The organism is Roseivirga sp. UBA1976 (assembly GCF_002336325.1).
Taxonomy (GTDB): domain Bacteria; phylum Bacteroidota; class Bacteroidia; order Cytophagales; family Cyclobacteriaceae; genus Roseivirga; species Roseivirga thermotolerans.
In genome coordinates, this window is sequence record NZ_DDDQ01000159.1 from 1 (window position 1) to 56,079 (window position 56,079).

Genomic DNA, 56,079 nt, shown 5'->3' on the forward strand with positions numbered 1-56,079 from the left:
TTGAAAAGTGCCACACTACCCACTATAACAATCATGGTGTTGATGAGCAGTTTTATTTTCTCATTTCGGGGTTTGAAGCCAAAAAACCAATAGGCAAGCGTGGGAAGAATGAGTAAGGCTACCAAAATAGCAGCGACCAGGGCAAATGTTTTGGTATAGGCCAGAGGTCTGAACAGTTTGCCTTCTGCTGCTTCTAGTGTAAATACCGGGATAAAGCTAATGACCGTGGTCATTACGGCCGTAATAATAGCCGGAGCCACTTCTTTACTGGCTTCGAAGATTAGGTCTACAAGCCGCTGTTTTTTGTCCATATCCAGATGGCGGCTAATGTTTTCAGTGAGAACAATGCCTACGTCTACCATAGTGCCAATGGCAATGGCTATGCCCGATAGGGCAACAATATTGGCGTCTACCCCCAAATAGCGCATGGCAATAAAGCACATGAGTACGGCTATTGGCAGTAAGGAAGATATAAGTACCGATGCTCTTAGGTTGAGAAGCATAACCAAAACCACTACGATGGTGATTATGATTTCCAGTGTCAAGGCTTCTTCCAGCGTACCAATGGTTTCTTTGATTAGCTGAGTGCGATCATAAAACGGTACAATAGTGAGTTTAGATTCGGTGCCATCGGCCAATACCCTGCTGGGAAGACCGGGGCTTATTTCTTCAATCTTTTTCTTCACATTTTCAATGACCTCCATGGGGTTAGAACCATAGCGGGCCACCACAACACCGCCAACGGCTTCTGCTCCCGATTTGTCTAAAGCTCCTCTTCTGGAGGCCGGCCCTATGGAAACAAAGGCTACATCCCTGACTCGAATCGGAGTGTTGTTAACCGATTTTACTACCGCATTTTCCAGGTCTTCTAGTTTCTTTACATAACCCAGCCCGCGTACAAGGTATTCAGCCTGGTTTATTTCCATGGTTTTGGCACCAATATCCTGGTTACTTTCTTTAATAGCGCGAGCAATTTCAGCAAGAGTCACCCCAAAACCTTTCATGGCAATTGGGTCTATGTCTACCTGATATTCTTTCACAAAACCACCGACAGAGGCTACCTCAGAAACTCCGGTGGCTGAGTTAAGAGCATACTTTACAGTATAGTCCTGCACGGTGCGAATTTCGTGAGGATCCCAGCCTCCTACCGGTCGGCCATTCTTGTCTCTTCCCTCTATGGTATACCAAAATATCTGTCCTAAAGCCGTAGCGTCTGGCCCTAAGGCGGGTTGGGCTCCTTCAGGAAGCAACCCTTTGGGAAGAGCGTTTAGTTTTTCTAAAATGCGGCTCCTGCTCCAATAAAATTCCACACCATCTTCGAAGATCACGTAGATAGAGGAAAAGCCAAACATGCTGGTGCTTCGAATGGTTTTTACACCGGGAAGTCCCAGTAGGGTAGAGGTGAGGGGGTAGGTGATCTGATCTTCAATATCTTGAGGCGATCGGCCGGGCCATTCGGTGAAAATAATTTGTTGGTTTTCACCGATATCCGGAATGGCATCAACAGGCACAGGGTCTTTGGGGAGTCCTATTGTCCAATCGAACGGAGCGGTTACTACCCCCCAGGCCAGAAGAACCACGAGTAACAGAAAAGTTACCAGTCGGTTATACAAGAAAAATTTAATTAGGTTATTGATCATTTTGTTGGTGTTACAATCCGTAGTTGAATTTTGCATTTAGCAATGAGGATTGGCGAACCCATTCAATGATCATTCAGCACAAATTGCTCAACGGCAGGGAACAAACAGCACAATAGTGAATAGAACCTCTAACAGATTGTTGTTTCCCTTTCTGAATGACGAACAGGGTTTCGCCTTAGGATTGTAAACCAGAAGGGATTTTGAGATTGTGGTAGAAAAGGTACAGGTCGGGGTGTATTACCTCTGGAGGGCCTGTGTCAAAAATAGTCTGTTCGTTCAAGTGAATTCCCGCAGAAAGTAGAGGGTCTGAGAACCCGGTTTCGAATAGTAAATGATAGCTGGCCAGCGGAGCCTTTTGGAAGGCTGTAACTTGTTGCTCGTCATCAACAATTTCAAGGGTCCACTCATCGTCACAACAGTCTTCCATTCCTTTGTGCATTTCCATGCTCATACCGCATCGAAACTCCACCTTTTTGAAGATGGCTTTTTCCTGCACACGTCCCATGCATAGGTGTTGGCCAAATAACAACCCAACGGATGTTATCAGGTATAGCATGGTAAGTCCTATGGTAACCGTTTTTTTCACGAACTGTGCAAATATGCGGATGTTTTGAAAAAGTGTTTGGATTGGGAGGCTCGGATGTGTTGAAGTGGGGGGCAGAGCAGTACAACAATTGTATCCGTATTATTAAGATTGGTCTATCAGGATTGCTGTCGAAAGGGGTATTACCTCAAGATATCGCCTTTTTGAAAATCTGATTCACCAACCTTACCTCCTTCGTTGGTATCAGAGTCCATGTAGATTTTCCAGCGATCACCTACTTTTTTGAGCATTACCTGAAACTTACCATAATATGATTGAGATCCTGAATCAGTAAAACGGGTAAGCTTATAAATGCCTGTTTCGTGTGCCCAGAGACCCGATTGGATTCTGCTGATAAAACTAAACTCTATTTTTTGTTTCACCCGGGTTTGATTCCAACGGTTAAAATTTTCAAGATTCTGATCTTTATACTGTTGGCCAACTAGCAATAGGTTTCCGTCTATTGCCACACGAATCACGTCATTGGTGTGAATCTGATTAAAAAGGCTGGCATCTAAATCCTGATAGGCCTGCATGAAGTTGTACCACACATCTCGATTGATGGAGTCTGTTTCGGTTTGAGCCCACAGCGGTGAAGAGCAAAGAAGTAATGTGCAGAGTAAAAATCTTTTCATGCCTGTTTTTTATCGACAACGATGGAAGTCCGGTGTTCTTTTACATTTTCTGCAAAAGAACACCGCTCGACTTTTCTTTGAGCTTTTCAGGATTTTTAAAAAGGTCTATAGCTTCGCGATAAATTTCATTGGTTTGGTTAAAGACCTTGTAGAATGCGTTGTCATCGCCATAGATCTCGCGGGCAATGCGAGCCTTAATCAGGTATTTCATCAAATCTTTGGACTTGTTGAATTGCCTTTGGTTAAAACGAGTTCCATTTTTTTCTCCCAGGGCAACCACTTCTTTGAGCATGCTTTCTGTAACTTCAAATGTAGCTAGAAACTCCTCTGCTGATTGGTTTTTTAGCTCAGGGTGGTTGTCGCGGAAGTCCAGCGTATACTCCCTTATCGTATTGTTGGCCACCAGGCGGTTCACATAAGCGCTGTTATCGGTAGTGTCCAGCCCCACAAAGTAGTCTGGCATTATTCCACCTCCACCATAAACGGTACGGCCTCCGGTGGTTTCATAAGCCAGGTTTTCATCGAAGTGCACACTGTCTTGAGAGAACAATTCTCCCGAAACATAGCGGTCGTAGTAGTCATTGTTGTAGGTTTCTTCACCGTCTTCGTAAGGTTTTTGAATGGAGCGGCCGCTTGGGGTGTAATACCGGGCGATGGTCATGCGTAATTCGGAACCATCGTTAAGGTCGAAGGGTAATTGAACAAGGCCCTTGCCGAACGATCTTCTACCAACAATAAGTGCTCTGTCATTGTCTTGTAAAGCTCCCGCCACAATTTCTGAGGCTGAGGCCGAACCTTCGTTAATGAGTACCATAAGGGCTCCTTCCTGAAAAGCTCCGTCTTTGGTGGCTCGAGCTTCACTATCATACTTTGCGCTTTGTCCTTTTTGGCTTACAATGAGTGCATTCTCTCCGAGAAATTCATCGGAAATACCTATGGCAGCACTCATATAGCCTCCCGAGTTATTTTGAAGGTCCAAAATAAGTTGAGTCATACCCTTGGCTTTGAGTTCAGTGAGTGCGGCTTTAAACTCCCTGTAGGTGCTTTCTGCAAAACGATTTACTTTGATATACCCAATTTTATCATCAATCATGTAGCTGGCATCGAGCGATGTTTGGGCAATTGCTCCTCTGGTGAGCTCAAACTCGAGAATTTCATCTTCATTTTTTCGTACTACCCCAACGGTTACCTGAGAACCTCTAGGCCCCCGGAGCATATCGAAAACCATGCGGTTATTGAGCCCTATACCGGCAATGTTTTCACCATCTACCGTTACAATTTTATCTCCCGCCTGAATACCGGCTTTCTCAGAGGGTCCTCCGGAAAGAGGTGTCACCACATAGAGGGTATCGCGCAGTAAATTAAATTCAACCCCAATACCGTCATAAGTGGCTCTGAGCTGCGACTGGGCCAGTTCGGCATCTTTTGGCGGAATGTACACCGTGTGAGGGTCGAGCTTATCGAGTATGGTTTCTATGGTTTCTTCCAGCAGGCTTGCCGTATTCACAGAGTCTACATAGTCATTTTCGATGTACTCCATCAGCTGGGTAAACTTCTGAATAGAAGCCTGATACTTTCTATTAGCCTTTGGTTCGGCAAAATTGGCTCCAATGAGAACTCCGGCCAGCACAGCCACGGTGAGTAAAATAGGAAGCCTGATATGATATGAAGAGTTTTTGTAATCGCTCACAATAAAGAATTTAATCGGCAAAAATAGATAAACCTGTCAAAAACATGGGCAAATGTCATGGTATGATAGTAACGACTTGTGTTGTTTTGTGTTTAACCAAAAATGTAAGTTCTACATTCCAAGTCTGAATCAAAATTGTTAGTTTCGTTAAACACGCTGAGCAAATGGAAAATCTTTTAAAACGAACTATAAACGACCTTGTTACAGAGAGCCACATCAGAGCCTCTGTGCTTTACTATTTTGGCGTAAAGTTTTACGATTACAAGACGGAAACGTTGGAAGATGTTTGCTCAAGGCATGGGCTCAGGGCCGAGTCGGTAATGAAGGCCATGGAGCTGGTATCCGATAATAATGGTACAACCAAAAAACAACTGCAGTCTTTTCCTGTAGAACTGATGGTTGAATACCTTAAGCATGCCCATTATCTTTTTGTAAAAAAGCGAATTCCCTATATCGCTCAGCTTATTGATGGGCTTCAGACAGTGAATTTTAGATATCAGTCGCTTTCTGCAGATCTAAAGTCTGTTTTTCCTCTCTTTGTTGAAGATTTTATAGAACATATATATGAAGAAGAAGACACCTTCTTTTCTTATGTAAGCCAGCTCTCTCGCTTTCTAAAAGATGATGTGCCCAGTTCGGAGGTCTTTTACTTAATGGAAAAGTACTCGGTCAAAGAATTTGCTTTAGACCACGAGGTTCACGACAATGAAATGGAGGGATTTAGAAAGTTTACGAATAATTACACCTACTGTGAAGAAGCCGACCTTCAGATTAAAGTGCTTTACAGTGAGTTGGAAAGGCTGGAAAAAGACCTCATCTTGCACGCGAAAATTGAAAACGAGATTTTATTTCCGAAAGCGCTCCAGTTGGAACGTTTGGTGAAGCTTAAATTTTACGACCTCGCGAAACACAATTAATGGGTAGAATATTAGCCATAGATTATGGCAGTAAAAGGGTAGGACTGGCCGTAACAGACCCTCTTCAGATTATTGCATCGCCACTGGAAACGGTGCATTCCAAAGATGTTATTGCTTTTTTAAAGGCCTATGATGCTGCAGAAGGTATTGAGTCTTTTGTATTGGGAATGCCCAAAAAACTGAATGGAGAAGATACGAATGCCACACCCCTGGTAAAGCAATTTCGTAACCTTCTTAAAAAGCAGTTTCCCGAAAAACCCGTTTATTTGCATGACGAAAGATTTACCTCCAAAATGGCACTTGATGCCATGATTGCCGGAGGAATGAAGAAGAAAGATAGAAGAGAGAAGGGGAACGTAGATAAAATTAGTGCATCTATTATTCTACAGTCCTACCTCGAAAGTAAAGGCATATGATTTATCCGATTCTAGCATACGGAGACAATATTTTAAGAAAAGAAGCAGAAGATTACCCACGCGATTCGGAAGACCTCACCCAGTTGGTAGAAAACATGTACGAGACCATGTACAATGCCAATGGAGTAGGGTTGGCCGCTCCGCAAATTGGTTTGTCGTACAGAATATTCGTTATCGACTCTACTCAAATGGGCGATGAAGAAGAGGGTACGGGGATCAAGAGGGCCTTCATTAACCCCGAAATATTGGACGAGTATGGCAATGAATGGGCCTTTGAAGAAGGTTGCCTGAGCATACCCGATGTGCATGCCGATATATTAAGGCCCGAGAAACTTACCATTCGCTATTTTGACGAACTGTGGACCCCCCACGAAGAAGAGTTCGATAGCCTGACAGCCAGAGTGATTCAGCATGAATATGATCATCTGGATGGGGTGCTGTTTACGGATTATATTAAAGGACTCAAAAAACAAATGTTGAGAGCCAAGCTCGTGAATATTTCTAAAGGAAATGTAGATATTAAATATCGCATGAAGTTTCCGCTCAAGAAATAAGCTGCATTTTCTATCTTCATAGCAAATACACTTGTTATGAATCGAATCTTTTTAATAGGCTTACTTGTGCTTATTTTTGGCTGTGAGCCCAACAGCAGTATGCAAAATACTGATGAGAAAGCGCTGGAACACCCTTTTATACATACGGCCTACTTCTGGCTCAAAGAAGGTGTTTCTGAACAGGAGGTGGAAGCGTTTAAGGCCGATTGTGAAAAGTTGGCCGATATAGAAACGGTTCGAGCTTTTTATACCGGCAAACCGGCTAATACTACCAGAGAAGTAATAGAGAATACTTATGATTATGCTGTGGTCTTCCATTTTAAAAACCTGGAAGACCAAGAGTATTATCAGAAGCACCCATTACATCTGGAAATGATCGAGAGACATCAACACTTGTGGCAACGGGTAATGGTTACCGATATTGAACATTGATTCAATTGTTCTTAAAAGTGAGCCCGTACCAGTACCGGGCTCTATGGCCTGGCCTATTGGTGCCAATTATATAAACAGACCCGCTTAAACCCAATTCGCCTTTGTTGGCAAGGGATAATCCCTATTTTTGCAGCATCCAAAAAACTAAACCTACCCATTTATGCAGCGATTAAACGAAATTCTGACCACTGTCGACAGTTGGATCGGAAGTTCAGACTGGTTTCCTTTTGTGTTACTGGGGACCGGACTTTTTTTCACAATCTACCTCAAATTTCCTCAGATCAGGTATTTCAGATTTGCCTTCAATGTTGTAAGAGGTAAATATGATAAAGAAGGCGATGAAGGCGATACTTCTCACTTTCAGGCCTTAACCACCGCACTCTCCGGAACGGTAGGTACCGGAAACATTGCCGGGGTGGCCTTAGCTCTTCACCTTGGAGGGCCGGCAGCACTCTTTTGGATGGTCATGACTGCCGCAATTGGTATGTGTACCAAGTTTGTTGAGGTTACTCTCTCTCATAAGTATAGAGAGAAGACTGCCGATGGCTCTATGGCCGGTGGTCCAATGTATTACATGAAGAATGCCCAATTTAAAATTGGCAATAAGTCGTTTAAGCTAGGTTGGTTGGCTGCCATATTTGCGGGAGCCACTGTGTTGTCCTCTTTCGGAACGGGCAATATGCCTCAGATCAACAGTATTGCCGGGGCCGTAAAGTCTACTTTTCAGATTGAACCATGGATAACCGGAGCTGTATTGTCTGTAATTCTGGCCGTGGTAATTATTGGTGGAATCAAAAGAATTGCCGCTGTAACGGAACGATTGGTGCCCGCTATGGCCGTAGTTTATTTCATAGGCTGTTTCTCGGTGATTTTTGCCAATGCCGGCAACATAATACCCGCAATTAGCTCGGTATTTACCAGCTTGTTTACCACCACAGCAGCTACAGGTGGTTTTTTGGGAGCAACCATTGCCTATGCCTTCAATGTGGGGGTAGGTAGAGGTTTGTTTTCTAATGAAGCGGGTCAGGGTTCAGCTCCTATCGCACACGCCTCTGCAAAGGCTCATGAGCCTGTTTCGGAAGGTATGGTAGCCATTCTTGAGCCTTTTATCGATACCATAATTATTTGTTCTATTACCGGGCTTACCCTGCTTTCTTCCGGTGCATGGCAAGAAAAACATTACAACGACTTCGCTGTAACGGATATGTCTATTATAGCGGGTGCTGATTATTCGGACGATGTAAAAGAGGACAGAAAAGCATTGAAGGAGCACCTTTCCGGAGAAAACCCTTTGCCGGTATTCGATGGTATGCTACAGGTGGAGAATGGTAAAATTGTGAGTGATGTTACGGTTATTCATGCGCGATCGGTTGCGGAAGATGTAACTGTGAATGAGTACTTTGGAGGGCCTCCATTGACTGGTGAAGTAGAGATAAAGAACGGTGTTTTGCAAGATGCCAGTATTTCGTTCTACGGAAAATCATTGGTTCATAGCTCGCCACTAACGGCTATAGCCTTCACAAAAGGTTGGTTTGGCGATTATGGTCAGTACATAGTTTCTATAGGGCTTTTGCTTTTTGCTTTTAGCACGGCCATTTCATGGTCTTATTATGGAGATAGAGCTATGACGTTTCTGGCAGGGTCTGGTTCCGTAAAGTACTACAGGGTATTATATGTGGCTGGTTTCTTTGTGGCGTCAATTGCCGATACCACCATTATCTGGACTATTGCTGCTATTGCTATAGCTCTCATGACCTTACCCAACCTCTTGGGCATTTTACTCTTGAGAAAAGAAATGAAGCTAACCATTAAAGAGTATTGGGATGGCTTCAAGAAGGAATATCCTCAAGAGAAAACGCCAGAGTAGCGCGTAAAAGAACTCCAACAAAACATAACAGAAGTCAGGCCGGAACGCCTGGCTTTTTTTGTAAAAAAGGGAGCAATTTTTTGCTTAGGTCTATGGGAATTAGGGTATTACCTCGACTCCTTTCCAAAAGGCAATATAACCTTCAATGGGTTTAGCAGCTTCTTTGGTTACAGGGTAGTACCAAGCTGCGTCCTGGTTTATCTTTCCGTTTACTTCCAGGTTATAATAGCTGGCCTCGCCTTTCCACGGACAGTGGGTATGAGTATTACTCGGCTTAAAGAATGTTTTGTTGATGGATTGAGGCGGAAAGTAATGGTTTCCTTCTATAACAATGGTGTCATTACTTTCCGCTAAAATCTGATTGTTCCAAATTGCCTTCATAGTTCTATGTTTACAAAGTGAACAAGATAAGGCCTTTTGGGTTCAGCAGGGGCTACTGATCTTCGCCAAATTGTGCTTCAGCTTCGGCTATCTGACGTTCGAGCTCTTTTTCTGAATGTGCAGCTTTTTCTACCGCATCGGCTACTACCTGGGCCAGAGAAGAATCCAGAGCAGAAGGAATCACCATTTCAGCAGTAGGATTTTCCAGTGAATTGGCAATGGCATAAGCTGCAGCCAGCTTCATTTCGGTGCTAATGGTGCTTGCCCGAGCTTTTAGGGCTCCTTTAAATATGCCCGGAAAAGCCAGTACATTGTTAATCTGGTTAGGGAAGTCACTTCTTCCGGTACCTACAATAGCCGCTCCGGCCTCATAGGCATCCTTTGGCATAATTTCAGGTGTAGGATTGGCCATGGCGAAAATAATAGGGTTTTCGGCCATGTGTTGAATGTCTTCCTTAGTGAGAATATTTCCCTTACTTACCCCAATAAATACATCGGCACCCTTAATTACTTCATGAATGTCTCCTTCCACATCGTTGAAGTTGGAGTATTTAAGTAATTCTGTTTTGGCCTTATTAAGGTCGTTTCTAAAACGGTGAATGGCTCCCTGAGAATCGCACACAATAAGTGTTTTTACTGATTGACATAGTGGGGAGTCGATATGAAAACAGCGGAGCAATTTGGCAATGGCTATACCGGCCGCACCGGCTCCATTGATCACTACCTTTAGCTCGGTGAGTTTCTTGTTGGTTACTTTACAGGCGTTGATGAGTGCTGCCAGAGTAACAATGGCTGTTCCATGCTGGTCGTCATGAAACACCGGAATGCCAATGTCTTGCAGTTTTTCCTCAATCTCAAAGCTTTCCGGAGCGGCAATATCTTCCAGGTTAATGCCTCCAAAAGCGGGTGAAATTCTTCGGATGGTTTCAATGATATGACGGGTGTTTTTACTGTCAATACAAATAGGAACAGCATTGATTCCGGCAAACTTCTTGAACAACATGGCCTTGCCTTCCATTACCGGAAGAGAGGCCAAGGGGCCAATATCACCAAGTCCTAAAACAGCAGTGCCATTTGTCACTACCGCTATGGTATTGCCTTTTATGGTAAGGTCGTAAGCTCTTTCTGGGTTCTTCTCAATTTCTAGACAAGGTTGGGCCACGCCCGGTGAGTAAACGAGCGAAAGTTTTTCTTTGCTGTCTACTGCAATCTTGTTCACCATTTCAATCTTACCCTGCATCTCTTCATGCAGTTCTACAGACTTCTTGTATACTTCTTCCATACAAATTTAAATCAAGGGGTCAAAGTTAAGGGATTAGCCTCTTAAAAAGGCAGAAGACCATTCTATTGTTTGTTTTTAAGAGCCTTCAGGCAGTTTATTGACTGCTTTGAGTTCTTGGGTTCTCATAAAATAGAGGTAGTCTGCCAGAAGAAATGCGCCAATGCCTGAAAATATGTGCCACAGAAAGTGAGTCCCAAAGGGGATAATATCTGTAAACTGTTTATCTACTTGCCTGAAGTAAATGGCCAGAACAAAGCAAATGGCACTAATTATTATCTGAGCAGTTTTTTTAAAATGATATTTTCTTAGAATAAGGAAAACAGGGAGGAGAAAGGCAATTCCGCTGATCATGTAGGAGGTGTTTATCCCCCTTTGTCCCGGAACAAGATCAATTACTCCCAGGCGCATAAGGAAAACCGGGGTAACAGCGATTATGCCCATCCACCATTTTGGTAAAGCTTTAATCCAGAAGTAAATGCTTATGACTAAGGTTAGGGCAAGAGCGGGCATAAAGTCCATGAGGAGAAAAATGCGTGAACTCCTTAATCCGTGAAAAAGCGTACTGCCCAAACCATTAAGAAAGAGCAATGGAATACAGGCTAATAAAAAACCATACTGAAGCGGGTTTTTACGAATTTTCCATAGATAATAGACCGCAGGGGCTGCGATGGCCAGCGATGAAAAGGCATTCCAGGGTTCTACAATTAAGCTGTCTGTGATATGAGTTTCGGCATACCATGGGCCTCCATCGGTTATTTGTTCCGGACCTAAATACATAACTGTGCTTAGAACTTGTTTAGTCGACTGAAAGTTGCGAAAAAGTTTGAGTTTTCTTTTGGTTTCGACAGACAGGCGGCAGAATAGTTTAACACTTTCTCAGACTCAATACATCCTCTTCTAACTTTCAGCCCCCTTTCGTTTCTCCTATTTTCAAGCAGGCTGGTACTGATGTGGTGTGGGAGCGGCTCAGTAGGGCAAGTATGAAGTTTATAGAGCCTTTAGCTTTTCTGCAGCGGCTTTTAAGGTTGTCTCGTTTTTTGCAAAGCAAAACCTAAGCACATTGCGATCTTCTCCGCTCTGATAAAACACGGAAGTAGGAATGGCCGCAACTCCAACTTCTTTTGTTAGCCACTCGGCCATTTCTATGTCGGGCTTGTCGTTAATTTGGCTATAGTCTAATAGCTGGAAGTATGTTCCGTTCGATTGAATAGCCTTGAACTTGCTGTCTTTGAGGGCTGCCAGAAAAAAGTCTCTCTTTTGTTGATACATGGAGCTTATGCTCAGATAGTTGTCGGGTATGGCCAGATAGTCGGCCACGGCATATTGACTTGGTGCATGTATGGTAAAGGTATTGTACTGATGGATTTTTACGATTTCGGCCATTAGAGATTCAGGAGCAACAAGATAGCCAAGGCGCCAACCGGTAGCATGAAAAGTTTTGCCAAAGGAGAAGGTAGCCACCGACCGCTTTCTCAGTTTTTCCGACCTGAGTACGGAGTGATGCTCCTGACCATCGAATACAATGTGTTCATACACTTCATCGGACAGAACGAGTATTTCGGTGCCTTCCGTTATTTTTTCCAGCGCAATTAAATCGTCTTCTGTCAAAATGGCTCCGCTAGGGTTGTGTGGAGAGTTGATAATGATCATTCTGGTTTTGGCAGTGACAGACTGTTCTACCGCTTCCCAATCGATGCTGTAATCTTCGGGCCGCAAATTCACCCCCACGGCTTTTGCTCCCTGCAAGTTGATAATGACTTCATAGGCATCATAGGCAGGGTTCATGATAATCACCTCATCTCCCGAATGCACCAGAGCACTAATGCTATTAAAAATGGCTTCTATAGCACCACAAGTCACTAATACCTCTGTATCCTTAATGGTCACATCATAGCACCTTTGCACTTTGTCCGCAATGGCGGTTCGCAAAGAGGCTACTCCGGCCATAGGTGGATATTGGTTCATTTCTTTTTTCATGTAGTAATGCACCCGGTCTATCAGCTCAGGCGCAACGTCAAAATCAGGAAACCCCTGAGAGAGGTTAATGGCTCCGTAATCCTGAGCCATTTTCGACATTTTGGTGAATATGGTGATCCCAACGTTGGGTAGTTTCGATTCAATTTGCATGGTTGGAATATAGGCATGCGAAGAACCTTTGACAAACTTCAATTGAAAAGAAAGGACTAGATTAGGGATTGTTTAAGTGTAGGCAGATGAAAAGAAAGCCAAATTTTAAGTTCAATTGGAAATATGCCCTTGGTGAAATTGTGCTCATTTTCATAGGGATCAGCTTGGCCATGGGGTTTGATAATTGGAGTCAGAATAAAAGAGAAAGGGAACAGTTGGAAGGGTACTTGGAAACCATTAGGAAGAATGTGGTTAGTGATACGGCAAGTATTGCAGAAACGGATAGTCGTTACAAGAGCTTTCATGAACTAGCCTTGAATCACCTGAATATGGCCATTCACGATGAATATTCTGAAGAAACCCTTCTAGGGTCGTTACAGATTTTGGCCGAACAATATGTTGTGATAGACCAATCGGGGTTTGAAGCCTTAAAGAGTTCAGGCTTTATAAAAGACTTGCAAGGTACTACCTTAGAAGATGCACTTTTTGCCTATTACACCTCTTATTCAAAAACACTATTGGAAGAAAACAGCCTCAATAATTTCATAGAAAACATGGAGGTTGAACTTTATAATTCATCGAGTAAAGAGGTGGCACACGTCCTTAAATGGACTTCGGCCAAACAATTAGGCCTAGAGTTAGAAGAAGAACCTCAAATGAATTCCGCATTGAAATGGTTTTTCACAGAACCTCACCTTTTAGGAATTATTCAACGCTATGCCGATGAAGATAGCCCGCGTTACGAGTTAATGCTCTCCAATGCTAAGGAATTGATTAGCCAAATAGATTTAGAGTTAAAAAACTGATTAAGTCCTAAACATTTTCCTTCAACCTGCTTTATAGCTTTATGCCAAAGCAGGAAGTTTCCATTGTCTGGTTTAAGCGAGATCTTCGACTCACAGATCACTTGCCTCTGAGAAGAGCGATTGAGTCTGGAGATAAGCTGCTTCTGCTTTACTGTTTCGACCCAGAACTGATTACAGATCCACATTATGATGTGCGACATTGGCGATTTATCTGTGAATCTATTAAGGATATGAATGAAATCCTCAAGCCCCTAGGTCATCAGGTTGAGGTTTTTTATGTCGATTTTCGAGAATTGTTAACCTACTTCTCTAATATCTATCATCTAAAGTCTATATACTCTCACCAAGAAAGCGGACTTAAGGTTACTTATGATCTGGACAAGTGGGTGAAGAAATTCTGCGGTCAGAATGGAGTGCAATGGAATGAGTATTTGCATAATGGTGTGTTACGCGGGGCTAAAAACCGGAAAGATTGGTTGAAAGAGTTTCATGGTTACATGAAGTCTGCTTTGGATCGGCCAGATTTAGAAAAACTCCAAACAATTGAACTCGCTGAGTCTGTAAGGCAGAAGTTCGGTAAGCCGGTTCCTAAAGAGTTTCAATCTTACAATCCCAATTTCCAAAAAGGAGGTACTTCAGTAGGGAAGAAGTATATGAAGAGCTTCTTGACCGATAGAGTGCAGCATTATTCTAAGTCAATCTCAAAACCCGAAGAAAGCAGAAAAGGCTGCAGCCGCTTATCTCCTTATATAGCTTGGGGGAATTTGAGTCTCAGAGAAGTCTATCAGGCGAGATTAACTGCTAAAGATCAATTTGGCTTCAAAAGGCAGTCGGCCAACTTTGGTTCTAGACTTCAGTGGCATGCACACTTTGTGCAAAAGTTCGAAATGGAAGACCGTTACGAGTTTGAGAACATCAACCGGGGATATGATTTCTTAGAGAAGGAAGAAAAACCAGCGCTGATTCAAGCTTGGAAAGATGGCAAAACTGGAGTGCCATTGGTAGATGCTTGTATGAGGTGTTTAAAGGAGACAGGCTATATTAATTTCAGAATGAGAGCCATGCTTGTAAGTTTTCTTACGCACCATTTATGGCAGCATTGGAAAGAAGGAGCCCAGTACTTGGCTTCACAGTTTTTAGATTTTGTGCCTGGTATTCACTACCCACAGTTTCAGATGCAAGCCGGGATGACTGGCATAAATACCATCAGAATTTACAATCCCATCAAGCAAAGCCAAGATCATGATCCTGAAGGAAAGTTTATCAAGAAATGGGTGCCAGAGCTCTCTGGCGTTCCTTCTGAATACATTCATGAGCCTTGGCAAATGCCACCTTTGGAGGCGCGTATGCTGAATATAAACCCCGAAGACCTTAAGCCGGTGGCAGATGTTAAAGCCGCGGCTGAAAGAGCTAGAAAAGCACTGTGGTCACATCGCAATCATGCTGAAGTGAGAAAAGAAAACTACCGCATCCTAAAAAAGCATACCATTCCGGGGAGGCGAATGCAATAACTGTTCATGGGCTGCGTCATGCCGAACTTGCTTCGGTATCTATTTGAAGTACCCTAAGATGAATTCAGGGTGATGAGTTGATCTATTAAACTATTCTATTGGGATATAGTTATCCCATCAATGAAAAAAGGACAGTTGCCAACCAAGATTTGCCCTGTTTGCAATCGCCCCTTTGAGTGGCGCAAGAAATGGAGAAACTGCTGGCAAGAAGTGGTTTACTGTTCAGAAAAATGCAGAAGAAACAGAAACCGTCATGCTGAACTTGTTTCAGCATCTAAACTTTAAAGTCCCTGAAATAATCCCGAACTATCGGAAGAGGGTGACGCAAGTAAATGAGGAGACTAAGACTAATTCTAGGAGATCAGCTGAATCACCAACACTCTTGGTATCAAGAGAAAGAGGGGAATACGCTTTATGTATTGATGGAAATGGGGCAGGAGCTAACCTACACCACACATCATATTCAAAAGGTTATTGCATTCTTTCTAGCCATGCGAGCGTTTGCTGATCGTTTGGAAAAGCAAGGACATCAAGTGCTTTACCTAAAGCTGGATGATGAAAGGAATAAGCAGTCATTAACAGATAATCTTTCTTGGATAATAGAGGAGCACAAAATTGAAAAGTTCGAATACCAGTTGCCTGATGAATACAGGCTTGATAAACAGCTTCAGGGGTATTGCGGAGCAATAGATGCTGATTTCGAAGCCTTCGATACAGAGCACTTCATGACTTCCAGAACTGACCTTGCTGACTTTTTTGAAGGTAAAAAGCAGTTGCTCATGGAGTCATTCTACAGAAGCATGCGCAAAAAGCATAAGGTGCTAATGGACGGAGGTGATCCTGTTGGTGGTAAATGGAATTACGACCATGACAACAGGAACAAAATGCCAGAAGACACCTATGTTCCTGAACCAATGTCATTTCAAAGGGATGTGACAGACTTGGTTGAGCTATTAGAGGAAAGAGGTGTTAAAACAATAGGGAATGTTGATTCTAAAGATTTTCTGTGGCCCGTAACAAGGGAAGAAGGGTTAAAACTCTTCGACTTCTTCCTAAATGATTGTATGCCATTTTTCGGTAAGTATCAAGATGCCATGACTACCAAAGGATGGTCACTTTTCCACTCAAGAATATCTTTCTTACTGAATTCGAAAATCCTTTCTCCAGAAGAGATTATTCGAAAAGCTGAAGAATATGGGCGGAATAATGAGGGAGTTCCGCTTTCAGCAATTGAGGGCTTTATTAGGCAAATACTAGGTTGGCGAGAGTATATGCGAGGCATCTATTGGAAATATATGCCCGATTATGCCAAAGAAAACTTCTTCAACCATAAGAGAAAACTACCAGACTGGTTTTGGACAGGTGAAACCAAAATGAAGTGTCTTTCTCACACCATCGGACAATCTTTGGACTATGCTTATGCACACCATATTCAGCGATTGATGGTAACTGGGAATTTTGCGCTGTTGGCGGGTATAGATCCCGATGAAGTAGATCAATGGTATCTCGGTATTTACATAGATGCAATTGAGTGGGTAGAAATTACCAATACTAGAGGAATGAGTCAGTTTGCCGATGGTGGTGTGGTGGCTACTAAGCCCTACGTTTCTTCGGCTAATTACATGCATAAAATGAGTCATTACTGTGGTTCATGTCATTACAAGTACAAGGAGAAATTAGGTGAGAAGGCCTGTCCGTTCAACAGTCTATACTGGGATTTTCTCGACAGAAATAGAGAGAAGCTCGAGAAGAATCATCGAATGAGCATGATTTACCGGGTTTGGGATAAAAATTCTACTGAAAAGAAAAACCAAATCATTGAACAAGCGGCTAAGTACCTGAATACGATAGAGGAAATATGAGCAGGGCGATTTACTGGTTTCGGAACGATTTGAGGTTGGAGGATAATGAAGTCTTAAACAAGGCTGTTGAGGAGAATCCAGAGGTTTTGCCCGTTTATGTTTTTGATGAGAGCCTATTGAGGGGAGAGCAGTGGGGTATTGAAAGAATGGGCTCTCATCGTCTTAAATTTCTCTTGGAATCGCTGGAGGATCTTAAAGCTCATTTACAACAACTAGGCTCAGACTTATTGATTAAAGTTGGAGATACAGTTACTGTTCTTAACGATATCAGGAAAACCTATAATTGCGATGTGCTTTATGCTCAAAAGTCTTCTGCTTATGATGAAGAGCAGGTGGAGAATGAACTCACAAAAACCATAAACACCAAGTTTATTTGGGGTGAAACACTCTATCATCTTAATGATCTGCCTTATCATTTAGATGAACTTCCAGATATATTCACGCAGTTCAGAAAGTCGGTTGAGAAAAAGGCCGATGTAAGAAAACTACTAGAAGCACCTTTGCAAATTCATTCACCCCAAGGGTTCGGTTCGGAAGTGTCTTCTCTGGAAGACTTAGGCTTTGAGCCCGTTGAAGAAGATGATAGGTCGGTTATTCAGTTTCTTGGAGGAGCTAAAGCAGCCAATGATAGGTTGAATTATTATTTATGGGATAACGAGTTGCTAGGTAACTATAAGCAAACGCGTAATGGCCTTATTGGAGGTGATTACAGCAGCAAGTTCTCTCCTTGGTTGGCTCATGGTTGTATTTCACCACGACAAATCTATTGGGAAGTAAAGAAATTCGAGAAGTACGTAAAGAAAAACAGCTCAACCTATTGGTTGGTTTTCGAACTGGTTTGGCGCGATTACTTCCACTTTGTGGCTAAGAAATACGGCAATCAGATTTATCAGAGAAAAGGAATTTTGGGTGAAGATAAAATCGACTGGGGATCTGATAAACTTTTTCACTTATGGCGAGATGGTAAAACAGATGAACCTTTTGTTGATGCCAATATGCGGGAAATGAATGCCACGGGGTTTATGAGCAACAGAGGAAGGCAAAATGTAGCCTCATACCTAATGCACCAAATGAAGATTGACTGGAGGCTAGGAGCTGCCTATTTCGAGAAAATGCTGATAGACTACGACCCATGTTCAAACTACGGTAATTGGATTTACATTGCCGGAGTTGGAAACGACCCAAGAGGAGGTAGAGAGTTCAACATTGAACGTCAAAAAGAGATGTACGACCCCAAAGGAGAGTACCAGGAGTTGTGGGCTAATTAAGCCTAATTCTTTCTACATTTGGCTATGCAAAACCTTCGCGTAGCTCTTATCCAATCTGATATTCATTGGCATGAAATAGGTGCGAACCTAGCCATGTTTGAAGAGAAAATCTGGCAGATTCAGAATGATATGGACCTTATTCTACTTCCAGAAATGTTCCAGACCGGTTTTACTATGGAACATGAGGGGTTAGCCGAGCCCATGAACTTCAACACTTTTAAGTGGATGAAGCAAATGGCAGCTCAAAAAAATGCAGCTGTTTGCGGTTCCTATATTGTCAAAGAGCAAGAGAAGGTATTCAATAGGCTTTTGTGGATGCAACCCGATGGACAGTTTAAGACTTATGATAAGCGTCACCTTTTCCGAATGGCCAATGAGCACGAGCATTTCGATATGGGTGCAGAAAAGCTCATAGTAGAGTGGAGGGGCTGGAAGATATGCCCAATGGTTTGCTACGACCTTAGGTTTCCTGTGTGGTCTAGAAATGTAGACTTAGCCTATGATCTGTTGCTTTATGTGGCCAATTGGCCGGCTGTTAGAGTCAATGCTTGGGACACGCTACTGGAAGCAAGAGCCATAGAGAATGTGAGTTATTCTATTGGTCTCAATCGTGTAGGGAAAGATGGGGTTGGCATTGAATATAATGGTCATTCAGCGGCTTACAGTCCAAAAGGAGAGCAGTTGACGTTTTCTGAAAAGGAAGAGATTATTTACATAGAACTCTCTGCTGAAAGTCTTCAGTCGTTCCGTAAGAAGTTTCCTGCTCACCTAGATGCCGATGAGTTTGAAATCAAGAGTTGATAGATTTAGTTAAAACTGCTTTCAACTGCGCGGTAGATTCAAAGTTGTGCACCGGTTGTTTCAACATCTGTAAGACTTTCTGCAGTTGTTGGTTCTTTCCATTCACAAAGAATAGCTGGTTTGTTTTGCTTTTTCTCAAGGCTTCTATCGCTTTAGAAAGAGCGCCTAGACCTTCTGATTCAACTACATCGAAAAAGCATATGACTTGTTCTGATTCAGCTATCATTTTAGCGATCTCCTGAACTAAAAATGGCTCCGATTTACTATCGGCTTCCACAAAGTTAAACGCTGCATCAATTTCACTTAATGCGTCTTTCTCGGGAAAGCTAAAAGCGATTTGCTCTATGGGTTTTATCTGAAAGTAACAGAAGAGGATCATCGCTGAATTAATAGCTTTTTAGTAATACTCCGTCCGTCCGAACTTACAATTCGAATCAGGTATAGGCCAACGGGGTAGCTGGAGAAATCCAAAGTAGTTACTTCAGCATCGGCTACAGCTACAGGCTCGGAAATTAGTCGTCCACTGGTATCTATCACTGAGACCATGGCGTTGGCATTTACCAAAAGTCTGACGGAGTCCGCTGATGGGTTAGGAGACAGTGAAACCCGTAGGTCGTTTTCGCTTCCGCCATTTCCGGTTCCCACATTTCTGAGAAGCAACAGTCCACCTCTTTTGGTGCCAATAACCAGCGATGGTTTGCCATTACCAAATAAATCGGTTGCGGCCAGGTAGTTGCTTCGGCCCAGTCGTGAAGGTCTTAGGTTATTTGCTTCGCTAATTAGTGTAGTGACAGAGGGGCCTTTTTGGAATGCTGCATTAAAAGGAGCTTCATAGAGGGTCAATGCTCCCTGACTATCTATGGTAAGTAGTTGTGGTTTACTGGTGCCCGACCAGTTAGCCACTGCAACAGAAAGCACCTGACGGGTAAAATCATTTTCAAAACCGCCAAACTGTTCCTCTTCCCTAAACCTTAGGTTGCCTTCGTTGATAAAGGCCGTCAGTCCTCCAAAAGCTCCGCCAAGCAGCACGTCTGCCAGGCCGTTTCCGTCAATGTCATACACCAAGGGGTTGCTATTGGGTGTAGTAGGCAGGTTAAGATTTACAGGAGTTTCGAAACGGCCATCACCAAGGCCCTTTAGAAGAAAAACAGCAGCCGAATTTCCTCCGGTTTGTGCCTGAAGAACTATATCGGTAATGCCGTCATTGTCTATATCGGCCATCTGGGGTTTAAACCCGGCATAACCCAGCGAAGACAGATTCTGGAAGTCGGTAGTTGCCAAAGCAAATGAGGGGTTAAAACGGTTTCCGGTATTTTCAAACAGCCAAAGACTGCTTACCAGTCCGTTAGGGGTTGGTTGTCCAGCGTGCCCAACGAATAAATCCAGATCACCATCGGCATCATAGTCCCAAAATGCGGGATAGGCGTCCTCCCCCAAATCTACCATCTCATGTTGTAAAAAAGGCTGTTTCCCTTCAAAGGTGGGGTTTAGGTTGTTGCCGGAATTGTCGAATACTTGTATGTGGTTTGTAAAGTTTACCCTGTTGCCCAGATTACGGTCGATGTTTGTGGAAACCACCAGTTCCATTACCTGGTCAAAATCGGTATCTAAAAGGAACGCTGAAGGAAAAAACTCAAAGGCCACAGGGTCTTGAGAAGGGAAGGGATGAAAATCGGTAATAGAGGCTTGTTGCGTGGTTCCCTTATTTTCAAAAAAAACGAGATTAGTACAGAGCTCATCTGAGGCTACAATATCTATATCGCCATCATTGTCTGCATCGAAGGGAAGAATCGTTTTGCCTCCTGCATGCAAAATCACAGCCGGCTCTGAAGTCTCGGCCTCCTCAGCAGCTTCTCCAGAGTTTTCCTGACAGGGTTGTCCGAACGAAAAGTTGTTGCAGCCACAATCGTAAAAATCGCCCCAGTTTCTGGTGATTCGGGTAAAATTAAGGCTACCACAGGAACCTGTGTTTTGGTAGTATTCTATTGAACCGGAACTTCCAAAGCGGTAACTAAGAATGTCCAACGCTCCGTCTCTGTTAACATCGGCAAAGCCGGGTATATCGGTGGCGCTCACCTGTAAATTAGAGCCCTGATCGAAGCGCAGAAATTCACTGGCTAGTTGCCAGGCCACACCTTCGGAAGTACTCATGTTGCGGTATACTTTAATGCCCAGCGTGGTGTTTGTAAAAAGATCCTTTTTGCCATCACAGTCAAAGTCTGTCAGTACCATCCAATTCACCACATCGGCCGGAAACTGGAAGGCATAAGAAGGGTCAAATACCCATTCATCGTCCTGGCGTATATAGGTGGTAAGGTGGCCGGACTGCCGGTGGAAGATGACCAGGTCTTGTTGCCCGTCCATATTCAGATCCATGGTTTGAAATTGCGCAGAATTTAAGCCCCCCTCAAAAGCCCTAGCTAAGCGTTCATTGTCTTGCCGGAGTTCTACCGTCTGATCGAAGGCGAAGGCAACCTGAGCCTTGGCTGTAGTGGCGAAGAAAAGGGTTATTAAGACAATCAGGTATTTCATGCGAACAACTCTGAGGCTAAATTACGATCAGTCATTCAGAATAACGCAATTTTTGCGCTTTAGTGTTGTAACTTCACCGACCAAATACAATGGCAATGATTGATCAGTTATACTCGGTTTACCTTCGTTCTACGGGTGTGTCTACAGACACCCGCACTCTCCAAAAAGATAACCTGTGGTTTGCTCTGAAAGGGCCAAACTTTAATGCCAACAAGTTTGCCGATAAGGCTTTGGAGCTTGGTGCCTGTGCGGTGGTAATCGATGACCCGGCCTATGCCAGAGATAATCGTTATCTGGTGGTTGAAGATGGGTTGAAGGCTCTGCAGCAGTTGGCCAATCATCACCGCAAGCAGTTTAATATTCCGGTAATTGGCATTACGGGTTCTAATGGAAAGACTACAACTAAAGAACTTGTGCGAGATGTGCTGGCTAGAAAATTTCGTGTGTTGGCCACATTGGGCAATTTCAACAATCACATTGGTGTACCTCTTACTTTACTGAGGCTGACGGCCAACACGGAGATGGCTATAGTAGAAATGGGAGCTAATTTTGTAGGAGATATAGCTCAACTTTGTGCCATTGCCGAACCCACTTTCGGTTTGATTACTAACATAGGAAAGGCTCATCTGGAGGGCTTCGGTGGAATAGAAGGGGTGTTTAAGGGTAAAACCGAGCTATATGAACATGTGGCCAAACAAGGGGGTGTTTTGTTTGTGAACTCTCGTAATCAGCGCCTGATGGAAAAGGCCGGTCGGTTAGTAAGTGAGATAGCGACTTACCCTGATAAGGATGATGTTTACCATGCTGAGTTAATCGATGCCCAACCCTTTGTGAAACTGAAGGCCCGATCAGGCAAGGTGGTGGATACTCAGATTTCCGGAAGCTATAATTTTGAAAACATTTGTGCGGCTCTTTGCATTGGAGCCTATTTTGGGGTGCCTGAGAATGAAGCCCTGGAAGCTATAGCCGCCTATATACCTGAAAATAACCGGTCTCAGATTAAGCAATTAGGCTCAAATACCGTGGTAATGGATGCCTATAATGCCAATCCCACTTCTATGGCACTTGCACTGCAAAATTTTGCGGCCAAACCGGGTTATAAGGTGGCTATTCTGGGCGATATGTTCGAACTGGGTGAGTCAGCGGCCGAAGAGCATGCTGCTGTGGGTAGCCTGACGGCTGGCCTCGCTCTGGATCAGGTGATTTTTTGTGGTGAGCTAATGAAGCATGCCTATGAAACGAATAAGAAGGCTGAGTACTTTGAAGATAAACAAGAATTGGCGACTTACTTAAAAGGACTTCAATTGCAAGATAGCCAGATACTAATTAAGGGTTCGCGGGGAATGAGCCTGGAAACTCTTTTGGAGAGTTTTTGATGTCTTGAAAAAATAAGAGGGATGGCACCACCCATCCCTCAACCTCAACCTAAGAATCGGTGACTGAACTGCTTAACCATAAAAACAATTGTCACCTTATTTTAAATATTATTTCACCTTAAACACCACTCGTTGAGCCTCAGTATCTACCTCAAATCCTCTGCTTTTGGATAGTGCAATGGTTTGGGCGGCATCTTTCAGGCTTTTGAATGTGGTGGTTATAGGGCTTGATAATTCGCTTTCAGAGAAGTCGTGTTCAACTTCTACACTGTATAATCTTTTTACTTCGTTCAGAACTTGTTGCAGCGGCACACTCTCGTAGTCATATTGACCGATTCTCCAGCTGTCAATTCTGTCTAGCCGCGTTTCTACAGGTTCGGAAACAACATTGTTTTCAACAGAAACGGAGAGTCCCGGAGTTATTATTTGCTCTGAAGTGCCTTCCGGACTACTTACTTTTACCTTGCCGGTTTTACACGCTACTTGCAGTAGCTGGCCTCTGGTTCTCACATTAAAACTGGTGCCTAGTACTTCAATCTTTCCGTTGGTTGTTAGCACCTTGAAGCTGCTGCCCCGCTTCACCTCAAAGAAGGCTTCGCCAGTTAAGCGCACCTCTCGGTGGTCTGTCCAGCCTTTTTCAGGAAATGAAACGGAACTTTCAGCATTCAGGTATGCCACCGATCCATCGGGCAAATTTACTGTTCGTACTTCTGCCAAACCGGTAGCTATAGAAACTTGATTGGTTCTTGGTTGTAAAATGAAAAAAGCACCAATAGCTAAGATGAAAGAGGCCGCTACTCCGATTATCCAATTTCTGCGCGAAATGGAAATTACTTTAGGTGAATCGTGGTTAGAAATTTTGCTTTCCAGCTTCTTCCAGGCCTCTTCCTGAGAAATGGTTTCTCTCACACAGAGGTTACCGGACTGTTCCACAAACTTCTGCAATGACTCAAATTGAGGGTCGTTTTCGGCATGTTGTTTTGCTTCCCGGTGAGTTATTTCTCCCTCAAGCCACGCCTGCTCCCAATTGTTATGGTGCTTTTTTCCTGTCATTGTGCTGTTAATACACCAAGCGTAAGCAACACCCTACTTTTAGTATTTTTATAGTGTAGCTTATTTAAGTCGTATGGTGTGTGTTTTGATATTTTTCCACCAGTCGTGCCATTTGCGAATGGAATGACACATATAGGGGCTGTTAAGACAGCTTGTAGGTCAAGTGTCTTTTGCTTCTATCTGATCTGGATAAGTAGCCCTATAATTTAAAAGTACAGATTGAGAAACAGGGAAGGGGTAAAGTCGAGCAGTACTATATCTCTGTAAAGATTGGTAGGGGCCATTTGTTCATTGTTATTAATGGCCATTTCAATTTCATCTCGCTTGAGTCTCCTGCCTTGTATGTTCTGCCGGTTATACACGTTGAGAATAGATAGCCCCATTTCTCCACGCATATGTTCTCCCTCAAACTTATGAGCAATGGAGATGTCTAACCGGTGATAATCAGGAAGTCGTTCAACTGTTTTTTGGGTGTTAACCACTTCAAAATTGATCAACTCACCCTGATTGTTTCGAATAAAATTAATAGTGGGACGGTAAAATGGTTTGCCGCTACCATAGACCCAGGTAGCTGAAAAGTTCCAGGCCGGTAGTTCAATAATATGTACAAACTTAAGTTCATTGCGCTGGTCTTCTCTTGCAGCTATTTCACTATTGTTATTTATGCTTTCAAAGCGGTTAAGTGCTTTACTTCTGGTGTAGGCAATCCAGCCCTGGTATGGGCCTATACGCTTTTGAATAAGTAGATCTAAACCCCGGATATTGCTGGTGCCGGGTGCTATGAGAATACTCGGACTTTGGCGGTTGGTGTTGGGATTGTACAGGTGAGAGATGTTGTATTCGGTGAGCCCGCTTACCTGTTTTTCATAAAACTCAAGGTCTATGGTAAGGTCGTTTTTTTCATATTGAAAGCCTGCTATTAGGTGGTCCGATTCCATTACCGGAAGGTGCCTGGGCCCTGGTTTGCTGCTTTCATATGCCAGGTTCCAACTGTTTTCATTGTTCGAAAAGGGGTCGTCAAAAACCTCTTCTCGCATAATCTGAAAATACTTGCCCGAACTTAGCTTGAGTTCCAGGTGTGGAAGGGGCTGATATACGAGGGCCGCCCGTTGCCCAAAGAAGCTTTTGTCACTTACACTGGTGGTGTTGAGCCGGCCACCCAGTCGCAATTCAAGGTTTTTGCTGAGCGTAATATTGTCGGCCAGATAGAAGGAAAGAATGGTTCCGTCAGAGCTGGGGTTGCGGTCATCCGGGGTCATGCCCGACAAATCGCGTATATCTACCTTATTGAATACGTTGATGCTGGAAAGGTTAATACCAAAGTCAAGGCTATGCCGTCCGCCCACCGTGAGTTCATTTTTTAAATTTAACTGAAGATCTTCTACTTCGTTCATTCGGGTGATTTCGTAAAGCCCGATTTGATCGCCAGCACCATTGCGTCTTTCGTTGTTGTAGAAGTAGTCGAAGTAATGATCGGAAAAGGCCAGCTGCAGGTTTGAGTAATACTTTCTGTTCCAGTTTCTGGACCAGGCCAGTCCAATGCCATTGTTACCCCAGTCGGCCTTTTCATTGTAGCTGTCAATTTGGCTAATAGTGCCGGGATTGTTCGGATCCTGGAAGTTCACTATGTCAAAGTCCGTATCAAGGTCGTCCCGGCCCTGATAAACACTCAGACTCATTACATCGCGGGTAGAAACCTTGTAGGTGGCCTTAAAATTGAGATCGTAAAAATGAAAATCGGGGCGTATGAGGTCGTCTTCATTGGCCAGCCCGTTAAAAGCCTGCTGATTTACCTGATTAGATTTTTTTCGATAGTTGGTGTAGAGTTTTTCGAAGAGATTGCTGCGAATAATATCGGTGTATGCTCTTCTTGCACTCACATGAAAAGCTCCTCTTCCACTGGCAAAAGGCACATTGGCACTAAACCGAGCGCTTAGCAGGTTTAAGCCCATGGAGTAATTGGGTTCGTTGAAACTCCCGGTGGTACCCGTAATGTCTACCACCCCGGAGACCCGACCTCCGTACTCTGCTCCAAAGCCTCCTTTGTAAATTTTAATGTCTCGAACAGCATCGGCATTGATGGCACTAAAAACACCAAAAAAATGATCTAGCCGGTAAAGGGTTATACCATCGAATAGTACCAAATTGTGAGTAGAAGGGCTGTTTCTAATCGATAGGGCCGATGAGGTTTCGTCAGAACCCCCAATGCCCGGCAAATACTGAAGCGAACGAAAAATATCCAGTTCACCAAGGCTTGGTAGTGCGGAGAGGTTGTTGGGGTCTATGGTGATCTGAGATATCTGATCGCCATACTTAACCGTGGAGAATTTATTTTCTACCACCGTAAACTCGGAGAGATCTAGTGAGCTTTCTTGCATCATTATTTTGATGGTCTGCTTGGTTTCTCCCGGCTTCAGTTTTACCTGCGATTTTTGGTAGCCCAGGTAGCTAACTTCAATGGTGCTGGTGTCGGTGGGTACCTGGGGTAAAGAGAAATAGCCGTCTTTATTGGTTATAACTCCGCGTTGCAAACCGCTCACTCTTACCACGGCATTGGGTAAACTTTCTCCGGTGCTGGCATCTTGCACCAACCCAAATACGGTTATGTCGAACAGACTGGGCGTATTTACATCAAGATTTACCTTTTTGGGGATGAGGATGATTTTATCATTGAGCAATTGGTAGTCTATTCCTTTATTGCGCAAGATGGCGTCCAGAAATTCGGTCACAGGCTTTTGAGCAAACTGCCCGGAAACCGTAGTGCCTGTTATAAGGGCATCGTCATAGGCAATTTTAAGGTCGTATTTGTTTTTGAGTATTCGGAGTACTTTGGCCAGTGAAGCGTTGTCAAAGTTTTCGGTTATGGCCACCGAACGGATGTCTTGAGCCAGGCTGATCTGGCTGCAAATCAATACACATAAAAGCCAACTTATAATGCGCACTATTCAACAATTACCTGATCTCCGTTTCTACTGAATTTAAGCCCCATAGGTACAAAAACCAACTGCAATGCCTCGTTGAGGTTCGAAGTATTGAAGTAGCCTGAGTAATATCTTTCGCTTAGTGGTTGCTCTGAAAGTATTTTAATATTGAACTGCCTTTCCAGCTCCTCAACTACCTGCGAAAGGGGTTGAGCATCGAAGTAAAAGCTGCCCGACCTCCAGGTGGCTGTTCGTGTGAGATCGAAAGCCTGGGTTTTCAACTGGTCTTTGTGCAGTAAAGCTTCCTCACCGGGGTTCAAAACTACTTTATCTTCATTGTTGCTTACCTCTACTGTACCGGTAAATACGGAAACACGCAGGTGTTTGGATCGGTTGTAAAGGTTAAAGGAAGTGCCCAGCACTTTTACCTGATAATTGTCTCCAATCACTTTGAATTCGTTGCCCGGAGTAATATCGAAAAAGGCTTCGCCCGATAGTACCACCCAACGATTGCGTTCCCAGTTTTTTTCTTTGTAAGACATAACGGTTCCGGCATTGAGGGTAACCATAGAGTTGTCGGGGAGTGTAATGGTTGTAAGCTGGCCCGATGCCGCCCGTACGGTGATGATCTTATTGCCTGCCGAAAAGTTAACGTAGATAACCAGGGCTATAATAGCGGCAGCCGCAGCCCACAGCCATGCCCTGCGAGGCTTTGAGGGCTGCATAATTTTTTCGTTGTCAGGAGCTCTTTCTTCTATTTTTCTGGTGAGTTGCTCCCAGGCTTCGTTTTGCGATTTACCATGCGGAACGTCCAGCTTCTCGGTGAAAGCGATAAGTTTCTCCATAGCTTCCTTCTCTTCCCGAGGAAGCTCCTGTTTGAGCCAATTGTCTATGAGATTATCTTCTTTCACCGGTCTAAATTAACTTAAATTTTATACTTAATGTGTTCGCGAAGATGTGCCAGAGCTCCGTGCATTCTTTTCTCAACAGCTTTGACGCTTAGTGCGAGCCTATCGGCTATTTCTTTATAGGTGAGTTCATCAATCCGGTTCATTAGAAAAACTTCGCGTTGCTTTTCGGGCATAGCGCCAATAACTTCTTCCAACTCGGCTTTGAATTCCTTTTCTTCCAAAGCAAACTCCGGAGAGTGTTCTTCTTGTTGGGTTTTGTGCCGTTCTGCAAAATTCATCACCACCTTGTCATGTCTTATTTTGTTGAGCAACATGTTGTTGGCAATGGTGTATAAGTAGCTTTTTACAGTCTCCGGCTGAACTTCCTCCCGCTTGTCCCAAAGTTTCATGAACACATCTTGGGCAATGTCTTCGCTCTGCTCAATATTACCCGATTTGTAGTATAGGAAATTCTTGATGGGGGTGTAATACTGATCGAAAAGGCTCTTGAACTCTGAGAGGGTCATGCAGTGCTAAAAATGCTTTGGCTAAAGATAAATAAAAAACACTTTTCCGTAAGATGGAGAGCTTTTTAAAATCGCCAATTCAATTCCTTGATATTTTTCCGTTCAATTAACGGACATTTTCAAATCAATCAAACTGCCTTCGAACATTATTAAAATCCACTTCGAACGACTAACTTTGAAGTGTCGCACTTCTTGATTTACCCATATAGATTAGATGCTGTCCAGAGCTTTGCCCGGAGACTTCATCAGAGTGATCTGTATGGGTTATTTTATTGAAGTGCGACACCTCCGGGCATTTTTACCCACCTATTCCACAATCATAATTCAAGGTTAAAACCTCTACCTTTTTACCCTTACCAGACTTGCTTGCAGCCAGTTGTTTCGTAAATTTAAAGGTAACCCATCCGTTTTGTTTCGTGTACTTTTCTAAGATTTCACTAGGGTAGCTAGACAGCATAAATTTACCCTCTATCTTACTGAGTAGGCTTAAAAGTCGTTCAAAATCACTCTCGTTATACCCATTATAATGGCCTTGATTAGAAAAAATATACGGTGGGTCGATGTAGTGAAAACACTCTTTGGAGTCATGTGCTGAAATGATCCTCAAGGCATCATTATTATCGATTGTCACACGCTCTAATCGCTCGGTATAAGGTGTTAAATCAAGATGCTTTTTACCGTTTACTCTAAGAGGCTGCTTGCCCTCTTTATCATATCCCCATGTGCCAATCTTACTCACAAAACCTTGGGAAGTGAGTATCCAAAACGCCCATGCTCTTTTTACCTTAGAGAACATGTGTGGGTTGTGATAAATAGTTAAAGCATCCTCGTATTGACTACGACTATGAAGGGTCTTATTGACTTCATTCTGAAAGCCTTCAGGGTTCGATCTTATAATCTCGTAGAAGTTTACAATCTCCTGATCTACATCATTAATCACTTCACACTTAACAGGCTCTTTAGCCCAGAAAACAGCTAATCCACCTGCAAAAGCTTCGGTGTAAGTGTTATGCTCAGGAATGAGCGGAAGGATATGTTGCAGCATTTGCTGCTTGCCTCCATAATAAGTAATTGGCGTCTTAAGACGCGGTTTTTGTCGCACCATTATTGTTCTTTATTTGGTTTAAAATGTACTTATAAAGGCGCGACACTGCCTTGATTATTTTCTGTTTTAGCTATTAAAGTATGATACCTTAATGATCATTCTCTCTGGAACTGACCCCGTTGGAGGGACTATCTGAATAGTTCCATTTGAATTAACATTGAAATAAAATACAGTATGAGTATCAACATCAACAGCACGACCAATAATGCCGCTAAGAGAATTGGCAGGTCGTGAACCTATTGGTAGCGTAGCTACTGTAATATTCGAAGGATAACTAGCTCCATCAGGAATAACATCCAATAAAACGTCTATCCATCCATTACCATTCTTCTTGATGTAGCTGCTATTATTTATGTTCCAATTAGTACCTTCTGTAAAAGCTGTCTCATCTAGTGTAGTTACTCCAAGTGCCATTTTTGTGGCCAGTGCAGCCGTTACGGTGGCGGCAAAGTCTTCATCATTACCAAGAGCAGCTTGAAGCTCTATAAGAGTATCAAACGCAGCATCAGCTCCACCAAGAATCTCATTTTTTAAATCAGTTAATCGGCTCTCTAGCTGAAGCAAATTGACAATCTTTTCATCCACCCTTACCAAGTCAGAGTAGTTGACATCTGCACTGTCACTGGCTGCAAAGCTTAGGACTAATTTGAAGTCTTTATGAACATGACGGTCTATGAAATCTGAGAACTTGGCTGCTTGACCAATATTGGTTTCAGTGATTGTAAGCACCGGAACATTTCCGCCATCATTACCTTGAATTCCATCACATAAATAGACCTCTCCATCATGATATACAGCTCCTGCACTGATCTGCCAATTGGGAGCTCCTTCTACAGCTTCCAAGCCATACAGTACAGTCCATTCGGAGTCTAAAATTCCAAGGCTCTTTATAATCGAAGAGGAGACTTCAATCAATGCATTTTGATGCTGTTGATGCGTTGTTAAACTCACCTCTTGTCTAATTCCCGGAACAGGAAAAAGTATCTTTTTCATATCTCAACTATCTTGAATGTTATTCCTGCTACTTTATACTTATTTACAAGACCTCTAACCTCGTTCAAATCAACTCCGAGAGCTGCTGGAACTTTGACTATAAAATCTACATCATCTAAAACAGCTGATCCGCTGTCTCCTACAACAGGGTTCAAAAGGTTTCCAGAATTACCGAGCTGCCAGTTCAGTCCGTCACCTGAATCAGTCAAGATGAACGGGTTTCCATTACTAGACTGCGGCTCAACCACTATGCCAACTCCGAACTTGCTGATCAATAGGTTTCTCAATGAGATTACGCGACCCGTGTACTTGTATTCATCTCGTTTGAGTGTAACGAATGCATTAAATTCGGAGACTATTATTTCCAATGGTCTCAATAGCACTTTCGACCAAGCTAGAATCTTCGGTTTTCTGAGTGCTATAAGCCACCAATCTTTAGAGAACTTATCCGTATTGAAATTAAAGTTCATCATTCAACTGAGTAGTTTAATGTAGCTGCTAAAGGAAAAGCATCGTCAATTGTGTAATAACCGGATGCAGGGTAATAGACTCTATCTACAATTGAGAATTCGCCCAGGTCATTACGTGCTTCAATTTCATCATCACCATCAACGCTAATAACACCATCTACATCCCTGATGGCCACCAATAAGTCGAGCGGATAAAATGAGCCATCGAAATTGGTGTCTGAATTCAAGACTTTCAGATGCTCAGTAATTGCCAGCTCTACACGTGCCTTAATAGTAGCGAGCGGAACTATTGCACTATAATAAATAGTAAGAGGAAGCTTCAATTTATCGCTTGCCGTGCTGGTAGCAACAAGCTTCTTTTGAGCATATTGAATTTCGTTCAAATAGCCTTGAAACGCTGTTAATTCATCGTTCGAAAGAGGGGAAGGATCACCGTTAACCTCCTTCGCTACTTTGACTTGAGTTCCTGCGCTAGTGGTGTTAATGGACACCCTTTTTATGATCTGTTTAGCGGCATCGATCTCAGCATAACCATAAGAGCCATCTGAGTAGAACAACAGAGGGTCATCATATTGAAATTTTCGCACCTCTTTATTTAGACTCTCAGCGTTTCCGGGAATGGCCTTCAACTTCTCATCTACCTCAGCTTTAAAGATGTCAAAGAACTGATCGAAGAATGCAGCAACATAGGCAAACAGCCAGCACATCAAACGCCACACAGCAACCTTTGAATTACTGTTTAGGTCGTTCAAAAGAGTCTCAGCGTCATCGCCTTCATAACCTAAATCGGTTAAGCTGGCCTGAGTCTCTTTCTCAGCTATGAGAATATCATACCACTCTTTTGCTGTTCTAGCCATAGTCTAAATCATCAAATCGTCATCTAACTCAATTACCAATGTGTTTTCACCAGCAAAAGCTGTATCTACTTCAACCAAGTCCTTTTTTGCTGTTATCGTGGTTGGGTTATCGAGCTGCATTAAGGCTGTTCCGGTTGCGTCAGTAGTGTTCTCAAAGGGGACTCCTGAAGTAGCATTCTCAGCCTCAAGGGTCACGTTTGAAAGAACCTTACCTTTGCGATCTTTAACCTGTACAGGAGTCAGGCCATCCAGCCCTACTGAGAAGCCTAAAAACCCAACCACAGGGGTAGTATCCAGATTAAAGCCTAATACTCCTCCAGCCATTATTTAAAATTGTTTGTTAAAACCACTACTAACTCGATCCATGTAGCACTTATAGGTGTGCCCAATACCCCGAAAGGTCGATCAGGATCAGCGTTACCATAAACATTCGCACCGTCAATAATCAGTTCCGGTACTGTGTCCCATTCCATTGTAAAGAATGCCCCCGCCAGCCCATAGGATGGATTCAAACCGTTATCCCATTCAGCATCGTTTGCTGGTTTTAACTGCTGTGTGCTAAATCTCATTTTATATGAGAGTCTATTGGGTCTAAGAGAGGCTTGTTGAGAAGCTGATCCATAAGTGAAGGAAACTCCACTGCCAACGATAGCTCTCAAAGCTGAATCAAGAATGATCGTGTTAACATCAGGCACACTATCCACTAATCTATCTTCACCGTTTACCCTTACGGTTTGCCCTACAGGAACACCATGATTAGCACAAATCAAAGTAACATTATCAGGAGCAGCTCCTGTTGTAACCAACTCTTGAGGGTAATTAGTAGACACCGGCTGAGAGTCAGGAACATTATTGTTTTCAGAAGTGCCACCCGGAAAAGATGAGTCAAAAAACAAATCAGCAACTAAAAGAACCTTCTCATTGATGGTCAATGGTTGTGATCCAATTCTGAAAACATAGTTTATCTCCCCATCCGCAGAACCTCCCAACAATCTATATACAGGACTCGCTGAAACATCAATATTTCCATCAGGAGCAACAAACACAGTGTTCGAAACAGTGTTATTATAAATTGAAACCCCAACTTTTGCATTACCAATATTTGCGCCCCCGGTAGCCGCTCCTATCATTGGAGAGCCTGCCTGTACTCTATAATCTCCAACACTTGTATTATTAAAGAGAGGATCGTCATTGATACACGTTGCAACCGCTGCGTCCCAGTTTCCTGTTCCTCCTACGGCTGCTACATTTGCAGAATTCAGCCAGCTAACCCCGGCAGGATACCCGTGATCTTGTGGCGTTCCGGCTCTACCGTCTTGAATTGCAAATAAGCCATAGCCTCCGGTAATTGCTACTTGTATAAGCCCTTCAACATTGTTTCTGGTGAAGTAAGTTGGAGACTGCATTCTTATGATAGAATTCCTTGAAACATAACAGTTTTCAAATCGTTCAAATCCATCACCACTAAAGTTACAGGTGCCGTCAAAAATAGAAAAGTTAGCCCTAGCTAAGTCTAACACCTGTGCAGAACAATCAACAAACACACATCTGACATATACATCAGCGGCCTTGTAACACATCAGGCCAGTGCAGTTTTTGTAGATATTATCAATATAGTTTCTAGTGATCGATGTATAACCTCTAGCGTTGAACGAGGTGTTAATAAACTTGATTCCTTGAAGCTTTGTGCCTGAATTCTGTCCAATAATTATGGTGCTATTTTTGATTATTACCTTTCCATCAGCTTTCATTTCACCACTTATGGTAAAGTTCAATGAGCTGTAATATCCTCCACCTATCACAGCTTTGATATTAGTATTAAGCAGGGCGGTTGTAGGCGTTATTTTTGGGTCGTCATAAGTACCAACACCACTCTGGTGACCAGACCTATCAAACACTATCCCCGGCACAACTCCAGTGCCAAATACCTCTTTGAAATTATTAGCCATTTTTAACCTCCTTCAAATAACCTCTACCCAATTCAGCAGCCCATTCGCGGTGATTGACTTTAAATCTGTAATAGATAGTCTCTGTGATCAAATGTGTTCCGGTATCATACACCTGGATTATTGGTCGATAGTTTGAGTTCAACCCATCCTGAATCAACTCCTGTTCAATTGTAACAGGGTCAAGTTCTTTAATCTCTTGTCTTATTTCCTCATCCATGTTATCCAAGATTTATCACCTGAAGGATCACAGTCTCACCATTCCACTCCATGAACACCCGGTTCTTTGCTCCATTGGTATTGTTGTAGTTATTCAACCGTACTATCCAGCCTGCCGGAAAGGTTGGAATATTTACACCATCAGCCGTCAAGTAATCAACTCGACTACGTCTCTTCTTATTAACTAGTTCAGGGTTGGCAACATCAGCATAAGCCAACGGTGCATCTATTACCTTTGACGAGGTGTAATTTTTATCAAGTGTCACAACATTGGTGAACACAATGTCTTCCCCGGTTACATTGTTCAATTGAGTCTGAGTAGCATATACACCATTCCAGACGTTGTTTAGAATCGTGTTTATCTGCGCAAAAGTCCTATCTAAATTCATACTTGATCACTTGATTTAAGCACTATCTCATCACTGCTAATCAGCAGTATTTCATCACTACTAGTAAGTCCATTTTCGTCCGGTTCATCACCTTGCTCCTCCCAACTCCAAGTATTCACATTTTGGCGTGTTCGGCTGAAGTAGCTGGCAATCTCTTTGTTTACCACCTTGTCAGAATCAATCCGCAGTACCTGACCGCCCTCAAGATCATCCTGAACGGTGATCAGCTCCGGGTTATCTTCCAAGAGCTTGAAAATTCCTGTTATGTCTCCGTACACCTCAAGGGCTACGTCCATCAACTTCTGACCGGAGGTTACTGTGTACTTGCTCTTAGCCATAGGTTGCGTCAATTTCCATAGTACCACTAGACTTTATATTCAGCCTGTTCAAGGTCATACCATCTAATTCAAACTGCTTAATGATTTCTTGCTTCAAGCTGCCCACGTTATCATCATGAACAGCCTGAGCAATGCCAACCCCAACAAAAGCATAAGGCCGAACCTCTCCCTTATTAGCAGATATGATAAGCTTCTGATTTTGTTCAGTAGCATCACCGATCACAAAGTCATTATTGACTATTTGTAAATCGAGATCATCGTCTAAAAGAATGTCAGTCATCAATGCCTAATCTTTTCATTTTCAATCTCAGAGAAGTCTCCATTTGCCTTCCCTGCCAATTGAGCGTTTGCGTAAGTCTTCAGCGCAGCTCCGCCATCATTCGGCACAGGCATAAACCCGGTCAATGACTCCACTATGGCATCTATCCGGGCATTGGTCTTGTTTAGCTCTTCAACCAGCTTAGGAGTGATAGTTAACCCTCCGTTTTCGCCCCCGAACATCAACACTTCATCCACCTCATCCACAGCGGCCACAAACCCCAACTCAGGATCATTACCGATTAAACAGACTAAAACAGTTGTGCCTTCAACCGGAAACTGAACAATACCATCAGTTACAGAATTGACAGAAGCCTTGAGCCGAACATCAAACATCTCGGCTCCATTAATAGGAGAAACCACACAGGTCAAAGCTTCCTTGTCTACTTCCTGCACCTCTGCCGGAAAGCACACGGACGGAGTTTTACCAAACTCCTTCATTGCTTGCTGAAATTTCTCCTCTTTAGTCACTTTCTAAGGTGTTAAACTAGCTTGATTCCTATGGTAACATCACGCCTTGCACCGTCCACACCAAAAGAAGTTTTAACCTTATCAATGTGGTAACTGCCGTCTTTTTCCGGGTAGTTTGGTGAGAATATCTTCGCTGTCATTCCAAAGGTTGCGAAGGGTATTAAAAAGCTCTTCAAACTGCCTTCGAACCCATCATATTTGTACTTCTGAATTTCCTCCTTAGCGAGTGCCTGAAGTGTTACCTTATCGGAGATATTGTAAAAGACCAGACTCCTCAGCTCACCCTCAGGATCACCTACCTCAACGTCAATATGTTTATTGTCCTTTTGTATTGATGTAGCCTTTACCCGGAGCCTCACCTGATCAGCCGTCCTAAAGGTTAGTTTGTCTTCAATCACATTGAGACCAAGATTATAACCAACCTCTCCCGGTTTGTCCAAATAGGCAAAGCCAACGTATAGCTCGTGATCTCTGAAATAAGCCTTTAACCCGTACCTGTCCTTGATGTCTTGAATGGCTCTTGCTGCGCTTACATTGCTAATTCTGAAAGTCTCGAAATTGATATCCGGTACATGGCTAGTATTCAGCGTTATTGCCTTACCTAAATTCTGGCTGTTAGTAGCATCTACGAGGTAGTTAAGCACCTCTTTAAGTGTAGTCTCCTTCCATGCCTTCACGATGTTTACCCGCTTCATTAGATAGGTAGCGTTCTCGCACTCCACAACTACAGGAATTTTAGGAGATACTTGCCTCACGTACCCGGTAAACTCTGTACCTTCGTAAACGCCTTCATAAGCCAGATTTACCGTGACTGAATCGCCCGGCTTTATCTGATCTGCCAGCACTTGGCTAATTCTCGGAAGTTCAATAATTGCCTCATGAGTGAGCTGAGAAAAATCCTGCTCAATCTTTACTTCATGGACTTGGCGATATTCAGTCGCCCCGATGGTGATTTTACATGCTAATACAAACATGAGCATCACTGTTAAAAATGTTCGCTTCATTTGCTTTTGTTATATGGTTAAAATTGAATTTCACTTAGTCTCATTTTTACTAATAAAGTAGTCTGCTAAATCTTGAATTGAACCAAAGCATTCCTTTTCATTTCTTATGATTGATCTGTCTTTATCCAGCCCAATCGTTTGGGATTTATGAGTTTGCAACTCATAAGACACAGCTCCATATTTATACTGGACGTCTTGAATTGGAAACTGAACTATCTGATTATTTTCAATGGTCCAAACCTTGTCACCTTTGTTAAATTTCGTTTCGATCTTCATTCTCAATACTGCTAGCTTAACTGACTGATTAATTCACTCTCAAAATCCTCATCGCTATACCCGACAATCTCATAGCCCTGGGCATGCTGAAGACCCGGAACAGCCGGGTAGCTATGATCTTCGATAGCCATGAGGGTTATATTGAAAATATTGGTAAGCTGACACTCAATAGACACGCTTCGTCTGGCTTCAACAATCTTTCTTATCTGTCTCATGGCCGCCTCAGGGTACTCTTCGCTTTCATCGTTTATCACTATCCCTCTGATAGTGATTTTGTAGTCGTCAATATTGATCAGCTCCTTAACCGTTCCGCGCTTATTTGTCACGCCTTCTCTATGTTCTCCGGTTAATTCGGTTCGCTTGATCATATTCTTTCCTCTCAACTCAACCAAAGGCTCATTCTGAAGCTGAATTCCATCGAGCTTAATTGGCATGAACAATCTTACACCATTATCAGAATTAGGATTGAAGTCTCCTTGTAATTGGAAAGGCTCGATAGCCCCGCTCTGATCACTGAATTTAGTCCCGCTAATCAGGGCGTTTACCTTGCCTCTTGGGTCTAGGTTGGGAGATAAATCTCCGGCAGGATATGGGATTCCCTTATAGCCAAAAACCCTCTGATAGAGGTCTATGATATTGAACTGCTTACCCTTTACAAATTGCTCTGCCATCAGTTGCCAATCGTTTGAGTTGCACCATTCAAAGCCCTTGTCACTACTTCGAGAATTTTATCTCCAATGTCATCCAGATTTTCCCCGACAGTTGTTGAAATCACTTCGCCAATACCATTGATCGTGTCAATATTCAAGGTCACATGAGTAACCTTCTTGCCTCCGGCAATGATGCCATCAAGGCTTTGCTGCGTTTGCGCGTCCGGTGTAGTTAGCATCGGATCAGTTCCGCCCGGAGTGGTTTGTCCGGCCTTGACTATTCCATTGACAATATGTAGTCGGTTCGAAAGTTGGTCGAAAGACTTGGTAAGAGATTTAATCTGAGATTGTGCTGATTCATAATTGTTAATTCTGTTTTGCGCAGCCGCAATTTGCGAGGCACTCGCATTACCTCCATTTAACATAGCGTTATATTCAGACCTCGCCTTATCTATATCTACATCTCTTATAGCAATTCTATTAGCCGATAATTGTCTCTGAACTTTATCAATTTCTTGCTGATATTGTGACGCTAAATCCTGCCTCTCATTCTGACTAAGGAGATCAATGTTTTGAAAACGCTTCTCTAAATCATCTCTACTTACTTGCCCCTTCTCAAAGTCTTCTTGTAGTTTATTAAATCGTTCAAACTCATCGTTAGATTTCTTTAGGTTACCGCCAAACAAAAGGAATGCCCCGGCAGCCGCTCCCACAAGAGCCGCCACAGCTCCAATAGGACTGGCCGCAATAATCAAGTTGAAAGCCGCCCAGGCATCGGCAGCGGTTTTAATACCAGTTGCAGCAATTACCGCAACGGTTCCACTGAGTCCCATAGCTACATTCCAAGCGGTCTGAACTATAGTCATGGCTTTTACGGCAAGGGTATAAGCCACAAGCCCCGCCTTATAGGTAAGGTAAGCCTTGGCAAGGAATAGGATTTCATTTCGGTGATCGAACAGGAATTTGAGATAACCCAAACCAGACTTCATGATATCGATCATGTTATCCTTATTAGCCCCTAAATAAATATTCAATTGTTGAGCTCCTTGAATAAGCACAGGCGAGAGCTCTTGCAATCCCTGAGTCATGGTTTGAAAAAATGTAAGCATTGCAGGTTGAAGCTCACTTCCTAACTGCCGTTTCAGAGTTGTAACCTGATTCTGAAACATATTAGTATTTGCCTGCAATGAGTTAATCGCATCTGGCAAAGCTCCTTCATAGGTTCTTCTAAGTTCCGCAGCAAACTTGGGCAGAAAGTCCTCAGAGACAACCTGACCAGTCTCTAACATTTTATTCAACTCGGCTTGAGTTACACCCATTGCTCTAGCAGCTATATTGAAAGCTCCGGGCAATCGCTCACCCAATTGACCTCTCAATTCCTCAGCTTGAACTTTACCCTTGGACATGATTTGTCCAAGTGCTAGAAATGTCCCGTTTACCTGCTCACCTGAAAGATTCATAGCAGTAGCCGCTACGCCTACAGCATCAAATATTCTCCTTGACTGCTCACCCTGAAGCTTAGTACCCATCATCGAAGCTGTGAGTTGCTTAAACCCACTAGTTGCAGCCTCCATTGGTAGCCTGTATCGCTGAATGGTATCAGCCAAGAATTCCTGATTCTTAGCAGCCTCTTCAGCAGAGCCAGAAGCAAAGTTTATAGCATTTTCATAGGCCTGATATTTGGCAGTAATTGCCGTTACATCTTTGGCCGCAGCCAGAATAGCCCCGGTTGCAAAAGCAGCTATTACTGCACGTTTCAACCTGCCCAGGGTAGCCTCATAACCTCTGGCCGATCGGTTCACCCTGTCGTAAGCGTCAATACCTGCTCGTTGAGACTGTTGGAACTTACGCATCATAGACGTTTGACCGCTGGAAATTTTCTCCATCGTTTTCGTCACTCTGTCCTGAAGTTCAAATACGTATTCGTATAGTCTCACTTTAGCTCTTTTTTGCTTCCTCAGCTCTTATCCATTCGAGTTTCGCTACGTTCACGCTCCACTCTTCATCTGTAAGTTCTTGCGGGTTGGGTATGTGTAAGTAATATTGAAGCTGAGCATCGTAGTGTTCAATCCAGGTCAACGATGCCCTGGCTTCCTCTAGAGCTTTTTTACCGTAACAGCTCTACGCTCCAGTAGCTTGGCAAACTCTGACTCTATGTCCAGGAACAAATCCCCGTTCACATCTTTGAAACCATCATAACCGCCAAGAAAGCAGTTATTCATAATGGTCTCATTGAATTTCATCGGGTCATCTTTGCTCATTTTCATAGCGGCACCCAAAAGTTTTCGGTCAGGCTTTTTCAGGTAGCAGACTTTTCCATCCACCTCAAATTCAAACACTTCTCCATGCTTGGCTTTAAAGGCCTCAATCTCTTTCTCTGAGAGCTTGCCAATCAATTCTTCAGTTTCCATGTGATCTAATCTTTATAGGTTTAAAAAAACCTCCCCGAAGGGAGGGGTTAATTCATTTTGTTTTCTCCCCTTTCAAAGGGAGATGCCCGTTAGGACAGAGGGGTCTAGACGTTGTAGTCTATGCTGCCAATAACCAGCATCAGGTTAACCTCCATGTTCGGATCGTTCTGGTTCATAGCCTTAGTCAAGTCCATAAACTCGCAATCCCTCAGAATATCAGTGGTAATCGCTCCGCCAGACTTAGGCGCGTAAGCGACAGTAATATCAAACCTCGGCAAGTCATTCAAACTTTTGCCTTCTCCGGCTGCCGCTTGCAATGCCTCAACCTCACTCTGAAGCAAGGTGATTGAACCTGAATAGGTCTTATTACCTTTCGTTCTGGCTACTGGCTTATTGCCCCGGCCATAAATGTTCGTTTTGGTCTGCTCTTCTTTGTATTCAATTCCTCTGATCCCAACTACAGGCCTGCCGAGCATTACGACCTCAATATCTTCCCAAGCGTATTCGTTTCCGTTTACCATGTGTTATGAATTTGCCGGATTTGTAAATCCGAGTTTGACAACAATTACAGAGCTGTAACCTTTCGGCAGAATGTTTACCGTAACCTCTACCTTGTTCGAAGTCAATACATCCTGAAGGGGATCAATGACCACACTAACAGAGCTTATCTCTCCATCAGCGAGCATATTCTGCTCGATTGCTCTTTTAATCAAGGCTTGGTAGCTTTTAATTACACCCGCCTCTAAGCGTCCGGTTGCAGGGTCGAGTTCAACATCATCCTGAAGCTCGTTCACGTAGGTTGTATAAGCCAATGAAATAGCCTTATCAATCACGCGACCTCGGCTGATGGTATTATAGTCATCATCAGCTCCGGTAGCCGTAGGATCGTCCGTAAAGAAATAGCCGTTTCTTCCGAAGTACTTTCTCAAGACTATATAACCCTTGTTATGAATAGCCTCAAGCTGTGCCTCGCTCAGCTCGTCAATGGTTGTTACGCCATCAGAGAGATAGGCACTTACTAAACCAAGGTCACCGTCTTTCACTCTGGCAATCTTGCGCTGAACAGGAATGGCTGCCAATCTGCCCAGGGCAAGACCAACGCAAGCCTCCAAGCTGCCTTCGCCTTTTCCGGCTAAGAGAACAGCAACACGGTTGTCATCTCTTTCGGTAAGGTCTGCCAGATCAGCAATCACGCCTTGATAATCCCTGCCTCCAATTACTACCCTCAATGGTTTGTAGGCCGCAGCGTAAGCTTCAGCAAGCTCCTGCGCTTTGTCAATGGAAGTAATTACATCAGGGTCAATCCCATCAGCGTAAACAGGAGCATAAGCCCCATCAGCTTTTCGGGTTATTCCCAAAATTCTGATTCGTCCCTGAGCAGCGTCTAACAAGACGGTTGCATTGGCATTGTTCACGTCCAGAATGCTCGCCATCAGTGTAGCTTCAGATTGAATTAGAATCCACAACTCAGCACCTTCTCCGGCCTGAGAATAGAAGTCTACTATCTGAGCATACATTTCAGGGTTAACAGCATCACTGAAACCAAGAGCCTCAGCGTCCTTCACCCCAAAAATTTGCTTTGGTTCGTTAATAGCGATTTTATCCACTATTGCGACACCCGTGCAAACCAGTCCGGCAACTGAATCCTCAGTGCCTTCGGTTTGGCCTAATTGTCCGTTCTGGACTTGAATTTCTACTTTCGGAAATGCCATTTTACTTTCGTTTTCCCTCCCCTTTAGGGTTGGGGTTCTTTTCTTTACCATTGGCCAGCTCCATATTTCAGGAGCTGGCTCTTTCTTCTATTTATTAGCCCGAAGGCTTTCGTTAGGTATCTATCCATCCCCATACTAAGGGGAGCCCGCCTGTCCGGCAGGCAAGGTACCGAAGGCGGAGGGGGTCTATTCTCCTGACTCCTGAGCCTTCAAATACTCTTCTACCTTTGCAAGCAGAGTATCCTCTTTAGCATTTTTGGTAAACTTCACCTCACGCTGTTTGAGCCACTCCTGAATTTGAGGAATAGTCCAACCCTGCTTAGTTGGATTACCTTCAGGCAATTCAATAGGGTCTTCATTGTTTTGACTTCCAGCTTCCGACTCCTGTCTTCCGTCTCTTTTAATCGTAATCACCTTACAATCAATAGCCTTAGCATGGCTGTTGGCCTGGCTCTTATTCTTCTCTGTGAAGAACTGGCCGTCCTGAGTAGCGAGGAAAGTATCTTCCTCCGGGTAGGCCTTAAAATATGCCGCAGACATCTCAGTTAGCTCGGCTTGGGTTTTCAGTTTTTTTGACATGATTCTATCGTTATCGTTTTAAGTCTTTCTGTTTGCTACCTAGTGAGCTCCCAAAAAAGAAGTTGATCACCGCCATAGCTCCGGCAAATAGATAGATGTCGCTAAACATCTCTACAAGCCTTTTATTCTCATCAGGTATCTCGACCCAAAAGAGCAGCACTCCAAACAGGGTCGCGGCTACTACAATGAAGGAGCTGAGGTAGTACAAATACCGCTTACTGAACAAGTCTTCCTGATCAAGAGCAGCTATCTGCATGGCTCTGGCGTTTTGTCTATCCGCCAACTCCATTTCAATCAATCTCAAGGCCTCTTCTTTCTCCTCAGGAGATAATGAATCGTCCTTCGAAATCAGATCGCTAAGCTTTTGAAGGCCTTTCGAACCTGTTATATCTCCAGCAGCTTCGAGGAGTTTGCCTCCGACATTTCCAAGGCCTTGCAGGAATTTTGCAATCCCTTTCTTTTCTTTTTGTTCTTTATCCATCACTAAGCAGCTTGTTCAAATGGTACATAAACCGTTCTCATACCAACCCGCTTAGCCCTCAATACTTGCTTCCGATTTCTGCCGTCAGGCCTTGCGCTAACATGTACCCAGGCGGGTTGATTATTATCACCGAATTCCCAGATCAACTGATCAAACTCAAGGTTTCTCAGTATGAAAAAGAAAATGTCTTTATTGGTCTTACCATTGCTCTGATACACATCGGCATCAATGTCAATGGCCAACCCCTCGCAATGCTGGCTCGATTTGCTTCCGCCAATCGCCATATTTAAAAGCCTGCACCGAAAGAAGGAGCTCACGAAAAGGATTCCGCCTACAAAGAGCCTCACCTTATCGAAAATATTTTCCCCAATGAATCGCATGTTTTTTAGCTGCTCTTCATTTGGAGTATTATCTATACCTAAGCGTTCAGCCTGCTGGCTTTTTACCGCCTCCTTATAGGTTACATACCGACTAATCTTTACCATCTGACTTCCTCTTCTTTGTAGTTATTCGCTTCACCAAATAGCCGCCAATTGCTCCTGCAATTCCACAGATAAAAGCTGTAAATACAGCGACTACGAATTCAGCTTGCGGCTGCGATATACTGATCACCGTCAGTCCTCCACCTGTACCAAACAGGCCACCTGTTATCTCCTCGATGTGTTTTTGAAATGTGTTCATGTTAGAAAAATCAGGGTTTGGCATTGCCGCCCCCCGATTTTGATCACAGTTTATCCTCGGTTTTTGTCTTATTCAAAGTTGGAAACAAGAGCTCCCGTTCCTTGCTCATGCTTAAGCATTGCCTTAGCGTAAGCGGTCAATCTGAACTCCTCTTTTGGAGGGTTAGAGCGAGTGTTTTGGCTCATTGGGTCTAGGTGAGCCATCACCATTCCCATAGCCTTGCACACATACTCTTCTTGCCAGAACAGAGAGGCAATCTGATCCCCGGCAACTACAGCAGCTCCACGAGCTTTTTTGACCCCAGCATTAGAGTAATACAGTTGGTGATTTCCCCACCAGAAATTGAAGTTGTACAGGTTCATGATTTCACCTGTCTTTCTGTCGTGGTATAAGTCTCTGAATTCTTGATTGTCCTTAGTCTTCAAAAGAAGGTCAGTCAGGTGAACTCTTGAAAGTCTGATGTTCCAGCCTTCCTCTTCAACATTGAGAGCGCGCAACGCATCCTGATAGTTTATAATATCCTCGATGGTCAATCTTCTACGGCCACCAACTAGCTCACCAGTAGTTCTCAAAACAGGGAGTTTTGCATCAGTATCATCAGCCGGAGCCAAAGAGTGAATGATCAAATCTCTGTAGAGTCTTCTCAACACTCGCGTATGCTGAACCCTGATCTCATTTCTCTTGTCATACACTGATGCTCTAATTGCATCTTTCGTCACCTTTGTAGGCTTGGTAGATAATGAATCCCATCCGATAATAGCTTTGTCAGAGTCCAGCTCATTCACATCATTATCATCGTAATCAGCCCCCGGATTAATATCTCCGGTCACGGTTTCTTTAATCAGCAATAACCTCAGGCCTTCCTCGGTAATTGCCTCTTCCGGAGCATCTGGAATCGCCTGAAGGAAATCATCCTTATCATCCTTAAGCTCTCTTAAAATCTGCGGTGCGAGCCTGTCGTTCAAATACTCGCCATTAACAAAAGTTGCCATTTATTGCTTTTTAAATTTTTCGTCAAAAACCTTTTTGAAAGCCGCTGGGTCTTTATCCTCAAGCTCTGCACGCTCCTTTGGAGACATATCGTCCCAAGCCTTATCCTTTGGCTCTCCTGATCTGCTCTTTTTCAGCTCAGCTAAAAGTTTGCTCAACTCTCCACCTTTAGGAGCTTCCTTTTTTTCCTCCTTAGATGGAGTCACCATATCAATCCACTCAATTGCGGCCTCCGGGTCTTTTTCGATCTTAGCCTTTATATCGGCCTCGTTCGTGTCATTCACCATACCCTTAGACTTTGCAAGAGCCATTGCGGCATTTACAAGAGTCGTTTTAATTTTAGCGGCAGGGTCGTCTTTTCCGCCTTCACCGCCATCGCCTTGCGAGGCAGCTTCAAGTTGTTCGATCTTCGCCTCGATGTCCTCCATTGAAGAATCCTCAGGCAAACCAACTTTCTTCGCTAGTTCAGCTTGTGTCATTTGATTTTGATTTTCGTCTCGATTGAGCTGTTCGTCATAGAAGGCAGCAATCTTTCCAAAGTCCATTGAAGATTTAGGAGCCTCAACATTGCTTGAGGTTACCTCATCTAATAGGCCGTACTGCTTTGCCTTGGTAGCATTGAACCAAGTATCTTCATCCGGCTTCATCCAGTTGTCAAGAATCCATTGTTTGTCCTTGCCGCAAGCATCTGCATACAACTCAGCCATATCCTCCTTAATAGTATCGAGTAGGTCAGCATCTTGTCGAAGCGTTTTGGAGTTTCCACTACTCCACGTGCTCGGCTCATGAATCATGATTCTGGCAAACTTGTGAGCAGTTCGTTTGTCTGCCCCTTGAAGAATAGCACTACCCATTGAAGCGGCCACACCGCTCACGTGGATGTGAATAAAAAGACCACTATTTTTTAAGACATCACGGATAGCGATTCCTTCATAAACAGAGCCTCCATAGCAATGCATTGGGCAGTAAACAGACTTGTAACCATCAGACTTAATTTGAGCGAGCTTTCTCTTTACCTCCTTAGCACTCAGATCACTCCACTCGCTTACACTTCCGAACATTGTTAATTCAGCTTGCTCGGCAGATTTAGCGGTAATACTTAAAAAGGGTTGGCGCATACTCTGGCTCTTTGTCTTCATTAAAGTGACCCAAACTTGAACCCTTTTTAAGTGGTCAAAAACAGCTTGTTGATAATTGATGCGGCTTTTTGCATCAATTACTCCACAGTCAGCATCAATGATCAACCAAGCCCAAAAACAGCCTTTTTAAGCCCTCACTTTAGCAGCACAAACTTTGATTTATGGAGCTGCACGAACAAGCATTTAAAGCCTACTGCGAAGGGCTTACTCAAAAACAAATAGCAACCATAGTCGGCAGAACTGAACAAACTATTTCCGCCTGGGCAAAAAAATACGATTGGGAGAACAAAAGAGACAGGCAGCTAATAAGTCAGGAAAATGCCGAGGAAGGAATCTGGAAACTAATCAACCACAATGTTGCTATTCACTTAAGAATTGCAGCCCTTAAGATCAAAGAGCTAGACAACAATCAAAACCCAACGGTTGAAGATTTGAAGAAAGCCCTTACTGATAACGGTGATGTTGATGCTCTCAAAAAACTTCATGCTTCTATAAAAGGCAAACAACACGCTTGGGGAGACTACATCAATTTCAGTAAGGAATTGCTTGAATACATGCAAGAGAACCATTTCGACAAAGCCAAGGAGCTTGCACCCATTCTCGATGAATTCTTGAGCCAAAAAAGAAAGGAATTGTAATGGCTCAAACCAAAGAACAAAAGGAACAGAAAGCTTATCAGGAGTGGCTCGAACTCTGCGAGTACATAGCCAATAATTCTGCGCCTGACTTGAACGAATCCGAATCTGAAAAGAGAAAGCGGATTGAACACCTGCTGAAGCCCGAGAACTTTGTTGAATTCTGTAATTACTATTTCGGTCATTATATACAGGCCGATTTTGGCTGGTTCCATCTTGAGGCAGCTCAGGAGTACACAACAAAAGACAATTCATTTACTATAAATGAATGGGCGAGAGAGCATGCCAAGTCAGTTTTCATCAATGTATTTTGTCAACTATGGCTCTACTTCAATAATAAACTTACAGGGTTCATTCTGGCTTCAGAAACAGAAGACAAAGCAAAGGTTCTAATTGGAGACATTGAGGCCGAGCTGCGAACAAACAAAAAACTACTTGCTGATTTTGGAGATCAGCATGTAACCGGAACACATCGAGAAGGCAGATTCACAGCAGGTAAAGGAGTCGGGTTTTGGGCTTTCGGTATTGGTCAAAACCCCGCGGGTGTAAGAAAGGCAGCCAAAAGACCAAACTCAGGGGTTGTAGACGATGCTGATTCAAAAAAGAAGTATGAGAAAAACGAACAGCGTTTACAGGAAGACCTCGACTGGATTCTTGGAGAATTTATGGGCTGTTTGGCTATCAAGGGAAAGCATTTCTCTTTCAATAACAACAGGGTTTGCGACAATGGCTTAACCGCCCACATGGTCGGTGATGTAAAAGAAGGTGACCCAAAAAGAAAAGGAGCAAAACACATCAAGGTTTACGCCACTGAAGACCCGGCAACTCACGAGATGCTATTGATCGAAAACGGAGGTGTACCCGCATGGTCTTATCATACAATAGAGTCTCTTCTTGCAAGGTTTGACGAGGTAGGCTATCGCAATACTATGCGACAGTACTATCACAAGCACATTAGAGAGGGTAAGCGATTCAAAAACGAAAACCTCCCTTGGGTCAATCCATTACCTTGGAATGCTTACGATGCTTTAGTTGGCTACCTCGATCCCGCTTATGGTGATTCTGGTAAAGGCTGTTACCGCGCCTTAGTTTTACTCGGAAAGAAAGGGCTTTATTACGATGTGCTTTGGGCATGGCTCCGCACCACTGGCAATATGGTTGACGCTCAATACAGACTCAATCAAATGGTTCTTGAAAACCTCAAGGAAGCCGCCATAGTCAAAGAAACAAACGGTGCAAGGTTCACAATCTCAAACTTCCAAATGTGGACTGAAGCCGGAACACTTCAAAAGGCTCGCCTCGATGACATCTACAAGTTAGAGGACTTGGTTCGTGGAGTCACTTGGAGGCCTCGATACGACATGGAGCCAAAAGGAGATAAGAAAGGAAGAATTGAAAGCCTCGAACCTCTTTCCGAACATAAGTATTTGCGCTTCAGCTCCGAATTCAGAAAGTCTGAAGACATGCAAACACTCAGAAATCAATTCATTGATTTTCCCAACGGTTTCATAGATGGTCCTGATGCAGTTGTAGGAGCCAAAGAGAAGGCCGATAAAATCACAAGACGTTCCGCAACCGGGTCAAGAACCGGAAGCTTTGCCAAAAACTCAGACCGATCATTACTATGAAAGAGATCAATTTCACCATTAAGGAAAAAGAGGGTGTCATGCCTTACACAATCAGTTACATAAGCCGTGCCGGTATGCCAAGAACCCGAAGCTTCGGAACACTCGATGAGGCAGTTCATAACCAAGGCAAACTCAAAAGTATGGGCATAAGCTCATGCCTTCAAATCAATTTTTCACATGTAATCCTAAACCCATGAAAACAAGAATCAACCTACTATTTGCTGCTTCAATAATCATGTTCATTCTCGCCAGATACTTACATGATCCTGCATTATCCTTTGTCTCATCAGTATTATGCGCGTACGCATTCGGAATTGACAAAGGCTTAAACTCTCAGAAAAAAAAAGATGAGAGCACTGATCACTGATAACCATTAACCGAACAGCCATGCCATTCATAACTCAAGACGATTATTATCACAAAATCAAAGAGCGTCATCTACTTCAAATCATTGAGGAAGAACCCGACATCCTAACAGATGCTGAGGCTACTGCAATGGCGGTTATTGAAAACAAGCTCTTTCAGCGATACGATATGGATGAAGTTTTCGCTCAGGTCGATGATGCTCGGAGTCGGGTAGTTTTGCGCTGGCTCATCTGCCTTGTGCTTTACTATATATATGAAAGAATTGATGACGACCTAGTCCCGGAACGCATTGTTAAAAACTATGACGACTGCATGAATGAAATTGATGCAGTAAGCTCAGGAGATAAACCTATTAAGCTTCCACTTTTAGAGGTTGATGCAGACGGTGACGGAGTACCAGATACCATCGCTCGCACCCGTGTAGGCAGCGAAACACCCCGCGACCTAAGCTTAAACTACTAACCTAGACCGTAAACCCGTTCGAAACCCGTTTAAAATCGCTCACATGAATCGAATACAAAAAATAGCTATCCAATTACTCCCCAAAAAGATAAGGGCGCAAATCGCCTTAAATCAAGTCAGCGCACCAAGCAAAAGCATCACAGATCGCAAGCGAGTAAGCCATCAGCTTGAGAAAAACTACAAGTTCAGGTTTGAGGTCGGTCTCGATGCTCTCAGAATGGCTGAGGACTATGCCCGTGATCCTGAGTTTCCAAGTCGCACCCATCTGCTCTATATCTATGAGAGAATAATGAACGATTGTCACCTTTGGAGCCAAGCAGAGAACATGGATGATAAAGTAACCGGGTCACCTTATGCGATAGTCAACGAGAACGATGAAATCGAAAAAGACCTTACAGACCTATTTGAGCGAAATTGGTTCGAGGATTATATGCGCCTTTTCTTGAGCGAAGAGCTTTGGGGAACAACTCTTATTGAGTTTCAGGAATTCGTAAAGGCTGTAAATAAACTAGTGGATTGGGAAGTCGGATCCGTTGATGTTTTTCCTCGTGAATACGTAGTACCGGAAAGAGGCTGGATTGTTTTGAACCCTACCGGATGGATCAAAGGCATTCCATACAGAGAAGAGCCTTGGAATCATTTCATTATTGAAGTAGGCAAACCAAATAACCTGGGCAAACTCTTCAAAGCAGCCACCGAGGTAATTATTAAGAACTTTAGCAGAACAGACTGGAGCCAGCACTCAGAACGCTACGGAAAACCAATCCTGAAAATCGGCACTGAAACAACAAACAAAGAAGAGCTGAATATAATTGAAAACAACGCAAAGAACCTCGGAGCGAATGGCTATTGGATAGGCGACAAAGGAGACGAAGCCAGCTTACTAACAGACTCAGGAAGGGGCGAGCCTCATAAAATTTACCTAGAGAACATTCTTTACTCAGACACTTCAAACTCAAAGCTTTTAACAGGCCAGAAAGGTATAAGTGACGAACAAGCATGGGTTGGATCTGCTGAAGCAGGAGAGAGAATGCTCAATGAACGGGTTGAAGCAAGAATGAGAAGATTACAACGCCACATCAACATGATCCTCATTCCTAAGCTCATAGAATTTGGCTATCCGGCAGAACTGGCAAACCACAAATTTAAATTCTTGGCATTCATTAACGAAAAGAAAGAGGAGAACAAAGGAGATCAAGACCCTAACGATCCAAAACAAAAAGACAAAGAGCCGGGAAAGTAGACCCGGCTCCTTCGGATCATTTCGAGTTTGATCAAGAAAGTTTCGAGGGAGCCGTAATGGCCTTTTATTCGGATTTCTGCGATTCACACGAACACTCCCCCTTGATGAAGGGGGGCGGGGGGATTGTGTCCGCAGAAACCGCAGACCTTTTCCCTTGGGAAAGGTTCATCCGCAGAGCTGCCAAACGAATCTATGACCGTAAGCTCGTAGGCGGCCAGATAGACCTCCCTTTGTTCGAACAGCAAGCACTCGCACTCTGGAAAGGAACTAAAACAGGTTTTGGAGCGGTGGAATATGGCACTCCAAACCACGGCCTTTTGCTTCAATACAAGTACAACGTACACGTGTTTGCAGCTTTCAAAAACCATCACAACACAGAGGCCATTGCAAGTCTATTGTTCGATGATAACGGCCAAATAAAGCCCTTCAGTAAGTTTCAGAAAGAAGCTTTAACCATCAGTAAAGACTATAATAAACGCTGGCTGAACACTGAATACCTTCTTGCTGTTCGCAGAGCTCGCACTGGTAACAACCTGCAAAAGGCATTGGAGAACACTGATCTATATCCGAACTGGGAGTACATCAAATCCAAAGCAGCAGACCCAAGAGAAGATCATAAAAAGTACTACGGTAAAGTATTCTCACTTACCACAACCGAGGGAAGATCTATTTTACCGCCTAACGGCTATTTGTGCCAGTGCAGCTGGAGGGTTACCGACAAAGAGCTAACAGACGCGACACCCGACACCTCAGACATTAAGGACGAATTCCTTGAAGACCCTACGAATGGGCGTGTGTTTAGTGAGCTTCACCCTTACTTCGAAGTTCAAAAAGAGTTCGAACAGTGGTCTAAACAAAACTGGAACTTAGACCTACCCGCCAACCCGGACAAGATCAAGAACATCTTTAAGGAATGGCAGCGAGTCACCAAGTCAGATAATTATGTAATAGAGCATAAGAACAAAGAAACCGGAGGCTTTGTGGCTAGACATAAAGATCATGGAGATAGCGAGCTGAGCGATAACCTAAAAGCTGCTAAAGCATTGGCTGACAAGAATGCAGATGCTGTAGTACTTCAGCCTATTGTAATAGAGCAAGGTGTTAAAAACCCCGATGCGCTAGTAAGCGGAATAATCGCAGACTTCAAAGCTGTAGAACCCAATAGTAAATTGATTAACACAATCAACAGAAGGGTAGCTAAAGCAAGAGGCCAGGGAGCTGAGTTGGTAGTTATTACACTACCTGAAAAAATAGACTTCGATAACCTATCGAATGGCATTCGAAGAGCCTTTTATAATGATAAAGATGGCAAGATAACCGCCATCACATTCATTTATAAAGAGAAGGTTGTCAGCATAGACCGACAGGCCTATATAGACAACAGCATTGAGCATTGGGTACAAAAAAAGCTCAAGAACTAAGTCCTTGAGCTAGGAGCTCCGAGGGTATTGCTACCCAAGTGGCTCTCAAATATACGAATACTTTTAAATATGGTTTAAATGGCAAAGCGTAAGATTCAACAGTTTGGCGCAGACCTGAGGCAAATTCAGCACGAACTGAAGCAATTCATACAGACCGATCTGCCTCGCATTGTAGGAACGGAAGCCGTAAACCATTTCAAGGAATCATTCGATAACGAAGGATTTACCGATAAAAGAAAAAAGAAATGGAAGCCCAGAGCTTTTGAAACAAAAAAACAAAAGGGCAAGAAGATAATGCATGGCGATGGTGATCTAGAAGACTCTTTAGACTACAGAACCGAACCCGGACGCGTGATAATATTCTCCGACAAGGAGTATGCACAAATACACAATGAAGGCGGCAAAATCCCGGTAACTCCATTGATGAGAAAATTCTTTTGGGCGATGTTCTATGAGACTGGCGAGGAAGTCTATAAAAACATGGCCATGACTAAAAAGAAGGAGATTGAAATTCCTGCCCGAACATTTATGGCCTTCAGCGAGGCACTAAACAGAAAAATTGAAAAGAAGAGCGACAAGCGTATTGATCAAATATTCAAATAGAACCGTCATACTGAACTTGTTTCAGCATCTATTCCCCCTTACTAAATACTCAAACCACTATGACAACAGACCTACTCTACATCATACTTAAAAACCATCTATTAGCCGAAATAGCCGAACTGAAAGAGGTTGCATTCTACCAAAACCAAGACGAAGAGAGCAACAACGGCAAAGGCCGCCCGGTTGTCAATTGCCCGGCTGTGTTGATTGAGTTCCGAGACACAAGAACCAGATCGCTCGGCAGGGGTTGGGAAGAAACAGAGATACAGTTTCAGGCCAGAGTACTAACCTCAAACCTGTATGATGATGACAAGCGGATCACAGAAAGCAGCCAGCTCAATCACTTCGCTATTAGCCGCAAAGTATTCATAGCACTCAAAGGCTTTAGTGCCTGGCTCTCTGATCACCCGGACTTTGCAGCTCTAAAGGACACCGAAGGAGATTATGTGCTATGCAATAGCCTTAGACGAACCAACTACAGAACCGACTCAAGAATACGCAGATTAATGCGAACCATCATGGATTTTTCAGGCTCTGGAAAAGACAAAACAGCCGTAAAAACCCTGCAAACTGCTGAACCTGATTTGGATATAAAGACTTGATCTTACTATTTTTATGGTAAATCACAGTCTTAAGTTTGTCTCTTACTACCACACATAGCAACAAATACGAAAAGCGAAAAGCCAACACAAAGCGCAGAAACGAGATGGTTCGCGAAATGGTGAACGAGCTTCATGAGGAGAAAAGAATTCGCTATGACGATGTATTGGCAAAAGTAGCAGCTCACTTTGGCCTAAGCCCGGAAACTATACACCGTAACATCCTTAAGGCTACTGCATAATGGAAGCCCCTTCATTGCTCGAAGTAATCATTTCTATTCCTCTTCTTTTGCTAGGCTACTGGCTTTATGGAAAGAGGTATCCTAATCGAAGAAACCGCAAATAAAAAGCCCCGGATTTCTCCGAGGCTCACTCTCTAAAAATACACACAATATAATTCCTAGTAACAGTCGATTAAAACATAAAATTATAACCCCACCATTCTGATGGGTTGGATTCTTTCCATTTTTTGCTTTCCTCAATAAGTTCTTTTGCTTTTTCCTCTTCCTGCAATGTGAGGTCTGGGTAATAATCATCCCCAGTATATGTTGGGTAACCCAAAAACTCAAACCAATAACCGTCAACTTTCCTTAACCACATTGTGCTTCTAATAACCTTACTACCTATTGAAGTAGACAAAAAAGCAACACCAACATCGTCTCTCAGCGGCTCAAAGCGATTAATACTTAATGAACTTATTATTTCATCCCTATTCTTGTATAAAAAATATTCTTCCGCTCTCGGATTTGGATACTTATTATTCAACCTATTACCAATAATTGACTTAACTGCCTCCTCTGGAGTTTTGAGGAGTTGTATTTCAACCTGTTTTAATTGTTCACCAGCACAGGCGCAAACTGATACGACTAATACTATCACTAATAACTTTCTCATAATGCGTTTTATTTAATTTCTTAAGCGAAGCCCCCGACACGGGGGCTAAGCCAACCTAGCGACACCTAGGTCTTACAATTTACTGATTTTCAAACACAACCTCAGGAGTAATGTCTGGATGTACCAAACATTTCGTCCTGAGTCTCAAAACATGCTGCATTTCTTCAACCGTTTTAAACTGGGTTTGCCCAAAAACCTGACTGCTAATGCAGCGGCTGGCAAACAGTTCTACATCGTTGTTAAAATACCAACCGCTAAACACCCTCATACAATGCATAAAAGTGTACAAATCCAGCTTCTGAGGAGCATCGGCCACAACAACTCTCTTACTCATAACTACCTCCTTCCAGCAATAACACCTGTCTTTCGCTGCGCAGCTTACGGCTGGCAGAAAGCACCAAATCAACCCCAAGCCTATTGGTAAACCAGCTCGGATAGTTAACTCCGTAAATCCAGATTTTTCGGGCAAGAGGCTTAACAGCATTCAGCTTTTTGGCCGTTTGCTGTGTTTCTGTGGCAGAGCCAACCACATTGATCACATCTTTTAAATGGTAGTAGTCTGTGCCATCAATATCAATAACCCGAACTTCCCGGCCATTGATCTCCGTGGTTTCGTAGGCTTGGCAGCGGGCATCAATCACTTCTTTGGCTACCTGTTTAGGCGTGTAACTGCCATTTCTGCGAATTTGAGGCAAAACCTCACCCGTTACCCATTTACGAAAAGCCTTAGCCTCTGGCTTGTTGCTGCGGAATATCAGGTTGTACAAACCTGATTCGTTCACAATCCAAGTTTGACCTTGACGGGGTAAACTTTCCTTACCCCGTTCGTCATCATCCAGCATTTGAATTGCGACTCTGCTATTAGTATGGCCTAGCACATTGCAAATATCCTTTGCAATAAACCAAGGTTCATTGTCGATCATGAGAGTTCTGATCTCCTGATTCTCTGCGTTGAACCTAAACGCTTTCAATTCCTTTCCTGTTGTCATTATCGAAAAGTTTTAAAAGCAAGGAAAGCCCGCTACTTAGGTGTGACAACACGACTACAAGAGTCGGATTTCCCATTGTTTCCTCCGGGACACCGTATAGGGGCTTCCTATATTGTCAATAAAATGATTCAAGATTACTCTTGCATCGTGTTGTCAAGAGCAAAGTACCATTATATTTTTCAAATTTCAAAACAGGCCTTTTGCCTGCCTCAATGGCATTATCTTCTAAAATACCTTTGAATTTCATTACCAACCCATTCACCCATAGGAACAGGCACACCATTTCCGATAATTCTATATGCTGCTGTGTCGCTGCAATTGAACTCAAATTCATCAGGAACACCTTGCAACCTTGCATACTCCCGGACAGAGTAAGGGCGAACGCCCATTGGAAACCTTTTATCCTTCAAAAGGCGAGTACTTTTATCTCTTGAATAGTGAGCCACGCAAGTAGGAGCTATATCTCCCGCCTTTGGGTCGCTGATTATCGGTAAATCCCTGTAACCTCCCGTCATTCTTGTTCTAATAGACTCAGGCCATGTAATACGAGGATTCTCTTCAACTATATCAGCCAAACGAGTTCTAAGCTTTTGTTCTGGCTGCCGCCAGTTAAAAGGCCTGCGGCTGCCGATAATGATCAACCTGTCTCGCCTTTGAGGTAGCCAATACTCAGCCTTAACAGGACAAAAAACCGCAACGTAATAATCGGGCAGTTTTGTCATGGCCTCCATTACAATCGGAAAGGCTCGCATTCCCGGAACATTCTCAGCAACAAAAATCTCCGGCCTGCCTATGGCCATGTGACGGAAAGCATGTAGAAACAACTCATCGCCCGTTCTAGTACCGTGAATGTCGGCTATTGTAGAGTATTTGGTGCATGGATATGTAAAGGCCATTACATCAGCCCTCTCGTCAGAAAGAACGAGTTTCTTGGTTATATCCTGCTGTATTACCTCATGATCAAAGTTCCGTTTGTACACCTTGCAACAAATCTTATCTATCTCATAAGACTTGTTAATAGTCAGCCCGGAGCGAACCAACCCCAGATCAAAGAGGCCACCACCTACAAAGTATGTGTCAATCTTAATCATGTTACTTCAATTTTGACTGAATACATTATTATTGTTTTCCTAATTCACCAACTAGAAGCCTCCGAAATAACTATCAGCCTTCTTATCTAAGCTCTTTTGAGCGTACAGTTCCTTATTAGCGTCCTTGGCTTTAGGCAATACCTTAAACCATTTCAATAGGTCTAAGTCGCTGGTTTTGCCATCCATTTCAACGCGCTTGAATTGGCTATGCTGCTGGCTGTTCAGCTCTATAGATACCCGCTCCATTTCCTTGCTGAACTTATTCAACCAGCTGAGTAGCACGTTAACATCTAGGCGGTGCATAATCTCTCCATATTCGCCAATCTTGCCCCTATGAAAGCACATGGCCAGCTCCTCAATACTTAGCCCGGCAAACTGCTCTGTTATGATGATGGCCGCTTCTTTGGCCTGTGTTGGCGTGATGTTGTTGGTAATGCTGAGGGAGTCTCTCAGGGCTAAAATCATATCTACAATAAGCAGCTCCAATTCGCCCAGGTCATAACCACTTCGGATCATCTCGCTCATACTCTGGAAGGGCTGCAAACCTTCTATTTCACCCTTCAGCTCTTCACCCTTCTCTCTGATCACTTCCAGAGCATTGTAGATCATTATCGGACTAATCCCTGATTCATGATCAACCGATAACTCCTCCTGTTCCTTCCAGAATTTCCACTGACTCCGAAGGGTGTCCAAATGCTCTTCGAAAGCCCTTCGAAGCATGCGGGTTTCAACCACTTTCTTAGTAGTGGTCTTGCTCACAAACCGGGTAATACTACGCTGATCATTCGCCCTGACGCAGCTTACGATATTGATCCCAGTCTTTATCAGACTTTCTTCGTTTAGCTTCCTTACTTGCATTTCTTAACTGAAATAGTATCTCTTGAATATTCTTCTTAATGTCGCTCAGCTTGGTTTGTCTCTGAACAAACTCACTCAACAGCGACCAATTAGCGAAAATGTATCTCCAACCTTGCAAGGCGAGCGTTTCATCGCCATTCACCTTCTCTTGCTTCATTAGGTAGTCAACCGTCTCTTTTAGAGCCAATCC

General features: G+C 43.4%; 66 protein-coding genes (1 of these 66 only partly in view). 21 read left to right on the plus strand and 45 right to left on the minus strand.

Annotated features, from left to right (window positions below; all coding sequences use genetic code 11):
• The 4 genes from B3763_RS16055 to B3763_RS16070 form a co-directional block, all read right to left on the minus strand.
• Nucleotides 1–1,640, minus strand: a 1,640-nt coding sequence (locus tag B3763_RS16055) for an efflux RND transporter permease subunit (RefSeq protein ID WP_286747784.1), incomplete at its 3' end; no start/stop codon positions are given.
• Nucleotides 1,641–1,815: 175 nt separating this feature from the next.
• Nucleotides 1,816–2,226, minus strand: a complete 411-nt coding sequence (locus B3763_RS16060; RefSeq protein WP_189631643.1) for an HYC_CC_PP family protein — start codon at nucleotides 2,224–2,226, stop codon at nucleotides 1,816–1,818.
• Between the two features lie 140 nt (nucleotides 2,227–2,366).
• Nucleotides 2,367–2,858, minus strand: a complete 492-nt coding sequence (locus tag B3763_RS16065; protein WP_189631644.1) for a nuclear transport factor 2 family protein — start codon at nucleotides 2,856–2,858, stop codon at nucleotides 2,367–2,369.
• A 40-nt stretch (nucleotides 2,859–2,898) separates the two neighbouring features.
• The gene (locus B3763_RS16070; RefSeq protein WP_286747786.1) at nucleotides 2,899–4,548 is read right to left on the minus strand and encodes a S41 family peptidase; all 1,650 of its coding nucleotides are present in this window, start codon (nucleotides 4,546–4,548) and stop codon (nucleotides 2,899–2,901) included.
• Between the two features lie 164 nt (nucleotides 4,549–4,712).
• On the opposite strand from B3763_RS16070, the gene B3763_RS16075 reads away from it, so the two are divergent.
• The 5 genes from B3763_RS16075 to B3763_RS16095 all read left to right on the plus strand — a co-directional run bounded on the left by B3763_RS16075 (nucleotide 4,713) and on the right by B3763_RS16095 (nucleotide 8,734).
• Nucleotides 4,713–5,465, plus strand: coding sequence for a hemerythrin domain-containing protein (locus B3763_RS16075; RefSeq protein WP_286747788.1), 753 nt, complete (start codon nucleotides 4,713–4,715; stop codon nucleotides 5,463–5,465).
• Entirely contained in the window at nucleotides 5,465–5,881 is a 417-nt protein-coding gene (gene ruvX, locus B3763_RS16080) for a Holliday junction resolvase RuvX (RefSeq protein ID WP_189631647.1), read from the plus strand. The genes B3763_RS16075 and ruvX overlap by 1 nt, the downstream gene beginning before the upstream one ends.
• Nucleotides 5,878–6,435: a peptide deformylase gene (gene def / locus B3763_RS16085; RefSeq protein WP_189631648.1), complete on the plus strand. Its 558-nt coding sequence runs from the start codon at nucleotides 5,878–5,880 to the stop codon at nucleotides 6,433–6,435. Before ruvX ends, def begins: the two co-directional genes overlap by 4 nt.
• Before the next feature lie 36 nt (nucleotides 6,436–6,471).
• On the plus strand, nucleotides 6,472–6,867 hold the full coding sequence (locus tag B3763_RS16090) for a Dabb family protein (protein ID WP_286747791.1): 396 nt from the start codon (nucleotides 6,472–6,474) through the stop codon (nucleotides 6,865–6,867).
• A gap of 160 nt (nucleotides 6,868–7,027) precedes the next feature.
• Entirely contained in the window at nucleotides 7,028–8,734 is a 1,707-nt protein-coding gene (locus B3763_RS16095) for an alanine/glycine:cation symporter family protein (protein ID WP_189631650.1), read from the plus strand.
• Nucleotides 8,735–8,833: 99 nt separating this feature from the next.
• Here B3763_RS16095 and B3763_RS16100 read toward each other — a convergent pair whose 3' ends face one another.
• The 4 genes from B3763_RS16100 to B3763_RS16115 all read right to left on the minus strand — a co-directional run bounded on the left by B3763_RS16100 (nucleotide 8,834) and on the right by B3763_RS16115 (nucleotide 12,566).
• Nucleotides 8,834–9,115 carry a DUF427 domain-containing protein gene (locus tag B3763_RS16100; protein WP_189631651.1) on the minus strand — a complete coding sequence of 94 codons (282 nt, stop codon included), beginning with the start codon at nucleotides 9,113–9,115 and terminating at the stop codon, nucleotides 8,834–8,836.
• Between the two features lie 52 nt (nucleotides 9,116–9,167).
• Nucleotides 9,168–10,397 (minus strand): NAD(P)-dependent malic enzyme, encoded by a 1,230-nt coding sequence (locus B3763_RS16105; RefSeq protein WP_286747794.1) that lies wholly within the window; start codon nucleotides 10,395–10,397, stop codon nucleotides 9,168–9,170.
• A 75-nt stretch (nucleotides 10,398–10,472) separates the two neighbouring features.
• Nucleotides 10,473–11,174, minus strand: a complete 702-nt coding sequence (locus B3763_RS16110; protein WP_286747796.1) for a ceramidase domain-containing protein — start codon at nucleotides 11,172–11,174, stop codon at nucleotides 10,473–10,475.
• A 210-nt stretch (nucleotides 11,175–11,384) separates the two neighbouring features.
• Nucleotides 11,385–12,566, minus strand: a complete 1,182-nt coding sequence (locus tag B3763_RS16115) for a methionine aminotransferase (protein ID WP_286747798.1) — start codon at nucleotides 12,564–12,566, stop codon at nucleotides 11,385–11,387.
• Between the two features lie 44 nt (nucleotides 12,567–12,610).
• On the opposite strand from B3763_RS16115, the gene B3763_RS16120 reads away from it, so the two are divergent.
• The 6 genes from B3763_RS16120 (at nucleotide 12,611) to B3763_RS16145 (ending at nucleotide 18,772) form a co-directional block, all read left to right on the plus strand.
• A complete protein-coding gene (locus B3763_RS16120; RefSeq protein WP_286747799.1) occupies nucleotides 12,611–13,330 on the plus strand; it encodes a hypothetical protein in 720 nt (239 codons plus the stop codon).
• Between the two features lie 41 nt (nucleotides 13,331–13,371).
• Nucleotides 13,372–14,841 (plus strand): cryptochrome/deoxyribodipyrimidine photo-lyase family protein, encoded by a 1,470-nt coding sequence (locus tag B3763_RS16125; RefSeq protein WP_286747801.1) that lies wholly within the window; start codon nucleotides 13,372–13,374, stop codon nucleotides 14,839–14,841.
• Between the two features lie 120 nt (nucleotides 14,842–14,961).
• Entirely contained in the window at nucleotides 14,962–15,126 is a 165-nt protein-coding gene (locus tag B3763_RS16130) for a DUF2256 domain-containing protein (RefSeq protein ID WP_189631657.1), read from the plus strand.
• A 47-nt stretch (nucleotides 15,127–15,173) separates the two neighbouring features.
• Nucleotides 15,174–16,703 carry a cryptochrome/photolyase family protein gene (locus tag B3763_RS16135; protein WP_286747804.1) on the plus strand — a complete coding sequence of 510 codons (1,530 nt, stop codon included), beginning with the start codon at nucleotides 15,174–15,176 and terminating at the stop codon, nucleotides 16,701–16,703.
• On the plus strand, nucleotides 16,700–17,971 hold the full coding sequence (locus B3763_RS16140) for a DASH family cryptochrome (RefSeq protein ID WP_286747806.1): 1,272 nt from the start codon (nucleotides 16,700–16,702) through the stop codon (nucleotides 17,969–17,971). Before B3763_RS16135 ends, B3763_RS16140 begins: the two co-directional genes overlap by 4 nt.
• A 24-nt stretch (nucleotides 17,972–17,995) precedes the next feature.
• On the plus strand, nucleotides 17,996–18,772 hold the full coding sequence (locus tag B3763_RS16145; protein ID WP_286747808.1) for an amidohydrolase: 777 nt from the start codon (nucleotides 17,996–17,998) through the stop codon (nucleotides 18,770–18,772).
• Here the strand turns inward: B3763_RS16145 and B3763_RS16150 are convergent.
• Together B3763_RS16150 and B3763_RS16155 are read right to left on the minus strand one after the other, a co-directional pair.
• On the minus strand, nucleotides 18,762–19,151 hold the full coding sequence (locus B3763_RS16150) for a hypothetical protein (RefSeq protein WP_286747810.1): 390 nt from the start codon (nucleotides 19,149–19,151) through the stop codon (nucleotides 18,762–18,764). The two genes, B3763_RS16145 and B3763_RS16150, sit on opposite strands and share 11 nt — an antisense overlap.
• Nucleotides 19,148–21,304, minus strand: a complete 2,157-nt coding sequence (locus B3763_RS16155) for a T9SS type A sorting domain-containing protein (RefSeq protein WP_286747812.1) — start codon at nucleotides 21,302–21,304, stop codon at nucleotides 19,148–19,150. The genes B3763_RS16150 and B3763_RS16155 overlap by 4 nt, the downstream gene beginning before the upstream one ends.
• 95 nt (nucleotides 21,305–21,399) lie before the next feature.
• On the opposite strand from B3763_RS16155, the gene B3763_RS16160 reads away from it, so the two are divergent.
• Entirely contained in the window at nucleotides 21,400–22,680 is a 1,281-nt protein-coding gene (locus B3763_RS16160) for a UDP-N-acetylmuramoyl-tripeptide--D-alanyl-D-alanine ligase (protein WP_348655137.1), read from the plus strand.
• Nucleotides 22,681–22,788: 108 nt separating this feature from the next.
• On the opposite strand, the gene B3763_RS16165 is transcribed toward B3763_RS16160, so the two are convergent.
• The 29 genes from B3763_RS16165 to B3763_RS16305 form a co-directional block, all read right to left on the minus strand.
• Nucleotides 22,789–23,733 (minus strand): FecR family protein, encoded by a 945-nt coding sequence (locus B3763_RS16165; RefSeq protein ID WP_286747816.1) that lies wholly within the window; start codon nucleotides 23,731–23,733, stop codon nucleotides 22,789–22,791.
• A 206-nt stretch (nucleotides 23,734–23,939) separates the two neighbouring features.
• Nucleotides 23,940–26,675, minus strand: coding sequence for a carboxypeptidase-like regulatory domain-containing protein (locus B3763_RS16170; protein WP_286747818.1), 2,736 nt, complete (start codon nucleotides 26,673–26,675; stop codon nucleotides 23,940–23,942).
• Nucleotides 26,675–27,565: a FecR family protein gene (locus tag B3763_RS16175; RefSeq protein WP_286747820.1), complete on the minus strand. Its 891-nt coding sequence runs from the start codon at nucleotides 27,563–27,565 to the stop codon at nucleotides 26,675–26,677. Before B3763_RS16175 ends, B3763_RS16170 begins: the two co-directional genes overlap by 1 nt.
• Before the next feature lie 14 nt (nucleotides 27,566–27,579).
• The gene (locus tag B3763_RS16180; RefSeq protein WP_189631667.1) at nucleotides 27,580–28,071 is read right to left on the minus strand and encodes an RNA polymerase sigma factor; all 492 of its coding nucleotides are present in this window, start codon (nucleotides 28,069–28,071) and stop codon (nucleotides 27,580–27,582) included.
• A 298-nt stretch (nucleotides 28,072–28,369) separates the two neighbouring features.
• Complete coding sequence (locus B3763_RS16185; protein ID WP_286747823.1) at nucleotides 28,370–29,176, minus strand: DNA adenine methylase; 807 nt, start codon at nucleotides 29,174–29,176, stop codon at nucleotides 28,370–28,372.
• A 66-nt stretch (nucleotides 29,177–29,242) separates the two neighbouring features.
• The gene (locus tag B3763_RS16190) at nucleotides 29,243–30,169 is read right to left on the minus strand and encodes a hypothetical protein (RefSeq protein ID WP_286747825.1); all 927 of its coding nucleotides are present in this window, start codon (nucleotides 30,167–30,169) and stop codon (nucleotides 29,243–29,245) included.
• Nucleotides 30,166–30,642, minus strand: a complete 477-nt coding sequence (locus B3763_RS16195) for a hypothetical protein (protein WP_286747827.1) — start codon at nucleotides 30,640–30,642, stop codon at nucleotides 30,166–30,168. Before B3763_RS16195 ends, B3763_RS16190 begins: the two co-directional genes overlap by 4 nt.
• Nucleotides 30,639–31,496, minus strand: coding sequence for a hypothetical protein (locus B3763_RS16200; protein WP_286747829.1), 858 nt, complete (start codon nucleotides 31,494–31,496; stop codon nucleotides 30,639–30,641). Before B3763_RS16200 ends, B3763_RS16195 begins: the two co-directional genes overlap by 4 nt.
• A 3-nt stretch (nucleotides 31,497–31,499) precedes the next feature.
• Nucleotides 31,500–31,820 (minus strand): hypothetical protein, encoded by a 321-nt coding sequence (locus B3763_RS16205; protein ID WP_286747831.1) that lies wholly within the window; start codon nucleotides 31,818–31,820, stop codon nucleotides 31,500–31,502.
• Complete coding sequence (locus B3763_RS16210) at nucleotides 31,820–33,445, minus strand: hypothetical protein (protein WP_286747833.1); 1,626 nt, start codon at nucleotides 33,443–33,445, stop codon at nucleotides 31,820–31,822. Before B3763_RS16210 ends, B3763_RS16205 begins: the two co-directional genes overlap by 1 nt.
• Nucleotides 33,438–33,662 carry a hypothetical protein gene (locus B3763_RS16215; protein ID WP_286747835.1) on the minus strand — a complete coding sequence of 75 codons (225 nt, stop codon included), beginning with the start codon at nucleotides 33,660–33,662 and terminating at the stop codon, nucleotides 33,438–33,440. Before B3763_RS16215 ends, B3763_RS16210 begins: the two co-directional genes overlap by 8 nt.
• A gap of 1 nt (nucleotide 33,663) precedes the next feature.
• Entirely contained in the window at nucleotides 33,664–34,050 is a 387-nt protein-coding gene (locus tag B3763_RS16220; RefSeq protein WP_286747837.1) for a hypothetical protein, read from the minus strand.
• Nucleotides 34,047–34,388 (minus strand): hypothetical protein, encoded by a 342-nt coding sequence (locus B3763_RS16225; protein WP_286747840.1) that lies wholly within the window; start codon nucleotides 34,386–34,388, stop codon nucleotides 34,047–34,049. The genes B3763_RS16220 and B3763_RS16225 overlap by 4 nt, the downstream gene beginning before the upstream one ends.
• On the minus strand, nucleotides 34,381–34,668 hold the full coding sequence (locus tag B3763_RS16230; protein ID WP_286747842.1) for a hypothetical protein: 288 nt from the start codon (nucleotides 34,666–34,668) through the stop codon (nucleotides 34,381–34,383). The genes B3763_RS16225 and B3763_RS16230 overlap by 8 nt, the downstream gene beginning before the upstream one ends.
• Complete coding sequence (locus B3763_RS16235) at nucleotides 34,668–35,177, minus strand: hypothetical protein (RefSeq protein ID WP_286747844.1); 510 nt, start codon at nucleotides 35,175–35,177, stop codon at nucleotides 34,668–34,670. Before B3763_RS16235 ends, B3763_RS16230 begins: the two co-directional genes overlap by 1 nt.
• 11 nt (nucleotides 35,178–35,188) lie before the next feature.
• Nucleotides 35,189–36,181, minus strand: a complete 993-nt coding sequence (locus B3763_RS16240; RefSeq protein ID WP_286747845.1) for a hypothetical protein — start codon at nucleotides 36,179–36,181, stop codon at nucleotides 35,189–35,191.
• A gap of 30 nt (nucleotides 36,182–36,211) precedes the next feature.
• A complete protein-coding gene (locus B3763_RS16245) occupies nucleotides 36,212–36,457 on the minus strand; it encodes a hypothetical protein (protein WP_286747847.1) in 246 nt (81 codons plus the stop codon).
• 11 nt (nucleotides 36,458–36,468) lie between these two features.
• On the minus strand, nucleotides 36,469–37,128 hold the full coding sequence (locus B3763_RS16250; RefSeq protein ID WP_286747849.1) for a DUF6046 domain-containing protein: 660 nt from the start codon (nucleotides 37,126–37,128) through the stop codon (nucleotides 36,469–36,471).
• Entirely contained in the window at nucleotides 37,128–39,044 is a 1,917-nt protein-coding gene (locus B3763_RS16255) for a tape measure protein (RefSeq protein ID WP_286747851.1), read from the minus strand. Before B3763_RS16255 ends, B3763_RS16250 begins: the two co-directional genes overlap by 1 nt.
• A 1-nt stretch (nucleotide 39,045) precedes the next feature.
• Entirely contained in the window at nucleotides 39,046–39,186 is a 141-nt protein-coding gene (locus tag B3763_RS16260; protein ID WP_286747853.1) for a hypothetical protein, read from the minus strand.
• A gap of 17 nt (nucleotides 39,187–39,203) precedes the next feature.
• A complete protein-coding gene (locus B3763_RS16265; RefSeq protein ID WP_286747855.1) occupies nucleotides 39,204–39,518 on the minus strand; it encodes a hypothetical protein in 315 nt (104 codons plus the stop codon).
• Between the two features lie 104 nt (nucleotides 39,519–39,622).
• On the minus strand, nucleotides 39,623–40,039 hold the full coding sequence (locus tag B3763_RS16270; RefSeq protein ID WP_286747857.1) for a hypothetical protein: 417 nt from the start codon (nucleotides 40,037–40,039) through the stop codon (nucleotides 39,623–39,625).
• Nucleotides 40,040–40,042: 3 nt separating this feature from the next.
• The gene (locus B3763_RS16275) at nucleotides 40,043–41,230 is read right to left on the minus strand and encodes a DUF2586 family protein (RefSeq protein ID WP_286747859.1); all 1,188 of its coding nucleotides are present in this window, start codon (nucleotides 41,228–41,230) and stop codon (nucleotides 40,043–40,045) included.
• 186 nt (nucleotides 41,231–41,416) lie between these two features.
• Nucleotides 41,417–41,809, minus strand: coding sequence for a hypothetical protein (locus tag B3763_RS16280; RefSeq protein WP_286747861.1), 393 nt, complete (start codon nucleotides 41,807–41,809; stop codon nucleotides 41,417–41,419).
• Nucleotides 41,810–41,819: 10 nt separating this feature from the next.
• Nucleotides 41,820–42,290, minus strand: a complete 471-nt coding sequence (locus B3763_RS16285) for a hypothetical protein (protein WP_286747863.1) — start codon at nucleotides 42,288–42,290, stop codon at nucleotides 41,820–41,822.
• Between the two features lie 2 nt (nucleotides 42,291–42,292).
• Nucleotides 42,293–42,775, minus strand: coding sequence for a D-Ala-D-Ala carboxypeptidase family metallohydrolase (locus tag B3763_RS16290; protein ID WP_286747865.1), 483 nt, complete (start codon nucleotides 42,773–42,775; stop codon nucleotides 42,293–42,295).
• Nucleotides 42,762–42,971, minus strand: a complete 210-nt coding sequence (locus B3763_RS16295; protein WP_286747867.1) for a hypothetical protein — start codon at nucleotides 42,969–42,971, stop codon at nucleotides 42,762–42,764. The genes B3763_RS16290 and B3763_RS16295 overlap by 14 nt, the downstream gene beginning before the upstream one ends.
• A 68-nt stretch (nucleotides 42,972–43,039) precedes the next feature.
• The gene (locus B3763_RS16300) at nucleotides 43,040–43,963 is read right to left on the minus strand and encodes a hypothetical protein (protein ID WP_286747868.1); all 924 of its coding nucleotides are present in this window, start codon (nucleotides 43,961–43,963) and stop codon (nucleotides 43,040–43,042) included.
• Nucleotides 43,964–45,205: a head maturation protease, ClpP-related gene (locus tag B3763_RS16305; RefSeq protein ID WP_286747870.1), complete on the minus strand. Its 1,242-nt coding sequence runs from the start codon at nucleotides 45,203–45,205 to the stop codon at nucleotides 43,964–43,966.
• 56 nt (nucleotides 45,206–45,261) lie between these two features.
• On the opposite strand from B3763_RS16305, the gene B3763_RS16310 reads away from it, so the two are divergent.
• From B3763_RS16310 to B3763_RS16350, 9 genes are all read left to right on the plus strand, one after another.
• Nucleotides 45,262–45,738 (plus strand): helix-turn-helix domain-containing protein, encoded by a 477-nt coding sequence (locus B3763_RS16310; RefSeq protein ID WP_286747871.1) that lies wholly within the window; start codon nucleotides 45,262–45,264, stop codon nucleotides 45,736–45,738.
• Nucleotides 45,738–47,363, plus strand: a complete 1,626-nt coding sequence (locus B3763_RS16315; RefSeq protein WP_286747873.1) for a hypothetical protein — start codon at nucleotides 45,738–45,740, stop codon at nucleotides 47,361–47,363. Before B3763_RS16310 ends, B3763_RS16315 begins: the two co-directional genes overlap by 1 nt.
• Nucleotides 47,360–47,560: a hypothetical protein gene (locus tag B3763_RS16320; RefSeq protein WP_286747875.1), complete on the plus strand. Its 201-nt coding sequence runs from the start codon at nucleotides 47,360–47,362 to the stop codon at nucleotides 47,558–47,560. Before B3763_RS16315 ends, B3763_RS16320 begins: the two co-directional genes overlap by 4 nt.
• A 190-nt stretch (nucleotides 47,561–47,750) precedes the next feature.
• Nucleotides 47,751–48,191: a phage protein Gp36 family protein gene (locus tag B3763_RS16325; protein ID WP_286747877.1), complete on the plus strand. Its 441-nt coding sequence runs from the start codon at nucleotides 47,751–47,753 to the stop codon at nucleotides 48,189–48,191.
• A gap of 43 nt (nucleotides 48,192–48,234) precedes the next feature.
• The gene (locus tag B3763_RS16330) at nucleotides 48,235–49,434 is read left to right on the plus strand and encodes a phage portal protein family protein (protein ID WP_286747879.1); all 1,200 of its coding nucleotides are present in this window, start codon (nucleotides 48,235–48,237) and stop codon (nucleotides 49,432–49,434) included.
• A gap of 56 nt (nucleotides 49,435–49,490) precedes the next feature.
• On the plus strand, nucleotides 49,491–50,855 hold the full coding sequence (locus B3763_RS16335; RefSeq protein WP_286747881.1) for a hypothetical protein: 1,365 nt from the start codon (nucleotides 49,491–49,493) through the stop codon (nucleotides 50,853–50,855).
• Nucleotides 50,856–50,933: 78 nt separating this feature from the next.
• A complete protein-coding gene (locus B3763_RS16340) occupies nucleotides 50,934–51,458 on the plus strand; it encodes a phage virion morphogenesis protein (RefSeq protein WP_286747883.1) in 525 nt (174 codons plus the stop codon).
• 59 nt (nucleotides 51,459–51,517) lie between these two features.
• Complete coding sequence (locus tag B3763_RS16345) at nucleotides 51,518–52,060, plus strand: hypothetical protein (protein WP_286747885.1); 543 nt, start codon at nucleotides 51,518–51,520, stop codon at nucleotides 52,058–52,060.
• A gap of 35 nt (nucleotides 52,061–52,095) precedes the next feature.
• Nucleotides 52,096–52,299, plus strand: a complete 204-nt coding sequence (locus B3763_RS16350) for a hypothetical protein (protein ID WP_286747887.1) — start codon at nucleotides 52,096–52,098, stop codon at nucleotides 52,297–52,299.
• A 172-nt stretch (nucleotides 52,300–52,471) separates the two neighbouring features.
• Here the strand turns inward: B3763_RS16350 and B3763_RS16355 are convergent, their stop codons facing one another.
• The 6 genes from B3763_RS16355 to B3763_RS16380 form a co-directional block, all read right to left on the minus strand.
• Nucleotides 52,472–52,951, minus strand: a complete 480-nt coding sequence (locus B3763_RS16355; RefSeq protein WP_286747888.1) for a hypothetical protein — start codon at nucleotides 52,949–52,951, stop codon at nucleotides 52,472–52,474.
• Nucleotides 52,952–53,030: 79 nt separating this feature from the next.
• A complete protein-coding gene (locus B3763_RS16360) occupies nucleotides 53,031–53,285 on the minus strand; it encodes a hypothetical protein (protein WP_286747890.1) in 255 nt (84 codons plus the stop codon).
• Nucleotides 53,278–53,940 (minus strand): BRO-N domain-containing protein, encoded by a 663-nt coding sequence (locus B3763_RS16365; RefSeq protein WP_286747891.1) that lies wholly within the window; start codon nucleotides 53,938–53,940, stop codon nucleotides 53,278–53,280. The genes B3763_RS16360 and B3763_RS16365 overlap by 8 nt, the downstream gene beginning before the upstream one ends.
• Nucleotides 53,941–54,158: 218 nt before the next feature.
• On the minus strand, nucleotides 54,159–55,031 hold the full coding sequence (locus B3763_RS16370) for a DNA cytosine methyltransferase (RefSeq protein WP_286747893.1): 873 nt from the start codon (nucleotides 55,029–55,031) through the stop codon (nucleotides 54,159–54,161).
• 51 nt (nucleotides 55,032–55,082) lie between these two features.
• Nucleotides 55,083–55,790: a hypothetical protein gene (locus B3763_RS16375; RefSeq protein ID WP_286747895.1), complete on the minus strand. Its 708-nt coding sequence runs from the start codon at nucleotides 55,788–55,790 to the stop codon at nucleotides 55,083–55,085.
• Nucleotides 55,791–55,812: 22 nt separating this feature from the next.
• Nucleotides 55,813–56,079 carry the 3' portion of a hypothetical protein gene (locus B3763_RS16380; RefSeq protein WP_286747897.1) on the minus strand. 240 nt of this gene lie beyond the right edge of the window, so the window shows 267 of its 507 coding nt (coding positions 241–507); its start codon lies beyond the right edge, outside the window — the gene reads right to left on this strand; its stop codon occupies nucleotides 55,813–55,815.

Coding starts and splice junctions, on each gene's coding strand:
- B3763_RS16095 (WP_189631650.1), top strand. CDS start 7,028: ATGCAGCGATTAAACGAAATTCTGACCACTGTCGACAGTTGGATCGGA.
- B3763_RS16330 (WP_286747879.1), top strand. CDS start 48,235: ATGAATCGAATACAAAAAATAGCTATCCAATTACTCCCCAAAAAGATA.
- B3763_RS16225 (WP_286747840.1), bottom strand. CDS start 34,388: ATGGCTAAGAGCAAGTACACAGTAACCTCCGGTCAGAAGTTGATGGAC.
- B3763_RS16285 (WP_286747863.1), bottom strand. CDS start 42,290: ATGGATAAAGAACAAAAAGAAAAGAAAGGGATTGCAAAATTCCTGCAA.
- B3763_RS16310 (WP_286747871.1), top strand. CDS start 45,262: ATGGAGCTGCACGAACAAGCATTTAAAGCCTACTGCGAAGGGCTTACT.
- B3763_RS16365 (WP_286747891.1), bottom strand. CDS start 53,940: ATGACAACAGGAAAGGAATTGAAAGCGTTTAGGTTCAACGCAGAGAAT.
- B3763_RS16300 (WP_286747868.1), bottom strand. CDS start 43,963: ATGGCAACTTTTGTTAATGGCGAGTATTTGAACGACAGGCTCGCACCG.
- B3763_RS16075 (WP_286747788.1), top strand. CDS start 4,713: ATGGAAAATCTTTTAAAACGAACTATAAACGACCTTGTTACAGAGAGC.
- B3763_RS16065 (WP_189631644.1), bottom strand. CDS start 2,858: ATGAAAAGATTTTTACTCTGCACATTACTTCTTTGCTCTTCACCGCTG.
- B3763_RS16165 (WP_286747816.1), bottom strand. CDS start 23,733: ATGACAGGAAAAAAGCACCATAACAATTGGGAGCAGGCGTGGCTTGAG.
- B3763_RS16360 (WP_286747890.1), bottom strand. CDS start 53,285: ATGAGTAAGAGAGTTGTTGTGGCCGATGCTCCTCAGAAGCTGGATTTG.
- B3763_RS16135 (WP_286747804.1), top strand. CDS start 15,174: ATGAGGAGACTAAGACTAATTCTAGGAGATCAGCTGAATCACCAACAC.
- B3763_RS16240 (WP_286747845.1), bottom strand. CDS start 36,181: ATGAAGCGAACATTTTTAACAGTGATGCTCATGTTTGTATTAGCATGT.
- def (WP_189631648.1), top strand. CDS start 5,878: ATGATTTATCCGATTCTAGCATACGGAGACAATATTTTAAGAAAAGAA.
- B3763_RS16130 (WP_189631657.1), top strand. CDS start 14,962: ATGAAAAAAGGACAGTTGCCAACCAAGATTTGCCCTGTTTGCAATCGC.
- B3763_RS16180 (WP_189631667.1), bottom strand. CDS start 28,071: ATGACCCTCTCAGAGTTCAAGAGCCTTTTCGATCAGTATTACACCCCC.
- B3763_RS16245 (WP_286747847.1), bottom strand. CDS start 36,457: ATGAAGATCGAAACGAAATTTAACAAAGGTGACAAGGTTTGGACCATT.
- B3763_RS16110 (WP_286747796.1), bottom strand. CDS start 11,174: ATGTATTTAGGTCCGGAACAAATAACCGATGGAGGCCCATGGTATGCC.
- B3763_RS16190 (WP_286747825.1), bottom strand. CDS start 30,169: ATGAAAAAGATACTTTTTCCTGTTCCGGGAATTAGACAAGAGGTGAGT.
- B3763_RS16160 (WP_348655137.1), top strand. CDS start 21,400: ATGATTGATCAGTTATACTCGGTTTACCTTCGTTCTACGGGTGTGTCT.
- B3763_RS16140 (WP_286747806.1), top strand. CDS start 16,700: ATGAGCAGGGCGATTTACTGGTTTCGGAACGATTTGAGGTTGGAGGAT.
- B3763_RS16200 (WP_286747829.1), bottom strand. CDS start 31,496: ATGGCTAGAACAGCAAAAGAGTGGTATGATATTCTCATAGCTGAGAAA.
- B3763_RS16340 (WP_286747883.1), top strand. CDS start 50,934: ATGGCAAAGCGTAAGATTCAACAGTTTGGCGCAGACCTGAGGCAAATT.
- B3763_RS16320 (WP_286747875.1), top strand. CDS start 47,360: ATGAAAGAGATCAATTTCACCATTAAGGAAAAAGAGGGTGTCATGCCT.
- B3763_RS16280 (WP_286747861.1), bottom strand. CDS start 41,809: ATGTCAAAAAAACTGAAAACCCAAGCCGAGCTAACTGAGATGTCTGCG.
- B3763_RS16145 (WP_286747808.1), top strand. CDS start 17,996: ATGCAAAACCTTCGCGTAGCTCTTATCCAATCTGATATTCATTGGCAT.
- B3763_RS16335 (WP_286747881.1), top strand. CDS start 49,491: ATGGCCTTTTATTCGGATTTCTGCGATTCACACGAACACTCCCCCTTG.
- B3763_RS16325 (WP_286747877.1), top strand. CDS start 47,751: ATGCCATTCATAACTCAAGACGATTATTATCACAAAATCAAAGAGCGT.
- B3763_RS16270 (WP_286747857.1), bottom strand. CDS start 40,039: ATGGTAAACGGAAACGAATACGCTTGGGAAGATATTGAGGTCGTAATG.
- B3763_RS16210 (WP_286747833.1), bottom strand. CDS start 33,445: ATGGCTAATAATTTCAAAGAGGTATTTGGCACTGGAGTTGTGCCGGGG.
- ruvX (WP_189631647.1), top strand. CDS start 5,465: ATGGGTAGAATATTAGCCATAGATTATGGCAGTAAAAGGGTAGGACTG.
- B3763_RS16105 (WP_286747794.1), bottom strand. CDS start 10,397: ATGGAAGAAGTATACAAGAAGTCTGTAGAACTGCATGAAGAGATGCAG.
- B3763_RS16185 (WP_286747823.1), bottom strand. CDS start 29,176: ATGGTGCGACAAAAACCGCGTCTTAAGACGCCAATTACTTATTATGGA.
- B3763_RS16275 (WP_286747859.1), bottom strand. CDS start 41,230: ATGGCATTTCCGAAAGTAGAAATTCAAGTCCAGAACGGACAATTAGGC.
- B3763_RS16295 (WP_286747867.1), bottom strand. CDS start 42,971: ATGAACACATTTCAAAAACACATCGAGGAGATAACAGGTGGCCTGTTT.
- B3763_RS16220 (WP_286747837.1), bottom strand. CDS start 34,050: ATGAATTTAGATAGGACTTTTGCGCAGATAAACACGATTCTAAACAAC.
- B3763_RS16290 (WP_286747865.1), bottom strand. CDS start 42,775: ATGGTAAAGATTAGTCGGTATGTAACCTATAAGGAGGCGGTAAAAAGC.
- B3763_RS16205 (WP_286747831.1), bottom strand. CDS start 31,820: ATGGCTGGAGGAGTATTAGGCTTTAATCTGGATACTACCCCTGTGGTT.
- B3763_RS16155 (WP_286747812.1), bottom strand. CDS start 21,304: ATGAAATACCTGATTGTCTTAATAACCCTTTTCTTCGCCACTACAGCC.
- B3763_RS16150 (WP_286747810.1), bottom strand. CDS start 19,151: ATGATCCTCTTCTGTTACTTTCAGATAAAACCCATAGAGCAAATCGCT.
- B3763_RS16355 (WP_286747888.1), bottom strand. CDS start 52,951: ATGAGAAAGTTATTAGTGATAGTATTAGTCGTATCAGTTTGCGCCTGT.
- B3763_RS16120 (WP_286747799.1), top strand. CDS start 12,611: ATGAAAAGAAAGCCAAATTTTAAGTTCAATTGGAAATATGCCCTTGGT.
- B3763_RS16345 (WP_286747885.1), top strand. CDS start 51,518: ATGACAACAGACCTACTCTACATCATACTTAAAAACCATCTATTAGCC.
- B3763_RS16215 (WP_286747835.1), bottom strand. CDS start 33,662: ATGGATGAGGAAATAAGACAAGAGATTAAAGAACTTGACCCTGTTACA.
- B3763_RS16315 (WP_286747873.1), top strand. CDS start 45,738: ATGGCTCAAACCAAAGAACAAAAGGAACAGAAAGCTTATCAGGAGTGG.
- B3763_RS16370 (WP_286747893.1), bottom strand. CDS start 55,031: ATGATTAAGATTGACACATACTTTGTAGGTGGTGGCCTCTTTGATCTG.
- B3763_RS16125 (WP_286747801.1), top strand. CDS start 13,372: ATGCCAAAGCAGGAAGTTTCCATTGTCTGGTTTAAGCGAGATCTTCGA.
- B3763_RS16100 (WP_189631651.1), bottom strand. CDS start 9,115: ATGAAGGCAATTTGGAACAATCAGATTTTAGCGGAAAGTAATGACACC.
- B3763_RS16265 (WP_286747855.1), bottom strand. CDS start 39,518: ATGGAAACTGAAGAATTGATTGGCAAGCTCTCAGAGAAAGAGATTGAG.
- B3763_RS16195 (WP_286747827.1), bottom strand. CDS start 30,642: ATGATGAACTTTAATTTCAATACGGATAAGTTCTCTAAAGATTGGTGG.
- B3763_RS16250 (WP_286747849.1), bottom strand. CDS start 37,128: ATGGCAGAGCAATTTGTAAAGGGTAAGCAGTTCAATATCATAGACCTC.
- B3763_RS16090 (WP_286747791.1), top strand. CDS start 6,472: ATGAATCGAATCTTTTTAATAGGCTTACTTGTGCTTATTTTTGGCTGT.
- B3763_RS16230 (WP_286747842.1), bottom strand. CDS start 34,668: ATGACTGACATTCTTTTAGACGATGATCTCGATTTACAAATAGTCAAT.